The organism is Micromonospora arida (genome assembly GCF_003857035.1).
GTDB lineage: Bacteria > Actinomycetota > Actinomycetes > Mycobacteriales > Micromonosporaceae > Micromonospora > Micromonospora arida.
On sequence record NZ_QGSY01000149.1, the window covers coordinates 1 to 49,999 of the forward strand.

Here is a 49,999-nt window from a genome sequence, read left to right on the forward strand (position 1 = left end):
GGTTGGGGGCGACGAACCTCGGGCCGGGCGGGACGCTCGGGTGCGGCAGCAGCGGTACGAGGCCGAGCGGCACGGTGACCAGGGCGACACGTGGCAGCGCGGTCGGGATTCGAGCGGTTGAGCGACCCTACTGGCCGTACGAGCGGCGCAGCCGGTGGTTGACCGCGCGACACCACCCCAGGCCGCTGCGCCGCAGCCCGTCCGGCCCCAGGGCACGTGAACCGTCCGGCCGTGCCGTGCGTGAAACCGGTGACGGGCGTTTCGGTCCTGTCGTCGGGGTACTACCAGCCTGAGCACCGATGTCTGGGGAGGCACAGTGGGCGCACGGTTCGGACGCGATGCGCGGGGCCCGTTGGCGGGTCTGCTGGTCGCCGCCCTGGTCTCCCTCGCCTGCGCCGGCGGTGGGCTGGCCGAGCCGGAGGCCGAGCGCCCCGGGGCGAACCCGCCGGCAGCCTCACCGGGGCCGAGCACCACCCGGGCCGACAGCACCACCAGCGTCGCCGAGTTCGAGCAGGACGTCGCCGACGCGCAGGCGGTCGCCGAGCGGTACTGGGCGGCCCAGTTCAAGGAATCCGGGCAGCGGTTCCAACCGATCCGGCGGATCATCCCGTACCAGCGTGACGGCGAGGTGTCCTGCGGCGGCCAGGCGTTGCCCCGCAACAACGCCGTCTACTGCTCGCAGGGCGACTTCATCGCGTACGACGTCACCTGGTCGGTGGCGGCGTTCCGCCAGGTCGGCGACGCGTTCGTGTTCTACCTGCTCGGGCACGAGTACGCGCACGCAATCCAGGTGCGGCTCGGCATCAACTACAGCTTCACCATCCAGCAGGAGTTGCAGGCCGACTGCATGGCCGGGGCGTACCTCGGCGACTCGGTGCGCTCGGAGGCCCTGACCCTCGCCGAGGGCGACCTGGACGAGTTCCGGGAGGGGGTGGCGGCGGTCGGCGACGACCCGGACCAGCCGTGGTTCGCGGAAGGGGCGCACGGCACCGCCGAGCAGCGCACCGACATGTTCTTCCGGGGTTACGAGGGTTCCCTGAAGGAGTGCGACCTGGGCTGAACGGGGTTGCCCGGATCACCCTGGCGCCCGTTGCCGCCACCGGCCCCGGGGGGTGCTGGCAGGATCGCCGGTGTCGGTCACCACCCTGGAGGTTCCGCTGAGCAGCCATCACCCCGCCGCTGTGCTCTTCGACATGGACGGCACGTTGGTCGACAGCGAGAAGCTGTGGGACGTCGCGTTGCAGGAACTCGCGAAGGAGTACGGCGGGGAACTCTCCGTCGACGCCCGTCAGTCGATCATCGGCACCGCCATGGCCGAGTCGATGCGCATCCTGCACGACGACCTGGGGCAGCCCGAACGGGACCCGGAGATCAGCGCGGCGTGGATCAACGCCCGGATCCTGGACCTGTTCCGCACCGGTCTGCGCTGGCAGCCGGGCGCGTTCGACCTGTTGCGCGCGGTCCGCGCGGCGGGAATCCCCACCGCGCTGGTCACCTCCAGCCCTCGGGCGCTGGTCGAGATCGCCCTGGACACCCTCGGTCGCGACAACTTCGACACGGTGGTCGCCGGCGACGAGGTGGTGGCGGCAAAGCCGCACCCCGAGCCGTACCTGACCGCGGCCCGGCTGCTGGGTGTGCCGATCGAGCGTTGTGTCGCGATCGAGGACTCACCGACCGGGGTGGCCAGCGCGCTCGCCTCGGGCGCGGCGGTCCTGGCCGTACCGGCGGAGGTGGCGTTGCCGAGCACTGTCGGCGTACACCAGGTGGAGAGCCTGACCGGCGTGGACCTGCCGTTGCTCGCGGTTCTGCTGACCGATCGGGCCGCGGCGACCAGCTGACCCGCCCGCCGTCCTGCCGGCACACCAGCCGGGCAGTCGCGTACGGGTGGCCGAGGGGGAATGGGACAGGCCGAGGCCCCCGGTCGCGCGGATGGCGACCGGGGGCCTCGGCAGTGCCGATCAGTCGTGGGCGATGGCGCCCAGGACGTTGATCCGGGCCGCCCGGACGGCCGGGAGCACCGCGGCCACCACGCCGATGATGGCGGCGAGACCGAGGAAGACACCCATCTGCCCCCACGGCAGGATCAGGTCGGTGATGCCCTCGTCCTTGAGGGCCTCGACCACCGCGGCGCCGAGGCCGGTGCCCACCACCACGCCGAGCAGCGCGCCGAACACCGAGATCACCACCGCCTCGACGGTGATCATGCCCATGGTCTGGGACCGGCGCAGGCCGATCGCCCGCAGCAGACCCAACTCGCGGGTCCGCTCCAGCACCGACAGGGCCAGGGTGTTGATGATGCCCAGCACGGCGATCACGATGGCCAGCGCGAGCAGGATCTGGATCATCGTGAGCAGCCCGTCGAGCGAACTGGTCTGCTGCTTGATGAACGCGTCGCGGTCGGCCACCGACACCTCGGGGCTGTCCGCGAGCAACGCCTCCACCTGCGGCTGGACGTCGGACACCCGGGTGCCCGGGTCCAGCTGGATGAAGCCCTGGATGGGCTGCGGAATGGCGAAGTCCTTCGCCGCGGTCACCGGCAGCGTCACCGGGTTGGTCAGCTGCGACGACTCGTAGATGCCGCTGATCGTGTAGGTGCGTGCCTCGCCCCGGGTCAGCTGCACATTGACCGTGGAGCCCACCGACCAGCCACGGGACGTGGCCGTGTCCGAGCTGGCGAGCATCTGGGTCGGCCCGAGCCGGTCGATGTCACCGGCGGTGGGCTTCGCGCCGAAGATCTGCCGCAGCGACGCGATGTCACTGCTCGCCGCGACCCAGGTGCCCTCGCCGTCGATACGCGCCATGTCGCCGTACTCGCCGTCGACCAACCGCACACCGGGCAGGGCCTTGGCCTGGTCCAGCACACCCGGGTCGAAGGTCGGCGGACGCGGGCCGCCCTGCTGGCCGGCGATCACCAGCTCGGCCTTGATGGTGTCCTGGGCGAGCGCGCTGATGCTGCCCTTGGCCGAGTCGAGGATCACCGTGACGCCGGTGACCAGCGCGATGCCGACCATCAGCGCGGCGGCCGTGATGGCCGTACGACGGGGGTTGCGCCCCGAGTTGAGCCGGCCCAGCTTGCCCGGCACCGACCAGGAGAAGATCGCCCCGAGCAGGCTCACCACCGGCTTGCTGATCAGCGGGGTCAGCAGCGCCACCCCGATGAAGGCGAACAGCACCCCACCGAGGATGGTCGACAGCGTCTGACCACCGGCGTTGCCGCTGAGCCCGAGGAACAGCAGCACCGCGCCGATACCGGTGACCAGCGACCCGGCCACGGTGATCTTGGTCAACGGTCGGTCCGGGGTGGCCACGTCCTGCATGGCCGCGATCGGCGGGATCCGGGACGCCCGCAGCGCCGGCAGCAGTGCCGCCACCACGGTGATCACCAGACCGACGGCGAACGAACCGATCACCGCAGCCGCCGGCACGCCGATGCCGGCCAGGGTGAGCCCACCAGCGAGCTTGCCGAACAGGAACGCCAGCAACGCGCCCACCCCGATACCGGCGGCAAGGCCGAGCACCGACGCGATCAACCCCACCGCGATGGCCTCCAGCACCACCGAACCGATGATCTGCCGGCCGCTGGCCCCGATGGCGCGCATCAGCGCCAACTCCCGGGTCCGCTGCGCCACGATGATCGAGAAGGTGTTGAGGATCAGGAAGGTGCCCACCAGCAGCGCCACCGCGGCGAAGCCGAGCAGGATCTTGTTGAAGAAGGACAGGCCCTCCTTCAGGCTGGCCGAGGCATCCGCGGCCACCTGCTCGCCGGTCTTCACCTCGAAGTCCGCGCCCAGGGTGCGTGCCACGTCGTCGCGCAGCTTCTCGTCCGAGACCCCGTCGGCGGCCTGAACGGTGATGCTGCTGAACACGTCCGGCTCGCCCAGCATCAGCCGCTGGGCCACCGGCGTGGTGAAGAAGACCTCGTTGACCCCGCCGATCGAGTCCCGGTCACCGCTGTAACCGAAGACGCCGACCAGTGTGAAGTCCCGCTTCTTCGACTCGAACGCGGTCAGCACGCCGACCTTCTGGCCGACCTGCACCTTCGCGGCCGTGGCCAACGCCTTGTTGATGACGATCTCGTCCTCGGCCTGCGGCGCGCGCCCCTCACGCAGCTTCAGCAGCTCGCTCTCGCCGGTCCAGTTCTCGCCCAACTGCGGCGGGCCGAACGAGGTGACGACCTTGCCGTTGCTGCCGATCACCCGGGCGCCGTCGGCGTTGACCACACCGGTCGCCGAGGCCGCCCCCGGCACCTGCTTCACCCGGTCCACCAGGGCGGCCGGCAGCGGGGCGACGGTCTGCTCGCCCTCCATCTCGTTGACCTGCACCTTCGGCTTCGCCGCGACGTTCACGTCGATCTCGGAGAAACCGTCGGCGAACACCGAGTCGAAGGAACGACCCAGCGTGTCGGTGAGCACGAACGCACCGGAGACGAACATCACCCCGAGCACCACCGCCAGGCCGGACAGGATCAGCCGGACCTTGCGGGCCAGCAGACTCTTCAGCGTCGCGCGGAACATCAGTTGCCCACCTCGGCCGCAGTGTCCAGCTTCTTCATGGTGTCCAGCACCGTCTCGGCGGTCGGCTCGATCAGCTCCGAGACGATCTCACCATCGGCGAGGAAGACCACCCGGTCGGCGTACGCGGCGGCCGTCGGGTCGTGGGTGACCATCACGATGGTCTGGCCGTGCTCCCGGACCGAGTCACGCAGGAAGTTGAGCACCTCCGCGCCGGAGCGCGAGTCCAGGTTGCCGGTCGGCTCGTCCGCGAAGATCACCTCGGGGCGGGAGACCAGCGCCCGCGCGCACGCCACCCGCTGCTGCTGCCCACCGGAGAGCTGCGCCGGCCGGTGGTCCAGCCGGTCCTTGAGACCCACCGTCTCGATCACCGTGTCGTACCAGGCCGGGTCCGGCTTGCGCCCGGCGATCGACAGCGGCAGCAGGATGTTCTCCTTGGCCGTCAGCGTCGGCAGCAGGTTGAACTGCTGGAAGATGAAGCCCACCTTGTCGCGGCGCAGCTTCGTCAGCCCCGCGTCGCCCAGCCCCGTGACCGTCGTCTCACCGATCGACACCGTCCCCCGGGTCACCGAGTCCAGGCCGGCCAGGCAATGCATCAACGTCGACTTACCGGAACCCGACGGGCCCATGATCGCGGTGAAGCGGCCACGTTCGAACTCCGCGCTGACCCCCCGCAGCGCGACGACCTGAGCCTCGCCGCTGCCGTACACCTTCCACACGTCGTTCGCCCGGGCCGCGGCCTGCGCCTGCTGGCCTACCGTCGCGGTCACGTCATCTACCTCTTCCGTCTGTCCGAAAATGCACGCCGCCCCCCGATGGTCCGGCGCGACTGTTCAATCATCGGTGCTGCATACGCCCGCCCCGTCCGACCCTGGGGGGACCCGGCGCGGATTTCCCGCTGCGGGTGCACCCCCATGTCGGATCAGGGTTGCCCCTGAGTCGAGGGCCGGTCGACCGCTTTTCCCCTCGGCGGCGGGCGGCCGCACCGACACTTGCACCTGACGCCACAGGAGGGTCAACCGAACCGAGCCATGTCCGGTCACGGTAGGTGACGACGGCAACGACAGCCGTCCCCCCACGGAGGGATCTTCGAGTACGCCGGGTGAGGTACCCGGGCCGGTGGAACTACGCCCGGGGGCGGACCAGACCCGACTCGTACGCCAGCACCACCGCCTGCACCCGGTCGCGCAGCCGCAGCTTGGTCAGCACATGCCCGACGTGCGTCTTGATGGTGGTTTCGCTCACTGACAGGACCGTCGCGATCTCGGCGTTGGACAGCCCTCGGGCGACCTGCACGAGCACCTCGCGCTCCCGGTCGGTGAGCGCGTTGAGCGCCGCCGACGGCGTCGCCGCCGGATCGGGCAGCAGGTCGGCGAAGCGGTCCAACAGTCGCCGCAGGATCCGAGGTGTCACCACCGCGTCCCCGCCGGCGACCGTGCGGATCGCCGCGATCAGATCCTCGGCCGGCACGTCCTTGGCCAGGAACCCGCTGGCGCCGGCCCGCAACGCGCCCACCACGTACTCGTCCAGGTCGAAGGTGGTGAGCACCAGCACCCGTACCGGCAGTCGGGCGTCGACGATGGCCCGGGTCGCCGCCACCCCGTCCATCCGGGGCATCCGGATGTCCATCAGTACGACGTCGGGCAGCAGCCGGCGGGACAACTCCACCGCCTCCACGCCGTCACCGGCCTCCGCCACCACGTCCAGGTCGCTCTCGGCGCCCAGGACCATCCGGAACCCGGTCCGTAGCAGCGGCTGGTCGTCGGCGAGCAGGATCCGCACCGGCCGTGCCGAGGGCGCCTGATGGCTCATCTTTTCTCCCGTCCCGCCGACGTCGTGGGGCGCACCGGTCATCCTCGCGTACCCGAGCCGGTGCGTCGCGGATCACCGTAGAGGCCTGCCGGTCGCCCTGTCCCGACCGAGGCGGCACCGCTGCGGTCGGGTTTCGGCGTCGGCGTGCGGCAGGCGGTCCCGGCGGCCTGAATCGCCGCGCCGGGCGTAGACGTCGCTCAGGAGGCCGTCACTCGTCGGCACCCGGCGCCACCGGAGTGGCCCGGGAGTCACGCAGTGGGTCGGTGCTCGCCGCGGCGACCGGGAACGGCGGTGGGGTGCCGCCGAAGCTGGGACAGAGCGCCTGGTGGCTGCACCAGTCGCAGAGCCGGCTCGGCCGGGGCCGGAAATCCTGACGGGCGGTGGCCTGCTCGATTGCCCGCCACAGCGCCACCACGGTGCGCTCGAAGCGGACCAGCTCGTCGGCGTCCGGGGTGTAGTCCAACACCTCGGCGTCACGCAGGTAGAGCAGCCGCAGCACCCGGGGCACCACCCCCCGGGTGCGCCACAGCACCAGGGCGTAGAACTTCAGCTGGAACAGCGCCCGGGCCTCGAACGCCTCCCGCGGGGCACCGCCGGTCTTGTAGTCGACCACCCGCAGCGCGCCGTCCGGAGCGACGTCGAGCCGGTCGAGGTAGCCCCGGATCAGCAGCTCCTCGTCGACGACCGCGGAGATCAGGCTCTCGCGTTCGGCCGGCTCCAGCCGGGTCGGATCCTCCACCGCGAAGTAACCCTGCAACAGCCCGGCGGCGGAGCGGAGGAACTCCACCGGCCCGGCCGGCTCCGCGCCGTCGAAGATCCCGGCCAGTTCGGGTTGCTCGGTGACCAGCCGGTCCCACTGGGGGGCGACCAGGTCGCCGGCCGCCTCCGGCGTGCGGCCGGTGGCCGGCAGGTCGAACAGGCGCTCCAGCACCGCGTGCACCAACGTGCCCCGGGCCTGCTCGATGGTGGTGCGCTCGGGCAGCCGGTCGATGCTGCGGAACCGGTAGAGCAGCGGGCAGGTCTTGAAATCCGCCGCCCGCGACGGGGACAGCGAGGCCCGCACCGTCGGCGGCGCCTGCGCCGCGGGGGAGGGCTGGGAGGTGGTGACCGATTCCGCCGTCATGTCGGCAAAGGTTAGGGCACCGGTGTGACACCGCCCGCCGCCCGCCCCACACAGCGACGGTCCGTAGCATCGTGGCGATGGAGCAGACAACCAGGCCGCCGCGCCGACCGGACCGACGCCTCGGCCTGAACGTCGGCAAGGTGTTCGGGGTGCCGCTGTACCTCAACGGCTCCATGGTCCTGCTCGCGGTGCTCATCGCGGTGCTGTACGGCGAGTTCGCCCGCCGACAACTGGACCTGCCGCAGCTCAGCGGCTACCTGATCGGGTTCGGGTTCGTCGTGTCGCTGCTCGGCTCGGTGCTGCTGCACGAGCTGGGCCACGCCCTCACCGCCCGGCGGTACGGCATCGGTGTGCGCGGGATCACCCTGGAGCTGCTCGGCGGTTACACGGAGATGGACCGGGACGCCCCGTCGCCCCGCGTCGACCTGCTGGTCTCGCTGGCCGGCCCGGCGGTCTCCGCGGTGCTCGGCGTCCTGGCGGTCGCCGCCACGCTCGCCCTGCCCGAGGGGACCGTGGCGCACCAGCTCGCCTTCCAGCTCGCGGTCAGCAACGTCATCGTGGCGCTGTTCAACAGCCTGCCCGGGCTGCCGCTCGACGGCGGCCGGGCGCTGCGCGCCGCCGTGTGGGGGCTGACCCGCGACCGCCACCTCGGCACCGAGGTCGCCGGGTGGGCCGGCCGGGTCGTCGCCGTCGGCACCGCGGCCCTGGTCCTGGTGCTCACCGTCGAGCGGCGGCTGGCGCCGCTGGCGCTGCCGCTGATGCTGCTGGTCGCCGTCACCCTCTGGCGTGGCGCCGGCCAGTCGATCCGGGCCGCCCGGGTCAGCCGCCGGTTCCCGCTGATCGACCTCGCCCGGCTCGCCCGTCCGGTCTGGTCGGTGGCCACCGGCACGCCACTGGCCGAGGCCCAGCGCCGACGCGCCGAGAGTGGGCAGCCCGACGCCGCGCTGCTGGTCACCGACTCCACCGGTCGACCGGTGGCGCTGGTCGACCCGGCCGCCGCCGACGCGGTGCCGGTCGAGCGCCGACCGTGGCTGGCGGTCGACGCCGTCGCCCGGTCGCTGGGCACCCTTCCCACGTTGTCGGTCGGCTGGGACGGCGAGCGGGTGATGGAGGCCGTACAGACCTACCCGGGCGCACAGTACGTGGTGACGTCAGGCGAAGATGTCGTCGGCATTCTGCACATCGCGGACCTGGCACAGCTCCTCGAACCCAACCGGAAGATGACACCGTGACCGCAACTCCCTCCACCGTCGCCGCCGACCCCGCCAACCCGGCGCTGACACCCGTGCACCGCGGGCCGTTCCGGCCCGGCGACCGGGTCCAGCTGACCGACCCCAAGGGGCGGATGCACACCGTGACGCTGGAGCCCGGCAAGGAGTTCCACACCCACCGCGGCATCCTGGCGCACGACGCGCTGATCGGGCTCCCCGACGGCAGCGTGGTGACCACCGCCGGCGGCGGCACCGCGTTCCTGGCCCTGCGGCCGCTCCTGTCGGACTACGTGTTGTCCATGCCGCGCGGCGCTCAGGTGATCTACCCCAAGGACTCCGCGCAGATCGTGGCGATGGGCGACATCTTCCCCGGCGCGAAGGTCCTCGAGGCCGGCGCCGGCTCCGGCGCGCTGAGCTGCTCCCTGCTGCGCGCCGTCGGCACCGAGGGCGAGCTGCACTCGTTCGAACTGCGCGACGACTTCGCCCAGATCGCCAAGCGCAACGTCGAGGCGTTCTTCAACGGGCCGCACCCCTCGTGGAACCTGCACGTCGGCGATGTCGCGCAGTGCCGGGAGACCGGCTTCGACCGGATCATCCTGGACATGCTGACCCCCTGGGAGACCCTCGACATGGTCGAGCGGGCGCTGGTGCCCGGTGGGGTGTTCATCGGCTACGTCGCCACCACACCGCAGCTCTCCGAGCTGGTGGAGGCGCTGCGCGAGCGCGGCGGCTGGACCGAGCCACGGGCCTGGGAGTCCCTGGTGCGCGACTGGCACGCCGAGGGCCTCGCCGTCCGTCCGGACCACCGGATGATCGCGCACACCGCCTTCCTGGTGTCCGCGCGCAAGCTGGCCCCGGGGGTCACCGCGCCGCCGCGCCGGCGCAAGCCCAGCAAGGGCACCGAGGCGTACGCGCAGCGCCGCCAGGACCTGCGCGAGGCGGAGGCGGCCCGACAGGCCGCCGCCGCGCAGGCCGCAGGCGCGCAGTCCAACGGTGCGGGGGAGATGGACAGGCCGTGACCATCGAGCTGGGTGTCGGCAGCGCCGAGCAGGGGGAGACGCTGGCATGAGCCGACCGGGCTACGGCGGTGGAGACCTCCCCGCGGTCTTTCCCGACTGGTCGCCCTATCAGGACCTGGAGTCGGCGGCGCGGGCCTACCTGCGCGACCCGGACGTCGCCCTGGAGGCGCTCGGCGGCGTGCTGCGCGGCGCGTCGGTGCTCGGCTTCACCCTGGAACGCTTCGTCAACGAGGTCAACGGGGTGTGGCAGGAGGTCGTGGTCTGCGACGGCAGCCGGCTCATTCTCTGGCACGGCGAGGACGTACCGCCGGAGGAGGGCCCGCCGGGCTCGATGACCTCGTCGCTGCGGGTGGTGCCGGTCTCCACCGTCACCGAGGTGGGCTGCCGGCGGCGGCTCAACCGTGCCGAGAGCGGCGAGATCCGGGTCGACAGCATCGACGTCTACCTGCTGCTCACCTCGTTGGACGAGGCGCCGCCGAGCGAGGAGATGGCCGGCACGCCCCGGCACGACGCGTTGCGCTTCGGCAAGACCCTCGACGACGGCGGGGCCGGGCAGATCGCCCGGTTGGAGGAGTTCGCGCGGTTGGTCGCCTCGGTGGTCGGCCGTCCGATGCTCTGAGGCGTACCCCGTTCTGGACCCGGCCGGGCCTTCACGGCCCGGCCGGTGGGTCAGTCTTCCTCGGCGTCCGGGCCGGCGACCTCGACGCCGTCGCCGCGCACCACGTGGATGCAGTCGCCCGGGCACTCCTTCGCGGAGTCGATCACCTCGAGTCGCAGGTGCGCGGGGACGTCGACCCGGCTGCCCGGTGCCATCCGCAGCTCACCGTCGACGCCCTTGACGTAGGCCAGACCGTCGATGTCGAACTCGAACACCTCCGGCGCGTACTGCACGCAGAGCCCGTCGCCCGTGCAGAGGTCCTGGTCGACCCAGACCTGCAATTCGTCGGTCGCGACCTCGGCCACCTGTGCACCCCCCATGTTCTCCCGTGCCACGCTCCGACGGTACCTGAACGCCGGTAACGGCCCGTCAGGCCACCCTTGGCGATCAAGGTTCGGTGACGAGGGTGTTGCGTGGGACCGAATCGGCCTCATAGCGGCTAGTGTTAGGGCAGAACGTTCAAGCCCCCCGGGGAGGTGGGACGTGGCAGCACGTAGCGACGACGCGGACTCGCGCGCCGCACGGTGGGAGAAGGAAGCCCACGATCTCTCCACGCAGGTCGCGTTCCTGCAAGAGGAACTCGCCCTGGTGCGGCGCAAGTTGACCGAAAGCCCCCGACACGTCCGGCAGCTCGAAGAGCGGCTGGCGGCCACCCAGGCACAGTTGGCGCGGCTGACAGAGAACAACGACCGGCTGGTGAGCACCCTCAAGGAAGCTCGCACGCAGATCGTGACGCTCAAGGAGGAGATCGACCGGCTCGCGCAACCGCCGAGCGGTTACGGAGTCTTCCTGGCCAAGCACGAGGACGGCACGGTGGACGTCTTCACCGGTGGCCGCAAACTGCGGGTCGCGGTGTCGCCCTCGCTCGACGTGGGTGACCTGCGGCGCGGCCAGGAGGTCCTGCTCAACGACGCGCTCAACATCGTCGACGCGTTCGGTTACGAGCGGGTTGGCGAAGTGGTGATGCTCAAGGAGATCCTGGAGGGACCGAACGGCGGGCCGGGTGACCGGGCGCTGGTGGTCTCCCACTCCGACGAGGAGCGCATCGTGCACCTCGCCGAGACGCTCATCGGCTCGGCGATCCGGGCCGGCGACTCGCTCATGATCGAGCCCCGCTCGGCGTACGCGTACGAGCGGATCCCGAAGAGCGAGGTCGAGGAGCTGGTCCTGGAGGAGGTGCCCGACGTCGGCTACGGCGACATCGGTGGCCTCCAGTCGCAGATCGAGCAGATCCGCGACGCGGTGGAGTTGCCGTTCCTGCACGCGGACCTGTTCCGTGAGCACCAGCTCCGCCCACCCAAGGGCATCCTGCTCTACGGCCCACCCGGCTGTGGCAAGACGCTCATCGCCAAGGCGGTGGCCAACTCGCTGGCCAAGAAGATCGCCGAGCGGCAGGGCAAGGAGAAGCACACCAGCTTCTTCCTCAACATCAAGGGCCCGGAGCTGCTCAACAAGTACGTCGGTGAGACCGAGCGGCACATCCGGCTGATCTTCCAGCGCGCCCGGGAGAAGGCCGGCGAGGGCACGCCGGTGATCGTGTTCTTCGACGAGATGGACTCGATCTTCCGGACCCGCGGCTCCGGTGTCTCCTCCGACGTGGAGAACACCATCGTTCCGCAGCTGCTCAGCGAGATCGACGGCGTGGAAGGGCTGGAGAACGTCATCGTCATCGGCGCCTCCAACCGGGAAGACATGATCGACCCGGCGATCCTGCGCCCCGGTCGCCTCGATGTGAAGATCAAGATCGAGCGACCGGACGCCGAGGCGGCCAAGGACATCTTCTCCAAGTACATCCTCTCCGGGCTGCCCCTGCACCCGGACGACCTGGCCGAACACGGCACCGACCCCCAGGCCACTGTCGCGGCGATGATCGACGCCGTGGTGCTGCGGATGTACTCGGAAACCGAAGAGAATCGATTCCTTGAGGTCACCTACGCCAACGGTGACAAGGAAGTCCTCTACTTCAAGGACTTCAACTCCGGCGCGATGATCCAGAACATCGTCGACCGCAGCAAGAAGATGGCCATCAAGGAGTTCCTCACCTCGGGTCGCAAGGGGCTGCGCCTGCAGCACCTGCTCGACGCCTGCGTCGACGAGTTCCGCGAGAACGAGGACCTCCCCAACACCACCAACCCCGACGACTGGGCGCGCATCTCCGGCAAGAAGGGTGAGCGGATCGTCTACATCCGCACGCTCGTCTCCGGCGGCAAGGGCGCCGAGGCCGGCCGGTCCATCGAGACCGCGAGCAACACCGGTCAGTACCTGTAGAGCCGACGTTCAATCGGGGCGACGCGTTTCGACGCGTCGCCCCGTTTGACGTTCCGCCGGAGTTCGGCGGGCTGTTCTGCGGGTCAGCTCGGAGCGTCGGTGAAGATCCACTTGCGGGAGACGAAGAGATTCAGCACCGCCAGGCCCCCGGTGGTGAGCACCTTCGCGACCAGGTACGGAAGGCCGGCCCAGGTCAACCCCTGCACGAGGGCGACCGTGAGAGCCAGGTTGACGATCACCAGCAGCAGATACCGCCAGGCCTGACCGCCGACGTCGCCGGTCGAGCCGAATGACCATGCGCGGTTGAGCCCGAAGTTGACCACGAACGCCACGGCGAAGGCGAGGACCGTGGCGAACGGCAGCCACACCCCCAGCACACCGTGGAACAGGTAGAGCGCGCTGGTGTCGGTGATCGCGCTGAGACCTCCGACGATGAGAAACCGCACCTCGCTGCGCCGCGTCAAGCCTGCGAACGTCGCCGAGGCCGCCGCCTTCATCGCTGAACCTTGGATGCGGACCCGCCATGTGTCGTCACGGTGGAGCACGCTATCGTCTCCCCGTCCCGCGATCGCCCCGAGACCCCCCGAAGGTGTGCAAGTGACCGACATGCCGAGCGTCTCCGTCCACCCGACAGCCGAGGTGGAAGCCGGGGCCGAGATCGGAGCCGGGACTCGGATCTGGCACCTGACGCATGTCCGGTCGACCGCCCGCATCGGCGCCGACTGCACGCTCGGCCGCAATGTGTTCGTCGATGCCGGGGTCACCATCGGCGACCGCGTCAAGGTGCAGAACAACGTCTCGGTCTACCACGGCGTCACGCTCGAGGACGAGGTGTTCGTCGGCCCGAGCGCGGTCTTCACCAACGACCTCAACCCGCGCGCCCAGAACCCGGACTGGAAGGTCACGCCGACCTTGGTCCGCACGGGCGCCTCGATCGGCGCCAACGCCACGATCGTCTGCGGCACCGAGATCGGGGAGTTCGCCCTCGTGGCCGCCGGCGCGGTCGTCACGCGGGATGTGCAGCCGTACCAACTCGTGGCCGGCAACCCGGCCCGGCATCTCGGCTGGGTCAACCGCAACGGCGAGGTGGTCGCCCGCGGCGACGAGCAGTTGCCCACCGGCGGACTCGAAGGCCGCTGAACCTCACAGGAGACAACCCCTCATGTCTATTCCCATCACTTCGGTGGTCATCGGCCCCGAGGAAGAGGCCGCGGTCCTGTCGGTTCTGCGATCCGGCAGGCTGGCCCAGGGACCGATGGTCGCCGAACTGGAGCGGTCGTTCGCGGAGCTCTGCGGTGTCCCCCACGCCGTGGCCGTCAGCAACGGCACCGTCGCCCTGGTGGCCGCTCTCGAAGCGCTCGGTCTGCAGCCCGGCGACGAGGTGATCACCACTCCCTTCAGCTTCGCGGCGACCCTGAACGCGATTCTCGAGTCCGGAGCGACGGTCCGCTTCGCCGACATCCGTGACGATTTCACCATCGACCCGGACTCGGTCCAGGCGCTGGTCAACGCACGGACCAAGGCCATCCTCCCGGTGCACCTCTACGGCCTGCCCGCCGACATGACGGCCCTCACCGCGATCGCCGAGACCGCCGGGCTCGCGATCGTCGAGGACGCCGCCCAGGCGCACGGCGCGCGCGTTGGTGACCGGGCGGTCGGCTCGTTCGGGGTCGGCTGCTTCTCCATGTACGCCACGAAGAACCTGCAGTGCGGCGAAGGCGGTCTGATCACCACCTCCGACGACGCCATCGCGGACCGGCTCCGGCTGCTGCGCAACCAGGGCATGCGGGTGCGGTACCAGTACGAGGCGCCGGGCCACAACTGGCGACTGACCGACCTGCAGGCGGCCATCGCCGTGCCGCAGGTCGGCCGGCTGGCCGAGACCACGGCTCGCCGGGTCTCGAACGCCGCGCGGCTGACCGCCGGCCTCGCCGACCTGCCCGGGCTGACCACCCCGTCGGTGCCGGCTGGACGAAGCCACGTCTGGCACCAGTACACCGTGCGTATCGGCGCCGACGCGCCACTGAGCCGCGACGACCTCGGCAAGCGGCTTGATGAGCGGCAGATCGGCTACGGTCTGTACTACCCCCGCCTCATGCACCACTACGACTGCTACGTGGGTCACCCCCAGATCGGCACGGATGAGACTCCTCGTGCCCTTCGCGCCGCCGAAGAGGCACTTTCCCTTCCTGTTCACCAACACCTCGCCGACGACGACGTCGACCAGGTGATCGAGGCCGTACGAGGTGCGTTCAATGCCTAATTTGGCGATCATCGGCGCGGGCATCATGGGCGCGAACCACGGTCGAGTGGCCCGCGCCACGCCGGACGTCACCGTCACCTCCGTCTGCGACCCCGACCCCCAGCGGGCCGCCACCCTGGCCAAGGCCATCGGCGCGGATTACACGACCGACATTGACGAGGCGCTGGCCGGCGTGGACGCGGTCATCCTGGCGACCCCGAGCGAGACGCACGGCGAGTTGGGCTCGCGCATCCTGCGCAGCGGCCGGGACCTTCTCGTCGAGAAGCCGATCGCGACCTCCGTCGCCGACGCGCGGCACCTCATCGACCTCGCGGAGAAGCACGAACGCGTGTTGATGGTCGGTCACGTCGAGCGCTTCAACCCGGCGGTCACGGAGCTCCTCCAACTGGTGGACGACCCGCTGTCGTTGGAGATCACCCGGGTCGGCCCGTTCTCCAACCGTGCCCTCGCCGACGTCCTGCTGGACCTGATGATCCACGACGTGGACCTGGCACGGACGGTGGCCGGCTCGGAGATCGTCGCCCACCGCGCGGCGACCCGGATCGTCCGGTCCGCTGAGCAGGACCTGGCCTTCGCCCTGCTCATGTTCGAGAACGGCTTGATCGCCAACATCACGGCGAGCCGAGTCAGCCAGAATAAGATCCGCCGCGTCACCCTCACCCAGCGCAACGACTGCGTCATCGCCGACCTGCTGCGCCAGCAGGTCGAGGTGCACCGGATCGAGCACTCCGAGTTCCTCTCCGAGGGCGGCGTGCGCTACCGGCAGAGTGGGCGGGTCGAGATCCCCTTCCTCTCCCAGCACGGCGAGCCGCTGATGCACGAGCTGCGGCACTTCGCCGACTGCGTCGTCAACCGTCGCCGGCCGGTGGTCAGCGGCGAGGACGGCCTGGCCGCGCTCGAGGTGTGCCTCCAGATCCGCGACACCGCCCTGGTCGGCTGAGCATGTACAAGGGTCAGAAGGTCGCCGCTGTCGTCCCGGCCTACAACGAGAGCCGGCTGATCGGCAAGACGATCACCACGATGCCCGACTTCGTGGACTTCATCGTGGTGATCAACGACTGCTCCACCGACGACACCTCCGAGCGGGCTCGCGCGGTGGGTGACCCGCGGGTCGTCGTCATCGACCACGAGAAGAACACCGGCGTCGGTGGTTCGATCATGGACGGGCACGAGCGGGCCCTCGCTTTGGGCGCCGACATCAACGTCGTGATGGCCGGTGACGCCCAGATGGATCCGGCCTACCTGCCGGCGCTGCTCGACCCGATCTGCGACGACGGCTACGAGTTCACCAAGGCGAACCGCTTCTTCTCCCGTACGTCGTTCGCCGACATGCCGGCCGTACGGATGCTGGGGAGCGTCGCCCTGTCGTTCGCGACCAAGGTCGCCAGCGGCTACTGGAACCTCTTCGACCCGCAGAACGGTTACACCGCGGTGTCCCGGTCGGCCCTCCTGCGGCTCAACGTCGCCGCCGTGGCACGCGGCTACGAGTTCGAGAACGACCTCCTGATCTGGCTCAACATCGCCAACGCCCGAGCCAAGGACGTACCGATCCCCGCCAGCTACGGCGAGGAGGTGTCGACGATGCGCATCCACCGGGTGGCCCCCCGCATCGCCAGCCTCCTGTTCCGCGGCTTCTGGCGGCGGATGCTGCTCAAGCACGTGCTCGCCTCGTTCTCCGCCGTCGCGCTGCTGTTCTTCACCGGCCTGTTCCTCATCCTGTTCGGCTCCGGCTGGGGGATCTGGGTGCTGGCGGAGACCCTCGGCCCACCGGCCGCCACCACCGGTAGCGTCCTGCTCTGCGTCGGGCCGCTGCTGACCGGAATCCACATGCTGATCTCCGCGCTCACCCTGGACATCCAGTCGACGCCGGACTGACCGGTACCGCGCCCTGATCCGTTCCGTGCCCCCTGAAAGGCAGCGCAGAGAACCGCGATGACCGAACAACCTGCGGCCGGCGACGGCGACGGCGACGTCGCCGTCGCCGGTGCCGGCGCTCGCCGGATCTGGATCCTGGCGTTCGTCGGCTTCCTGCTGACCATCGGGGCCTGGTCGGTCGCCGCCCCCTACGACGGCACGCCGGACGAGCGGGAGCACATGATCCGCGCCGCCGGTGTGGCGGCGGGGGAGATCGCTCCGCCGCCGGCAGCCGCGAAGAAGGGCTCGGGAGCCTTCCAGGACGTGCCCGCCGGCCTGGTCAGAGAGCAGTGCTGGCAGTTCAAGCCGACCGTCTCCGCCGCCTGCGCGGTCCCACCGGGCAGCGACGACACCCCCGTGCGTGCCGGCACCGGCGCCGGTCGCTACCACCCCGTCTACTACGCCCTGGTGGGCTGGCCGCTCGACATCTGGCCGGGCTGGTCCGGGGTGCTGCTCGCCCGGTTCATCAGCGCTGGCATCGCCGCGGCGCTGTTGGCCAGCGCATTCGTCGTGGCGGTGAACTGGTCCCGGCGTCGTCTGATGATCGCCGGGCTGCTGGTCGCGGTCACCCCGATGGCCGCCCAGATGGCCAGCGCCGTCAACCCCAACGGCGTGGAGATCGCCGCCGGCGTGGCGTTCTTCGCCGCGACCATCCCCCTGTTCCTGGACCGCAGGCCGAAGCCGCACCACGGGCTTCTCATCCTGGCCGGCGTCAGCGGCCTGCTGCTGGCGATGCTGCGGCAGACCGGGCCGCTCTGGCTGGCCGCGGCGTTCGTCGCCTTCGCCTTCCCGTGGCGGCAGAGCAACGTCGGCCGGCTGGTACGCGAGAAGGCCGTGTGGTGGTGGGTCGGCGGCATCGCCGTCGCGGCCCTCACCGCCGTCGGCTGGGGCGTCGTGATGAAGTCCTCCGACCTCGGCAAGTACGGCGGCCACGTGTACACCTACGGCCAGGCCGCCTTCGCCGAGGCCGACCGGTGGCGCAGCTACCTCGACCAGATGGTCGGAGTGACATCATGGCTGGATACCCGGATGCCCGCGCCGATCTACCTGACCTGGCAGTTCGTCGCCGCGGCGCTGTTGATCGGGGCGTTCGTCTTCGGCCGGTTGGTCGACCGTGGGCGGCTGCTCGTCCTGATCGTCGCCGGCACCGTCGTGCCGTCCGTGATGCAGGTGGCCCTGGTCAAGCAGACCGGTTTCGTCACCCAGGGCCGCTACATGCTGCCGATGCTCGCCGGGGTGATGCTGTTCGCCGCGTACGTCTGGGAGGAGCGCGGGCTCGACGCGGCCCGCAGCCGCACCCTGGTCCGGCTCAGCGTCATCCTGCTCCTGCCGATCCAACTCTTCACGCTGATCTTGACGATGGTGCGGTGGCAGGACGGGCTGCCCAAGTACCTGACCTTCCGCACCATCAACCCCTTCGCCGGCGACTGGCACCCGCCACTCGGCTCGATCACGCCCCTGCTGGCGAGCGTGCTCGGTCTGACCCTGCTCGGCGTCCTCGCCTGGCGGGTCTCGATGCGCCCACTGAACGAGCCCGACGAGCCGACGCCCGCGATCGCCGAGCAGACACCGGCAGCGGACCTGCGCTGATCGGCCGACCGGCCGGCCACGCCCGGTGCGGGCGTTGCTGTCGGATTCCGACTAGTCTGGAGTGCAGGGCCGATCGAGCGGTAACGCGCCGGCCGGCGGTGGGCGTGGACCGGTACGTCAGCGAGCTGAAGCGGGGCGCGGCATGAGCGTACGGCGAATCATGGGCACCGAGGTCGAGTACGGCATCTCCGTGCCCGGGCAGGCCGGAGCCAACCCGATGGTCACCTCCTCGCAGGTGGTGAACGCCTACGGAGCACGTCCGGAACTCAACCGGGGCGGCCGGGCCCGGTGGGACTACGAGGAAGAGTCGCCGCTGCGCGACGCCCGTGGCTTCACCTACTCCGGTGCCGCGTACGACCCCGCCGAGGCTCTCGCGGACGAAGACCTCGGCCTGGCCAACGTGATACTCACCAACGGCGCACGCCTCTACGTCGACCACGCCCACCCCGAATACTCCACCCCGGAGGTCACCACCCCCCGGGACATCGTGCGCTGGGACAAGGCCGGCGAGCGGGTGATGGCCGAGGCGTCGCGCCGGGCCGCCACCATCCCGGGCACCCAGCCGATCCACCTCTACAAGAACAACACCGACAACAAGGGTGCCAGCTACGGCGCCCACGAAAACTACCTGATGCGCCGCCAGACGCCGTTCGCCGACATCGTGGCGTACCTGACGCCGTTCTTTGTCACCCGGCAGATCGTCTGCGGCGCCGGCCGGGTCGGCATCGGCCAGGACGGCGGCCAGAGCGGCTTCCAGATCTCCCAACGCGCCGACTTCTTCGAGGTCGAGGTGGGCCTGGAGACCACCCTCAAGCGCCCGATCATCAACACCCGCGACGAGCCGCACGCCGACGCCGACAAATACCGCCGGCTGCACGTCATCATCGGCGACGCCAACCTTTCCGAGATCTCCACCTACCTCAAGGTCGGCACCACCGCCCTGATCCTCACCATGATCGAGGAGAAGGCGCTCGGCGCCGACCTCGGCATCGCCGACCCGGTCAGCGAGCTACGCGCGGTCAGCCACGACCCCTCCCTGACGCACCGGATGCGACTGCGCGACGGCCGCAAACTCACCGCTCTGGACCTGCAGTGGGCCTACCTGGAGCGGGTCCGGTCCTTTGTCGACGACCGGTACGGCACCGACGCCGACGAGCAGACCATCGACGTGCTCGACCGCTGGGAGAGCGTCCTGGACCGGCTGGGCCGGGATCCGATGCTCTGCGCCGACGAGTTGGACTGGGTGGCCAAGCTGCGGCTGCTGGAGGGCTACCGGGAGCGGGAGAAGCTCGGTTGGGGCTCGCACAAGCTCCAGCTTGTCGACCTTCAGTATTCCGACGTCCGGCCGGAAAAGGGCCTCTACCACCGCCTGGTCAGCCGGGGGGCGATGAAGACACTGCTCACCGACGACGAGACGCGCAGCGCGATGACCGAGCCGCCGGAGGACACCCGGGCCTACTTCCGCGGTCGCTGCCTCGCCCAGTACGCCTCCGAGGTGGTCGCCGCGAGCTGGGATTCGGTGATCTTCGACGTGGGCCGTGAGTCGCTGGTCCGGGTCCCGATGATGGAGCCGGAGCGGGGCACCCGCGCGCACGTCGGGGCGCTTTTCGACCGCTGTGCCAGCGCCAAGGACCTGCTGGAGACCTTGACCGGAGGCTGACGTCCGGGTGCCTCCTTCGGGGATCGGCTTGTGGCATGCTAGGCCGTCCCCAATTCCTCGACCCCCACGGTGATGCGATGCTCCCCTCTGCCCGGCAGGTTGGCCGGCGTGCGGTGACGGCTGTTCCGCTGTCGAATGCCTACGCCGGGCGCGCCAACAGTTTCGGCTTCCTACGGCTGTGTTTTGCCGTAGCGGTCGTCCTTGCGCACACTGCGGTGATCGGGTATGCCCGACCGTTGACCGAGGTGGTCGACGTGGCCGGCCTGGGGGTGGCCGGCTTCTTCGGCATCTCCGGCTTCCTCATCACCCGCAGCGCTCGGCGCGCCAGCCTTCCCCGCTACCTGTGGCACCGGGCCCTGCGGATCTGGCCGGGCCTCTGGGTGTGTCTGCTGTTCATCGGTTTCGTGGTGGCGCCGATCGTCTGGTACGCCGAACGCGGCGATCTGGACGGGCTGTGGCGGCACCCGGCGGGTGTGGTCAACTTCCTGCAGGCCAACTGGTGGGGCGGCTACCGCCAACAGGGCATCATGGACGTCTTCCGGGACACGCCGTACGGCGACCTGGTGCGTCGCAGCGTCCTCGACGGCTCACTCTGGACGCTCAGCTACGAGATCTTCTGCTACCTGATCGTGGCTTCGCTGGCCGTGGTGGCGGTGCTGCGCCGTGCCCGCTGGCTGGTGCTCGCGGCCGCTGTTCTGGTCTTCGGTCTGCTGCTCTGGAACCAGTACGAGGCGCTGCGCTTCGGCGGGTCGACGTACTTCACCAGCGGCAGCATCGGCACGCTGCCGCTGCTCGGCGCGCTCAGCAAGATCTGGTTCCTGCGGTTCGGGTTCATGTTCCTGGTGGGCGCAGTGGCGGACCTGTACAGCGACAAGCTGCCCATCAGCGACGTCCTCGGCGTGCTCGCCATCGTGGTGACCGGCTGGCAGACCCTGGAGGGTCACCTGTTCGGCCCGGCGCTGCTCACCTACGAGTACGCCATCCTCTACCTTGCGGTCCGGTTGCCGCGGCTGCTGCATGTCGTGGGGCAGAAGAACGACTACTCGTACGGCATCTACATCTACTCCTTCGTCGTGCAGCAGATGCTGGCCTGGCTGGGGGCGGCGGCCTGGGGCTTCGTCGGCTACTTCGCGGTGGTCATGGTCTTCACCGTCGTGCTGGCGTTCCTGTCCTGGCACCTGGTGGAGAAGCAGGCTCTGCGCTTCAAGGACTGGACGCCTCGCTTCCGCCGCGGGGCACCACCGGCGGAGGCGTCGGGGGAGCGGCAGCCCGAGCCGGAGCGGGTGCCGGTGCCAGCCACGGCCGACGCGTCGGCTCCTCGGGGCTGACCGTTCCGGCGCGATCGAACGCCCCCGACCCGAACACGGCGGACGTGAGGGCTTTCTGTCGCCTGGGCGGGGTAGATTTCATGCCAGACGATCGTGGAGGAGGCAGCAGTGGCCACTCATGACAGCGGCGGCCAGTCGCAGTCCGGCAAGTCCCGTCAGGGCGAGGAGATCGAGGACGTCACCACCGAGGCCAACCCCGAGGTGGCCGAGCGGCACGCCGAGATCACCGAGGACGTCGACGACCTCCTCGACGAGATCGACTCCGTCCTCGAAGAAAACGCAGAGGAATTTGTGAGAGGTTACGTACAAAAAGGAGGTCAGTGAACATATAGGGTAAATCGGACATGCTTGGTATGAACAATGATCGGGACGGGCTTCGCCGCTGCCGAGATTGCAGCGAATGGAAGCCGCTCGATGATTTCTGTGCCAATTCGAAGAGGCCGGAGGGACGGGGCAGCTACTGCAAGCCCTGCTTCAACGAGCGGTCCAAGGCAAGTTACGCACGTCGGGTGAGGGCCAAGTTCGACCGTGAGGTGCGCGCAGGTCGAGCCGTGCCGGAGGGGCACAAGTATTGCTCGGCCTGCGATGCGGACAAGCCGTTCGATGCCTTTCCCCGTAACCGGGCGGACAGCTCCGGATATGCCAGCTACTGCAAGCCCTGTCACAACACGAAGACCAGAGAGACGAAAGAGCGGCTGTACGGGGGTAACCGCGAGTACCACCTGCGGCGCCGGTACGGCGTGGGCGAGAAAGAGTTTCAGGAGCTCCTGGCCGAGCAGGGCGGGGTCTGCGCGATCTGTGGCGGTGCCGACCCGCAACATCTGGACCACGATCATCGCACCGGATGGGTGCGCGGGATACTCTGCTTCAACTGCAACGGTGGTCTTGGCCAGTTCCGTGACAGTCCCATGAGGCTGGCCAGGGCGATCACGTACCTGAGAGGAACCACGTGGCAGCGGGCTTTGATCCATCCGGGCGTCTACCAGATGTGTTCACCAACGCGGGGACGTCCTCCTTCACGACGTTTCTGAGTCGGGTGGCCCCCGAGATGTTGCCCGGTCGGCGACCGCTGCCGCCGGGCATGGCCGCCGACCTGGCGCCGCACGCGACCACCATCGTGGCCATCGCGGCCGCCGAGGGTGTGGTGCTGGCGGGCGACCGACGGGCCACCATGGGCAATCTGATCGCCCAGCGCGACATCGAGAAGGTGCACCCCGCCGACGCGTACTCGTTGGTCGGCATTGCGGGCACCGCCGGTATCGGCATCGAGCTGATGCGACTGTTCCAGGTGGAGCTGGAGCACTACGAGAAGATCGAGGGCGCGATGCTCTCGTTGGACGGTAAGGCCAACCGGTTGGCCTCGATGATTCGGGGCAATCTGGGGGCGGCCATGCAGGGGTTGGCCGTGGTGCCGCTCTTCGCCGGGTTCGACCTGGCCGCCGCCGACCCGGCGCGGGCCGGTCGGATCTTCAGCTTCGACGTGACCGGTGGCCCGTACGAGGAGACCGGCTACGACGCGATCGGGTCCGGGTCGTTGTTCGCCAAGTCCGCGTTGAAGAAGCGGTACCGTGTCGGGCTGACCGTCGAGGACGCGACGCGGCTGGCGGTCGAGGCGCTCTACGACGCGGCCGATGACGACACCGCGACCGGCGGGCCCGACCTGACCCGGCGGATCTACCCCGTGGTGATGACCGCGACTGCCGAGGGCACCTACCGGCTCACCGACGCCGAGACGGCGACGATCGCCGAGGGCGTGGTCGCCGGCCGGATGGAAAACCCGGGCGGTTAGTTCCGCCCGACCACCCCCACCAGCCAGCAGTCGTCAGCACAGCGCCGTTAGGAGAACCGCCGCCGTGGCCATGCAGTTCTACGCCTCGCCCGAACAGATCATGCGTGACCGCTCCGAGTTGGCCCGTAAGGGCATCGCTCGTGGGCGTAGCGCCGTGGTCCTGAGCTACTCCGGCGGGGTGCTCTTCGTCGCGGAGAACCTCTCCAGCGCCCTGCACAAGGTCAGTGAGATCTACGACCGGATCGGCTTCGCCGCGGTCGGCCGTTACAACGAGTTCGAGAACCTCCGGCGGGCCGGCGTACGGATGGCCGACCTGAACGGGCTCAGCTACGACCGCCGGGACGTCACCGGTCGGGCCTTGGCCAACGCGTTCGCGCAGACCCTTGGCGCGATCTTCACCGAGCAGTCGAAGCCGTTCGAGGTGGAGATCTGCGTGGCGGAGGTCGGGGCCACTGCCGCTGACGACGAACTGTACCGGCTCACCTACGACGGTTCGGTCAACGACGAGCCTGGACGGATGGCGATGGGTGGTCAGGCTGAGGCCATCACCGGCGTGCTGAAGTCCAACCACCGGCCGGACATGTCGCTCGGTGAGGCGGTCCAGGTCGCGGTGCAGGCACTGAGCACTGTCGGCGGTGAGGGTGGGGCCGCCCGCACGATCGCCGCGAACCAGCTCGAGGTGGCGGTGCTGGACCGTCAGCGGGTCGGCCGGACGTTCCGGCGGATCACCGGGGCTGCGCTGACCGCGCTGTTGGATGGGGAGTCGGCGCCGCCGACCAGCGACCGGCCGGACACCCCGAGCGTGCCGACCGGGGAGGCCGGTAAGCCGACCAGCTCCGCGGGGTCCGCTGACCTGGAGGACCGGCCGGGTCAACCCGACAGCTGATCAGGTGACGAGACAGCGCCGGGGCCCGCACACGCGGGCCCCGGCGCTGTTGTGTGTCGGGGGTCAGCGGCGCTGGAGCAGGGGCCGGGCGAGGGCCCAGTAACCGGCGGCGACCGCGTTGAACACGCCCATCCCGGGGGGCGAGTCGACGTTCGAGGGGGCGACCCGGGCGGTCATCAGCTCGGCGATCACCCCGTCGGGCACGGTGCGTTCGGCCTGGAGTTGACGGCGGCGGGCGCCGACCCAGGACCGGTTGCGCCACAGCCAACCCCAGCCGCGGGTCTTCTGCCGGGTCCAGCCACCGGCGAGAGCGGCGGCGAGCATGGCGGCTTCGGTGAGCAGCAGCATCGGGGCGAGCAAAACCAGCGTCCGGGTCTGGTACGCGGTGAGCAGGGTGACCAGCCGGTTGCGTTCCACCAGGTAGAGCTTGAGGTCGTTGCGGGAGAACTCGTAGTGGTGGCGCACGACGGCATCGGGTACGTACTCCAGGCGCAGGCCGCGTTGCCAGAGCCGCAGGCTCAGCTCGGTGTCCTCGTGGTAGGCGAAGTATTCGGCGGCGAAGCCGTCGAGTTCCTGCCAACGCTGCCGGCTGATCACGAAGCAGCAGCCGCTGAGCGACGGCACCCTGGTGCGTACGGCGTGGGCGGTGGCCGGCTCGCCGTTGCCGCCGGCCCAGGACAGCCCGGTGAAGTGCAGTGGGTTGCCGGAGGTGTTGATCAGCTCGGGAGTGTCGGCGAGCCGGATGGAGGCCATCGCGGCGCCGACGCCCGGTTCGGCGGCCACCGCAACCGTCTTGGCGAGGGCGTCGGGGGCGACGATGGCGTCGGAGTTGACGAAGGCGAGCCAGTCTCCGGTGGCCTCGGCGGCGCCGATCCGGCAGCCGCCGGAGTAGCCGGTGTTCTGCTCGGGTCGGACCACCCGAACCTCGGGGAAGCCCTTGACGATGTCGATGCCGTCGCCGGTGCAACCGTTGTCGACGACGACCAGCTCGATGTCGACGTCGGTGCTGGCCAGGATGGCTCGGGCGGCGTTGACCAGGTACGGCTCGGCGCCGTAGGCGAGCATGACGGCGGTCACCTGTGGGCGGGTCATCGGAGGCCTCCGGATGCGGCAGGGGCGACGGCCTCGGCGAGCCGCCGGGTGGGGGTGGTGGGTCGGCGGACGCCGCCGCGCAGCAGCAGTGTCGCCATGGTGGCGGCGACGACGACCGAGCCGATGGTGTACGCCAGCTCGACTCGTAGGGTGACCGGAGCCGGGATCAGCGTCACGGCGATCAGGGCGGCGACGCCGACGCTCCAGGCGAGGGCCTGGGCGCGGTGCCGGTCGAGGGCGAGCAGGGCCTGGCCGAGCACCATCGCCCACAGGTAGGCGAGCGTGGCAGCCGCCAACCAGGCGAAGTCGCCGTGGCCGAGGACGCCGGGTGCGTCGAAGAGCGCGCCGACCAGCCACGGGCCGAGCAGCACGGCGCCGAGGGCCCCGGTGAGGCCGAGCGCGGTGACGATGCCGAGCGCCCGGCGCAGCAGGCTGTGGAAGCCGGCCTGGTCGCCGGTGGTGGCGGTGGTGGCCAGGCCGGGCAGCAGTGACGCCTGGAGGGAGCCGAAGACGAACAGGGGGATGCGGACCAGCACGAGGGCGGAGAGCAGCGCGCCGGCGGCTGCCGCGTCGGCGGGGGCGAGCAACTGCACGTTGATCACGCCGATGTTCACCACGACCTGGGAGAGCAGGCTGGAGGCGGTGAGCAGGCCGAGGCCGCGTAGCAGGGTGGCCCAGGCGACCGGTGGACCTCCGCCGATGGCGCGTAGCACCGGCGGCAGGGTGAGCAGGACGCTGACCAGCGGGGCGGCGACGAGCACGAGTCCGTACCAGACGGGGGAGGTCACTCCGGCCAGGCCGAGCAGGGCGACCATGATGATGCGCAGGCCGCCGTCGATCCCGAGTTGGGTGCCGTACCAGGGGAACAGTTGCAGGCCGGAGAGGACGCCGCGGGTGGCGTAGGCGACCGCCATCGCGGCGAGCGCGCCGATCAGCACGGTGACCAGGTTTCCGTCACCGGCGAAGAGCTTGTCGGCGAGTGGCTGACGGGCGACGGTGACGGCCAACACCAGCACGGCGAGCAGCACCGCGGCGACGGTGACGCCGCGGGCCAGCACCGGCCCTGGGGGCAGCCCCTGGCTGTGCCGGGCGGCGACGACCCGGGCGACCTCCTGCTCGATCGGCATGAACACGCCGATGCCGAGGGTGAACACGATCGACCAGAGCACCGACAGCGACGAGTAGTCGGCCTTGCTGAGGCTGTGGCCGGCGACCGCGAGGTGGACGTAGGAGGCGAGGCCGAGAAGGCCCAGCCCGGCACCAACAGCGATGGTGCCGGGCGGGATCAGGCGTAGCAGGCGTTGGATCACCGGCGAATGAGCGCCAGCGTGAGGACGGCGAACGCGCGGCCGAGGTAGATCATCGCCCGGGCGGGGGAGTGGCTGGGCGTGCCGGCCATCCGCTTGCGCATGGCGACCGGCACCTGGCGGATGCGGTAGCCGCGGCGGGCGGTGTGCACCAGGGTCTCCACCGTGTCACCGAGGTACTCGGCCGGGTACCAGGTGGCGAACATGTCGATGACCCGCCGGTTGGCGGCCCGGAAGCCGGAGGTGGTGTCGGTGAGCTTGGTGTGGGCGACCCGGGACAGCACTGCGGAGAGCATCACCATGGCCCAGCGGCGGGGGCCGCGGACCGTGTAGTCGCCCTCACCGGCGAAGCGGGCGCCGATGACGAGGTCGTTGTCGTCGAGGAGGTCGACGAGCTTCGGCACGTACCGGGGGTCGTGTTGGCCGTCGGCGTCGATCTGGATGGCGACGTCGTAGTCGTGGTCGCGGGCGTAGCGGTAGCCGAGGCGCATGGCCCCACCGACGCCGAGGTTGTACGGCAGTTTGGCGACCAGGGCGCCGGCGGCGACGGCGACGGCGGCCGTGCGGTCGGTGGAGCCGTCGTCGACGACGAGCACGTCGACGCCGGGTAGCTCGCCGCGGACCTCGCCGACGACGTCGGCGATGGAACCCGACTCGTTGAGGGCCGGAATGATGATCAGTGTGCGCTTGCCGTTAACCATCGGTCGACACCAGTTCGTCACGGGCCGCCCGGTCCGCGTCGATCTGCGCGCGGAGCAGAGCGAAGTCTTCGGCCAGGGTTCGGGTTTCTTCCTCGAGTGCGCTGACCTCCCAGCTCAGGTGCACACACACGAGCAACAGGAAGACGATGCCGAGGAAGAGAACCAGGCTGACACCGGAGGCGACGCCGAGGAGTTCGGCGACGTTGTCGAGCAGCCGGGGGAACAGGGACAGCGGGATCACGACGACCAGTACGGCGAGCCAGAGCATGCCGTACTTCTCGCGCAGCTGACGACGGCGCAGCAGCTCGACGATGGTGCCGAGCAGCAGCAAACCGGTCAGGCCGGTGACGAGGGTGAGCTTCATGCGACCTTCCACGGGGCGGGTGGAGCGGGGGAGTGGAACGCGTCAACCAGGGCGCTGTGCCAGTCGGGAAGCGGGGGCAGACCTACGGCTGCCCAGCGGCTGTGCCCTAGCACACTGTACGCAGGCCGTGGGGCGGGACGCGGATACCGGTCGCTGGTGGTGGGTCGGATCCGGTCCGGGTCCAGTCCGGCCAGCGTGAACGCGGCGCGGGCCAGCCCGTACCAGGTCGTCTGCCCGGCGCAGGTGCCGTGGTAGACGCCGGGCGTCGCGTGACCGGCCAGCGCCGCGTCGGCGAGCGCGACGAGCCGCTCGGCGAGCGCGTACGACCAGGTGGGTTGGCCGCGTTGGTCGTCGACCACGTCGAGGTGTTCGCGCTGGGTGGCGAGTCGGAGCATGGTGGCCACGAAGTTCGGGCCGTGTGCGCCGTAGAGCCAGGCGGTGCGCACGACGTACCCGGTGTCGGGCAGCAGCCGCGCGACGGCCTGTTCGCCGACCAGCTTGCCGCGGCCGTAGGCGTTGACCGGCGCGGTGGGCGCGTCCTCCGGGTACGGGGTGTCCGCGTTGCCGGCGAGGACGTAGTCGGTGGACACCTGGATCAGTCGGGTTCCGTCGGTGGCGCACGCCGCGGCCAGGTTGGCCACGGCGTGGCCGTTGACGGCGGTCGCCGCGGCCTCGTCGGCCTCGGCGGCGTCGACGTTGGTCCACGCGGCCGCGTTGATCACCAGGTCGTGCCCGGCGACGGCGGCGTGGACCGCCGCGCGGTCGGTGACGTCCAGGTCGGCGCGGGTGGCGGCGGTCACCTTGAGGTCGGGCCGTGCACCCAGCACGGTGACCAGGTCCCGGCCGAGCATCCCGCCCGCGCCGGTGACGAGGAGTCGGGTCATGCGGTCGGCGCGGACTTGAGGGGTTCCCACCAGTTGCGGTTGTCCCGGTACCAGCGGACGGTGTCGGCGAGGCCCTGGTCCAGGGTGATGCTGGGGTGGTAGCCGAGCTCTTCGCTGATCTTGGTGATGTCGAGGGAGTACCGGCGGTCGTGGCCCTTGCGGTCGGTGACCGGGACGACCCGGTCCCATCCGGCACCGCAGGCGTCCAGGAGCAGACCGGTGAGTTCCTTGTTGGTCAACTCGGTGCCGCCGCCGATGTTGTAGACCTCGCCGGCGCGGCCCTTCTGCTGGACGAGGGCGATGCCGCGGCAGTGGTCGTGCACGTGCAGCCAGTCACGGACGTTGCCGCCGTCGCCGTAGAGGGGGACGGTGCCGCCGTCGAGCAGGTTGCTGACGAACAGCGGGATGACCTTCTCGGGGAACTGGTACGGGCCGTAGTTGTTGGAGCAGCGGGTGACGACCACGTCCATGCCGTGGGTGCGGTGGTACGACAGCGCGAGCAGGTCGGAGCCGGCCTTGGACGCCGAGTACGGCGAGTTGGGGGCGAGGGGCCAGGTCTCGGTCCAGGAGCCCTCGTCGATCGAGCCGTAGACCTCGTCGGTGGAGACGTGCACGAACCGGCCGGTGCCGTGGCGCAGCGCCGCGTCGAGCAGCGTCTGGGTGCCCAGCACGTTGGTGGTGACGAACGGCGCGGCGCCCGCGATCGAGCGGTCGACGTGTGACTCGGCGGCGAAGTGCACGATCACGTCGTGCTCGGCCACCACCTCGTCGACCACGACCGGGTCGCAGATGTCGCCCTGCACGAACCGCAGTCGCGGGTCGTCGCGGACGGGCTCGAGGTTGGCCAGGTTGCCCGAGTAGGTCAGCTTGTCCAGCACGGTCACGACGGCCGGCTCGATCGGCGGCACGCCGTCTGCACTGCCAAGGGGCTTGCCCAGCAGCAGGCGAACGTACTCCGACCCGATGAATCCGGCTCCGCCGGTGACGAGGATCCTCACGGGTCCGGAAGTATACGCGACGGACGGCGCGGCTCCTGGTGTGCGACCCGCGCACAACCTGTCCGGGTGCGGCTAGGCTTCCCCGGTGCGCGGAATCCTACTTGCCGGCGGCACCGGGTCCCGGCTCTGGCCGATCACCCGGGCGGTCTCGAAGCAGCTGATGCCGGTCTTCGACAAGCCGATGATCTATTACCCGCTCTCCACCCTGGTGATGTCCGGGGTCCGGGAGATCCTGGTGATCACGACTCCGGACGACCAGGACCAGTTCCGTCGGCTGCTCGGCGACGGCAGCCAGTTCGGGCTGCGGCTGGAGTACGTCAGCCAGGAGCGCCCGGAGGGCATCGCGCAGGCGTTCATCCTCGGCGCGGACTTCATCGGCACCGAGTCGGTGGCGCTGGTCCTCGGCGACAACATCTTCCACGGCGTGGGTCTGGGCCGGCAGCTCGCCGACCACGGTGACCCGGTCGGCGGGCGGGTCTTCGCCTACCAGGTGGCCAACCCGCAGGAGTACGGCGTGGTCGACTTCGACGCCGATGGTCGGGTGCTCTCGATCGAGGAGAAGCCGGCCCGCCCGAAGTCCCGCTACGCGGTGCCCGGCCTCTACTTCTACGACAACCGGGTGGTGGACATCGCCCGCAAGCTCACCCCGAGCGCCCGCGGAGAGCTGGAGATCACGGCGGTCAACGAGGCGTACCGGGAGACCGGGGAGCTGGCGGTCACGGTGCTGGATCGCGGCACCGCCTGGCTGGACACCGGCACGTTCACCTCGATGATGCAGGCCGCCGAGTTCGTCCGGGTGGTCGAGGAGCGGCAGGGTCTCAAGATCGGTTGCGTCGAGGAGGTCGCCTGGCGGGCTGGCCTGATCGACGACGCGCAGCTGCGTGCGCTCGCCGAGCCGCTGACCAAGAGCGGTTACGGCAACTACCTGCTCGGTCTGCTCAGCGACAAGGCCGGCGACGACGGGGGTTCCTGGTGAAGATCCGGGAGCTGAGCATCGAGGGCGCCTGGGAGATCATCCCCCAGCAGCACGGTGACCCACGCGGCATGTTCATGGAGTGGTACCGCTTCGACAAGCTCGCCGAGGTGGTGGGGCATCCGCTGCGGCTGGCCCAGGCCAACCTGTCGGTCTCCGCGCGTGGCGTGGTGCGCGGCGTCCACTTCGCCGACGTGCCGCCCGGGCAGGCCAAGTACGTCACCTGTGTGCGGGGCGCGGTCCTCGACGTGATCGTGGACCTGCGGGTGGGCTCGCCGACCTTCGGTCGTTGGGAGGGCGTCCGGCTGGACGACACCGACCGTCGGGCGGTCTACCTCAGCGAGGGGCTGGGGCACGGGTTCTGCGCGTTGACCGACGACGCGACGTTGAGCTATCTCTGCTCGGCCACCTACAACCCGACCGGCGAGCACGCGGTGCACCCGCTGGACGAGGAGTTGGGCATCGAGTGGCCCGCCGACGTTCCACTGCTGTCCGCGCGCGACGACGCGGCGCCGACTTTGGCGCAGGCTCGCGAGCGGGGCCTGCTTCCGGAGTACGACAGCTGCCGGCGGTTCGTGGCGAGCCTCGGTCCGGACGGAATGTCGCACTCAACCGGTATGTGACCGCGCTCGGGGCACGACCTGTGGTCTGACAGTGACGAACCGGGCCTCCGGGCGGCTAATGTCACACCATGGAGCGGCGAATCTTCGGCCTCGAGACCGAGTACGGCGTCACCTGCACCTATCGCGGGCAGCGGCGGCTGTCCCCGGACGAGGTCGCGCGGTATCTGTTCCGTCGCGTGGTGTCCTGGGGCCGGTCGAGCAATGTCTTCCTGCGCAATGGGGCCCGGCTCTACCTGGACGTCGGGTCGCATCCGGAGTACGCGACACCGGAGTGCGACTCGGTGACCGATCTCGTCGCCCACGACCGGGCCGGCGAGCGGATCCTGGAGGGCTTGCTCGTCGACGCGGAGAAGCGGCTGCACGACGAGGGCATCGCGGGTGAGATCTACCTGTTCAAGAACAACACCGATTCGGCCGGCAACTCGTACGGCTGCCACGAGAACTACCTGGTCTCCAGGCACGGCGAGTTCGGCCGGCTCGCCGACGTGCTCATCCCGTTCCTGGTCACCCGGCAGTTGATCTGCGGGGCCGGCAAGGTTCTGCAAACCCCACGCGGCGCGGTCTACTGCCTCTCACAGCGGGCCGAGCACATCTGGGAGGGCGTCTCCTCCGCGACCACCCGCAGCCGCCCGATCATCAACACCCGCGACGAGCCGCACGCTGACGCCGAGCGCTACCGGCGGTTGCACGTGATCGTCGGCGACTCCAACATGAACGAGGTCACCACGCTGCTCAAGGTCGGCACCGCCGACATCGTGCTGCGGATGATCGAGGCCGGGGTGGTGATGCGCGACCTGTCCCTGGAGAACCCGATCCGGGCCATCCGGGAGGTGTCGCACGACATCACCGGGCGGCGCAAGGTGCGCTTGGCCAACGGCAAGGAGGTCAGCGCCCTGGACATCCAGCAGGAATACCTCGCCAAGGCCACCGAGTTCGTCGAGCGACGCGGCGGCGACCAGGCCGCCAAGCGGGTCGTCGAGCTGTGGGGCCGGGTGCTCAACGCGGTGGAGACCGGCGACCTGGAGCCGGTCTCCCGGGAGATCGACTGGGTCAGCAAGCTGCGGCTGATCGAGCGCTACCAGCGCAAGCACGACCTGCCGCTGTCGCACCCCCGGGTGGCGCAGATGGATCTGGCCTACCACGACGTGCGCCGTGGCCGGGGCCTCTACGGGCTCCTGGAGCGCCGCGGCGAGGTCGACCGGGTGGCCACCGACCCGGAGATCTTCGAGGCCAAGGAGACCCCGCCGCAGACCACCCGGGCCCGGCTGCGGGGCGAGTTCATCCGGCACGCCCAGGAGAAGCGCCGGGACTTCACCGTCGACTGGGTGCACCTGAAGCTCAACGACCAGGCGCAGCGCACCGTGCTCTGCAAGGACCCGTTCCGGGCGTACGACGAGCGGGTGGAGCGGCTGATCGCCAGCATGTGACCGGTTGCCGGCCCCGTCGGTGCGCTGCGCCGACGGGGCCGGTCAGCCCGGCGCACCGAGCGGTTAAGCTGAGCGCGCCATGACGACTTCTGGACCTTCCGACCGCTCCGAGCGCCCCGAGCGCGGCACCGAGCGGCAGAACTGGATCGAACGCCGGCGCGAGAAGATCCGCGCCGAGGTCGACCGCAACCGGCGCGGCGAATACACGGTGCCGACCTGGGTGCTGGCCCTGGCGTTGGTGCTCATCGTGGGCGGCTGGCTGGCCCTGATCTTCCTGGCCTGATCCGCCCCACCCCTTGTTGATCATGAACGGCTGGGGTTGGGGTCAGGGAAGGAGGGTTACCGCGTGGCGGCCGGCGGCGGCTGCCGCCAGGAAGTACGCGCGGTCGGCGTCGAGGCCACGGCCCATGGTGGACAGCGGCACGGCGCTGGCTCGCAGCGCGGCGTCCAGACCGTCGGTGAGCACCTGGACGATCCGGTGCCGGGCCGCCAGGGGCGACAGCGCCGCGTGCACCTCGGCGGCGAGTGTCGGGTCCAGGTCGGCGGGCACCACCAGCTCCGCCGGGGCGAGCGCCACCCGGCCGTACGCGGTGAGGCTGTGGTGTGACACGCCCCGGTGTCGGGGGCGGGGATCGGCGTCGGAGATGCGCAACGAGCCGACCGGCTTTCCGCCCAGCGTGGCGACCGCGTTGACCGCTTCGCCGACGGCGACGCCGGAGAAGCCCCACCGGGTTCCGGTGCCGAGGTTGCCCGGTCCCTGAGCCACGATCGCCACGTCCGCGTTCAGCACGTAGCGGGCGGCGAGCAGACCGCCGTGCAGGGTGGTGGCCTCCAGGTCGCCACCGAACGCCTGCCCGACGGTGATCGTCCCGGCCAGCTCGGCCCGCAGCCCGGCGAGGGTCCGGGAGAACCAGGCGGGCAGCGCCCCGCCGTCGGTGAGCAGGTACGCCACCCGCGCCTGCGGGGCGTCGGCCCGGATACCGGCCAGGATCGCCGGGAGCGCCGAGTGCAGGTCGGCGGTGACCACCGGCAGGCCGCCCAGATCGTCCGCGTCGGCCAGCATGTCGCGGTGCGGAGAGGCCTCCTCGTCGACGCCGAGCAGGATCGGCTGCAACGGCGTGTAACGGGCCTTGACCAGGTGCCCGGCGTCGCGGGTGTCGGCGACGTCCGGCGGGTCCGGCGGCAGCCGGTCCGGCAGGGCGACCACCAGGGCGTACCCGCCGGTGCCCAACCCCATCAGCAGCGCGCCGGCGTTGAGCAGCACCCGGTCGCCGGGCTCGGGCGTGCCGACCAGCTCCGGGTAGGCCAGCGCCCGCATCCGCGTGCCGTCGGGCAGGTCGACGTCCAGCTCCACCGCCCCGGTCCACTGCCGTCGCAGCGTCGCCACCGTCCCCGTACGCCATCGCACCATGACGGGCACGCTAGCCGCGCGGGCGTGGCGGTCCGCGCCCGGGTGTGGGTCAGGTCGGCTCGGGGCCGCCGGCGTCCGGGCTCGGCCCGGCCTGGGTGTGCCGGGCGGTGCCGGTGGCGCCCGGCATCGAACGGGTCGGGTCGAGGAAGACGAACCTGATCTCCGGGTATCGGTTCGTGAGCCGCCGCTCGGCCTCGTCGGCGGTGGCCTCGATCTGCGCGCCGGTGGCCTCGTCGCGGAAGTCGACCTTCGCGGCGATTAGGACGTCCTGCGGGCCGAGCTGCATGGTCAACAGAGTGTCGATGCGCTCCACCTCGGGCAGACCGGCCAGATCCTGCTCGATCTCGTGGCGCAGCCGCTCCGGAACGGCCCGGCCGACCAGCAGTGACAGGTTGTTGCTGGCGAGGACCCCGGCGACCGTCAGCAGCAGGAGCCCGATCAGGATCGACGCGACGCCGTCCCACACCTCGTCGCCGGTGGCGTGCGACAGGCCGACGCCGAGCCCGGCCAGCACCAGACCGATCAGCGCCGCGCTGTCCTCCAGGAAGACCGCCTTGACGGTGGTGTCGGCGGTCAGCCGCAGGAACCGCCGAGGCGTGGTCCGCCAGCGTCGCGACTCGCGGCGGACCTGCCGCACGGCCCGGGCCAGCGAGATCGACTCGATGACGAACGACACCCCGAGCACGATGTACGAGATGAGGTAGTCGCCGCTGTGCTCGTGCACCAGGATCGTGGTGACGCCGTGGGTGACGGCGAAACCGGCGCCGGCGACGAACGTGAACATGGCGGCGAAGAAGGCCCAGACGTAGCTTTCCTTGCCGTACCCGAAGGGGTGCCGCTGGTCGGCCGGGCGGGCACCGCGGCGCAGGGCCTGGAAGAGCAGCACCTCGGTGGTGGTGTCGGCGATCGAGTGCGCCGCCTCGGAGAGCATCGCGGCTGATCCGGAGATCAGCCCGGCGATCAGCTTGGCGACCGCGATGGCGAGGTTGGCGGCGCCGGCGACGACGACCGTGCCCACACTCTCGCTCTCGGGCCTGGCGTCCGCTTGCGACATGGGGATCACCCTATGACCGCGGACGGCGACACGCCGGGGGAGGCCCGATCCGAACAAGTGTGCGGCACGCCCGCGTGGGTGCACGGTGTGGGCGGGTCGGCTGCTAGCGTCTACCGCGTGTCGCGGACCCGCACCGAACGCCTGGTCAACCTGGTGATCTGCCTGCTGTCCACGCGACGGTTCCTGACCGCCGCGCAGATCGCCGCGACCGTGCCCGGTTACGAGCACGATCCGGAGGACGCGCGCGACCACGAGGCGTTCCAGCGCAAGTTCGAACGGGACAAGGCCGAGCTGCGTGAGCTGGGTGTGCCACTGGAGACCGGCACGGCGAGCGCCTTCGACGCCGAGCCCGGTTACCGGATCGCCCACCGCGAATACGCGCTGCCCGACATCCTCCTCGAACCGGACGAGGCCGCCGCGGTCGGCATCGCCGCCCGGCTGTGGCAGCACGCCGGGTTGGCCGCCGCCGCATCGTCGGGGCTGGCCAAGCTGCGTGCCGCCGGCGTGGACGTGGACCCGCAGGCGACCCTCGGCCTGGAGCCGATGGTCACCGTCGACCCGGCGTTCGCGCCGCTGACCGCCGCCGCCCGGGACCGCCGCGAGGTGGGGTTCGACTACCGGGTGCCCGACCGCGACGCGCCCAGCCGGCGGCGGCTGCAACCGTGGGGCGTGGTCTGCTGGCGCGGCCGGTGGTATGTGGTCGGCCACGACCAGGACCGGGAGGCGACCCGCTGCTTCCGGCTGTCCCGGGTCGTCGGCGCGGTCCGGGTGACCGGCGCACCCGGAGCGTACGAGCCGCCGGCCAACGTCGACCTGATCAGCCACGTGGCCCGTTGGTCGGGTCCGGTGGAGCGCACCGGTCGGGCCACCGTGCTGGCCACGCCGGGGCGGGCCGCCGGGCTGCGCCGCTGGGCGGTGGAGGTGACCGCCGGGCCGGACGGCGACCGGCTGGTCCTGCCGTACGCCGACCCGGACGGGCTGGCCGGGCATCTCGTCGGCTACGGCCCGGACGTGCGGGTCCTCGACCCACCGGAGGTCCGCGAGGCGGTCATCCAACGACTCAAGGAGATCGCCGTGCGCCACGACGAGCTGGCCGTCGGCGGGGGTGCCCGGTGACCCGCCCGGCCGCCCGCAGCGGTTCCCGCGCGTCCGCCGACCGGCTGGCCCGGCTGCTCAACCTGGTGCCCTACCTGCTGGCCCGGCCGGGCATCGAGATCGCCGAGGCGGCCGGTGACCTGGGCGTCACCGAGCGCCAGCTCCGGGAGGACCTGGAGCTGCTCTGGGTGTGCGGGCTTCCCGGGTACGGCCCCGGTGACCTGATCGACATGGCGTTCGACGGTGACCGGGTGACCATCACCTACGACGCTGGCATCGACCGGCCGTTGCGACTGACCCCCGACGAGGCCCTGGCACTGGTGGTGGCGCTGCGGATGTTGGCCGAGACGCCCGGGGTGGCCAACCGGGAGGCCGTCGAACGGGCCCTCGCCAAGATCGAGGCCGCGGGCGACCTGGTGGGCGCGCCGGTGGCGGTCCGGTTGCCCGGGGACACCCCGCGGGTCGAGGCGCTGCGCGCCGCCGTGGAGGGCGGCAAGGCCCTGCGGATCACCTACTACACGGCCGCCCGGGACGAGACCACCGAGCGCGTCATCGACCCGCTGCGGATGCTGATGGTCGGCGGTCGGGCGTACGTGGAGGCGTGGTGTCGGCGCGCGGAGGCCGTCCGGCTGTTCCGCGCCGACCGGATCGACGCGGTCACCGAGCTGGACGAGCCGGCCACGGTGCCGCCGCAGGCCGTACCGCACGACCTCACCGAGGGCGTGTTCCGCCCCTCGGCCGACCTGCCGTTGATCACGCTGCGCATCGGCCGGGGCGAGCGGTGGATCACCGAGTACTACCCGTGCGAGCGGGTGGAGGCCGGCGACGGCGACCAGTGGCTCGTCTCCCTGAGGGTCACCGACCTGGGGTGGGCCCGCCGGTTCGTGCTGGGCCTCGGCCCGGAGGTGACCGTGGTCGCCCCGGTCGAGTTGGCCGAGCAGGTGCGGGCGACGGCGGCCGCCGCGCTCGACGCCTACGCCGTGCCCGCGCCCACGGCTGTGCCCCGGCCGCCCGAGGTCGATCCGGAGCGCGCGCCGTCGGGTGACCCGGCGGTGGCCGGCCGCACCCAGTAGGCTGACCGCCGTGCTGATCTGGATCGTGCTTGCTGTGGTGCTGCTACCCCTCGTGGTGCTCGCGTTGGCCGTGCGCCCGGTGCTGGCCAGGCTGCCCCGACTGCGCCGCGCCGCCGTGGCGTTGCAGCGGCGGGCCGCCGAGGCCGAGGCGCTGCGGGACACCGCCGAGGCGCTGCAACGGCGTGCCGAGGAAGTCCAACGTCGGCTCGACACCACATCCCAGCGACTCGCGGTGATCAAGGCCAAGCGCGGCTGATCGGGTACGCACCCGGCGATGGTTGACGGATCATCGCGGGTTGGTCAAGACTTCACCCTCCTGCCCAGACCACCACCACCCGGTGGGTGGCGGGCAGCCGATCCGCACGTACGATGGGCTGCGTACCACCCCCCGGACACAGAGCGACTGGAGCTTCTCATGGGTGCCCTCAAGCCGTGGCACATCGCTGTTCTCGTGGTTGTGCTGATCCTGCTCTTCGGTGCGAAGCGGCTCCCCGACGCGGCCCGTTCGCTGGGTCGATCGCTGCGGATCATCAAGGCCGAGACCAAGAGCCTGCAGGACGACGACCGCGACCTCGCCGAGAAGGCCGACGCGCAGGCCGGCTACCAGCCGCTGCCGCCGCACGCCGGGCAGCAGGCGCCGTACGCTGGCCAGCCGCAGCAGGCCCCGTACCAGCAGGCGCCGCCGCAGCAGCCGGTCGTCGACCCGGTGCACCGCGTCCGCGACAACTGACCGAAGGGCCCCACTCCCGTGGCCTTCGCACTGCGTAAACGCGGCCCGAGCACGTTCGAACGGGCCGCCGACGGCTCGATGACGCTCATCGAGCACGTCCGTGAGCTGCGCAATCGTCTCTTCCGCGCGTCCGTGGCGATCCTGATCGGGTTCGGCCTCGGTGTCTGGCTGGCGGATCCGGTGCTGCACCTGCTCCAGCAGCCCTACTGCGACCTTCCGCAGGCCAGAGTCGTCAACGGCAAGTGCGAGTTCGTTCAGCTCGGGCCGGCCGACCTGTTCCTGCTCCAACTGAAGGTCGCGCTCTGGGTCGGCTTGATCGTGGCCGCGCCGGTCTGGCTCTACCAGCTCTGGGCGTTCATCGCGCCGGGCCTGCACCGGCACGAGCGGCGTTACGCGTACTTCTTCACCGCCCTCGCCGCGCCACTGTTCGCGGCCGGTGCGGTGCTGGCGTACTTCGTCACGGCCAAGGGCCTGGAGTTCCTGCTCAGCATCTCCGACAGCGAGATCAGCACGACACTGGAGATCACCAAGTACATCTCCTTCGTCACCAACCTGATCCTGTTGTTCGGGGTGGCGTTCGAGTTCCCGCTCGTCGTGCTGATGCTCAACTTCGTGGGCATCGCCAGCGCGAAGCGGTTGCTCAGCTGGTGGCGCGTGGCGATCTTCGTGTTCTTCGCGTTCTCCGCCGTGGTCACCCCGACACCGGACCCGTTCGGGATGACGGCCCTGGCGATCTGCCTCTCCGCGCTCTACTTCGGTGCGGTGGGCATCGCCTTCCTCAACGACAAGCGGCGTGGGCGCGGCAAGGAGATCTACGCCGGCATCGACGACGACGAGGTGTCGCCGTTGGAGTTCGACGCGGACCCGGTCGTGGCCGGGCAGCGGGTCGACTCGACAGCGCCGATCGGCGTACCCGAACCGGTCGCCCCACCGGCGCCGATCGAACGCCGCTACGACGACATGACCTGACGGCCTCGCGCCGACCGGTCCACCGACGCCGTCCCCGTTTACCGGGGGCGGCGTCGTCGCGTCACCTCGCGCGTCGGCGGCGGAACTGATGGTGACAGCACCTGCCCCTGGTGAACGGCGGGTGTCCGACCGGTACGGTGCTGCCCGTGACCGCAGACGATCACCTGCCCGGCCCGGTCGCCGTGCTCGCCAACCCGACCGCCGGTCGTGGACGGCACCGCGCGTTGCTGCCCCGGCTGCTGGACGGCTTGGCGGCCGCTGGGCGGCCGATCCGGTTGCTGCCGGCGTCCAGCCGCGCCGAGGCGGAGGCGGCGTGCCGGAGCGCCGTCGCCGAGGGCGCCGGCGCGTTGGTGGCGGTCGGTGGGGACGGCACCGTGCACCGGGCGTTGCAGGCGGTCGCCGGGACCGCCGTGCCGTTCGGCCCGATCCCGGCCGGCACCGGCAACGACTTCGCCCTGGACACCGGCTTTCCGGCCGACCCGCTCGCTGCGGCGGCGGTGATCGCCGAGGCGGTGCGCGACGGCCGCAGTCAACCGGTCGACCTGGCCCGGATGGTCGGGGTCGGCGGCGTCGAGCGCTGGTACGGGGCGGTCCTCGCGGCCGGGTTCGACGCAATCGTCAACGAGCGGGCCAACCGGATGCGCTGGCCCCGCGGCCCGCGCCGATACGACCTGGCGATCCTGGTCGAGCTGGCCCGGCTGCGCCCACGCCGCTACACGCTGCGCCTCGACGGGGTTCCCCACGACCTGGACGCGGTGCTCGTGGCGGTGGGCAACTGCCCCACGTACGGCGGTGGGATGCGGATCTGCCCCGACGCGGACCCGACCGACGGGCTGCTCGACGTGGTGGTGGCGGGTCGGGTCGACCGGCGGACCCTGATCCGGGTGAAGCCGCGCATCTACCAGGGCACCCACGTCAGCCACCCGTTGGTGCGCAGCTTCCGGGCCCGCACGGTGGAGTTGGCGGCCGAGGGCATCACGTCGTACGCCGACGGGGAACGCTCCCTGAAGCTGCCGGTGACGATCAGCGCGGTTCCAGGCGCCGTGCGGCTGCTGCGTTGACCCGTACCGCGCCGATGCTCGCGGCGATCACCAGCACGATGGCGGTGCACTCCAGCACTGTCAACTCCTGCCGCAGCACCAGCCAGCCGGCGAGCGTGGCGACGGCCGGGCCGAGGCTCATCAGCACCGCGAAGGTGGCGGTGGGCATCCGCCGCAGCGCCATCAGCTCCAGGGTGTAGGGCAGCCCGGAGGCGAGCACGGCGAGGGCTGCGCCGAGGGCCAGCACCGGCGGGTCGAGCAGCGCCGCGCCGCCGTCGACGATGCCCAGCGGCAGGGTGACCAGCGCGGCGACGGTCAGCGCCAGGGCCAGCCCGTCCGCGCCGGGAAAGCGGCCGCCGACCCGGGCGCTCAGCACGATGTACGCGGCCCACATGGCGCCTGCGCCGAACGCGAAGGCCACCCCGACCGGGTTCAGTCGGTCGAAGCCGCCCTGCCCGAGCAGTGCCACCCCGGCCAGCGCGAGACCCGCCCAGCCCCAGCTGGCCAGTCGGCGGGCGGAGAACACCGACAGCGCGAGGGGGCCGAGCACCTCGAGCGTCACCGCCGGGCCCAGCGGGATGCGTTCGATGGCCTGGTAGAACAGCGAGTTCATGCCGGCCAGCGCCAGCCCGAACGCGCCGGCCGCGAGCCAGGCCGACCGGTCGTGTCCGCGCAGTCGGGGCCGGCACACGACGAGCAGCAGCACCGCCGCGATGGTCAGCCGCAGGGTCACCGCGCCGGCCACCCCGGTACGCGGGAAGAGCAACGCGGCCACGGCGGCGCCGAACTGCACCGACAGGGCCCCGCCGAGCACCAGCCCCACCGCGACGACGCCGCCGCCCCGGCCTGGTGGCGTTTCTGCCGGTGCCGTCGTGGGCAGCAGGATCTCGGTCACGGGCACGACGGTAGGCCGTCCGCCCTGGCCAACCTGCGGCGGTGTCCACCGGCGTGACCAACGGTGGGCACGGGTCGGGTCAGTGCCGGTCAGCCTGGTAGGGCGAGGTCGAGCACCGCGCCCAGCCCGTTCTCCCGGCCCGGCTCGGCTGCCGGGAGCACCAGCGCCGAGCAGCCGGCGGCCACCGCGCCCGCGTCCGCCGGGGTGTCACCGACCATCAGGGTCTGCTCCGGGTCGACGCCCAGCATGCCGCAGGCACGCCAGAAGATCGCTGGGTCGGGTTTGCAGCGCCCCACCTCGTAGGAGAGCACGAACGCGCCGACCAGGTCGGTCAGCCCCCAGGCGTCGAAGTGTGGCCGCAGGTCGAAGCCGATGTTGCTGACCACCGCCACCGGCACCCCGGCATCGCGCAGCGCGGTCAGAGTGGGGGTGGTATCGGCGTACGGCAGCCAGCCCTCGGTGGTCAGCAGCCGCTCGTAGAGCGCGTCGGCGAAGCCGTCGATGCCGGCGTCGACGGTCTCGGCCAGCCCGGTGTACGCGCCCCGGTGAGCGTGTTGGTAGAGGTCCCGGTCGGCCCACAGTTCGGCGAGTCGGGGCGGCACCCGTGCCGGCAGCGGCCCGCCGGCGCGGCCGGCGGTCAGCAGTCGGTCGGCCAGCGAGGTGGCGCGGACGCGGTCCAGGGTGACGCCGCACGCCGCCGCGGCCTCCAACACCCACCGCTGGGGGTCCTCCACCTGGGCCAGGGTGCCGTGGAAGTCGAAGAGCACCGCCTTGACAGGGCGTCGGGACGCCCGGCGCTCGGCGGTGCCCGGCGGACTGGTCTGGGGCGGTTCGGCATGGTCCGGCACGCCGTGCACCCTACCGACCGCCCCCGAGCGTGCCTCCGGACGGCCTTGTGGGGTGACATGACTCGGCACGCACTAATCTTGGTGCCATGTCGAGCCCCGCCGAGCGGTACGCAGCGGCGCGCCGCAAGGCCGCAGAAGCCGCACAGTTTCCGGCGCTGGACGAGTTCGCCCTCGATCTGGGGTTCGACCTCGACGACTTCCAGCGGGAGGCGTGTCAGTCGCTGGAGCGGGGCAGCGGTGTGCTGGTCTGCGCTCCCACCGGCGCCGGTAAGACGGTGGTCGGGGAGTTCGCCGTCCACCTGGCGTTGCGTGGGCGGCCCGACGACCCGGTGCCCGCCGCCGACGCGACCACCCCACCGGCCCGGCGCAAGTGCTTCTACACCACGCCGATCAAGGCGTTGTCCAACCAGAAGTACCACGACCTGGTCGCCCGGTACGGCGCCGAGCAGGTCGGCCTGCTCACCGGCGACAACGCGATCAACGGCGACGCGCCGGTGGTGGTGATGACCACCGAGGTGCTGCGCAACATGCTCTACGCGGGCTCCAGCACCCTCCAGGGCCTCGCGTACGTGGTGATGGACGAGGTGCACTACCTGGCCGACCGGTTCCGCGGTGGGGTCTGGGAAGAGGTGATCATTCACCTGCCCGCCTCCGTCACCCTGGTCTCGTTGTCGGCGACCGTCTCCAACGCCGAGGAGTTCGCCGACTGGCTGGTCACCGTGCGCGGCGAGACCGCCGTGGTGGTCAGCGAGCACCGGCCGGTGCCGTTGTGGCAGCACATGCTGGTCGGCAAGCGGATGTTCGACCTGTTCCACGACGCCGACGCCGCCCGCAAGCACGACGTGCACCCGGAGCTGCTGCGCTACACCCGGGAGACCGTGCGGCGGTTGGAGTTGGGTGAGGGGCGCAGCGCCGGGCCCGGCGCCGGTCGGCGTGGCCCGCGCTGGCGTGGCCCGTTGCGCCCGGACATCGTGGACCGACTGGACCGGGAGGGTCTGCTACCGGCGATCCTGTTCATCTTCAGCCGGGCCGGTTGCGCCGCCGCGGTGCAGCAGTGTCTCGCCGCCGGGCTGCGGCTCACCTCGGCGGAGGAGCGGGCCGAGATCCGCCGGGTCGTCGAGTCGCGGGTCACCGCCATTCCCGGCGAGGACCTGTCGGTCCTGGGCTACTGGGAGTGGCTGGACGGCCTGGAGCGGGGCCTGGCCGCCCACCATGCCGGCATGCTGCCGGTGTTCAAGGAGATCGTCGAGGAGCTGTTCGTCCGCGGCCTGGTCAAGGCGGTCTTCGCCACCGAGACGCTGGCGTTGGGCATCAACATGCCGGCCCGCTGCGTGGTGCTGGAACGGCTGGTCAAATACAACGGCGAGGCGCACGTCGACCTGACCCCGGGGGAGTACACCCAGCTCACCGGCCGCGCCGGCCGCCGAGGCATCGACGTGGAGGGGCACGCCGTCGTGGTGTGGTCCCCGGAGACCGACCCACGGCACGTGGCCGGGCTCGCGTCCACCCGCACCTATCCGCTGCGCTCCAGCTTCCGGCCGTCGTACAACATGGCGGTGAACCTGGTCGGCACTGTCGGCGCGGAGCCGGCCCGGGCCCTGCTGGAGTCCTCGTTCGCCCAGTTCCAGGCCGACCGGTCGGTGGTCGGCCTGGCCCGGCAGGTGCAGCGCAACACCGAGACCATCGACGCGTACGGCGCGGAGGCCGCCTGTCACCACGGCGACTTCGACGAGTACTTCGCGCTGCGGGTGGCGATCGCCGACCGGGAGAAGGCGATCGCCCGCCAGGGGCAGACCCAGCGCAAGGCCGCGGCGGTGGCCTCGTTGGAGCGGCTGCGCGTCGGCGACGTGATCCGGGTGCCGTCCGGCCGGCGGGCCGGGCTGGCCGTGGTGCTGGACCCGGCGACCGGTGGGTTCGGTGAGCCCCGGCCGCTGGTTCTCACCCAGGACCGTTGGGCCGGGCGGGTCAGCCCCGGCGACTTCACCACTCCGGCCGAGGTGTTGGCCCGGATCCGGGTGCCCAAGCACTTCAACCACCGGTCCCCGGGCGCCCGGCGGGATCTCGCCGCCGAGGTCAGCGGCACCGGTCTGGATCGGCACGGTGGCCGACGCGGCGGCCGTTCCCGGCAGGTGACCGGCGATGACCACCAGATCACCCAGCTCCGGACCGAGCTGCGTCACCACCCCTGCCACGCCTGCCCCGAGCGGGAGGAGCACGCCCGCTGGGCGGAGCGGCGTCGACGGCTGGAGCGCGACACCGAGGAGCTGCGCGAGCGTGTCAGTGGTCGTACGGGGTCCCTCGCTCGAACGTTCGACCGGATCGTGGCGCTGCTGACCGAGCGTGGCTACCTCGCCCGCGACGGCGCGGTCACCGACGCCGGTCGGATGCTGGGCCGGATCTGGACCGAGGCGGACCTGCTGGTCGCCGAGTGCCTGCGCCGGGGGGTGTGGAACGGGTTGTCCCCGGCCGAGCTGGCCGCCGCGGTGTCCGTGGTGGTGTTCGAGGCGCGCCGCGATGTCGACGAGCGGGCGTCGCTGCCGCGCGGGCCGGTGGCCGACGCGGTGGACGAGACCCTGAAGCTGTGGGGGGAGATCGAGGCCGACGAGGCGGCGCGAGGGCTGACGGCGACCCGGGAGCCGGATCTCGGTTTCGCCTGGCCCGTCTACCGGTGGGCCCGGGGCGAGGCGCTGGCCAAGGTGCTCGGCAGCGGTCACGAGATCGATGGTGAGATGCCCGCCGGTGACTTCGTCCGGTGGGCCCGACAGGTCGTCGACCTGCTCGGTCAGATTGCCGACTCTGGCGGTGCCACAACGGAGCTGCGGTCGACGGCTCGACAGGCTATAGCGGCCGTCAATCGAGGCGTTCTCGCGTACCACACGTCGGCCTGACGACCACGCTCAGTCATTTTCGTCGCTGAAATCGACGCAGCGGACGGTCACCGCGTCGGCACCCCTCGGATAGCCCGGAGGGCACTGTTGCGCCTGATCACAGCACCACTGATCATTGCCGAGGCGTCTTGTTGACGCGTGGGTAACGAATGGGGAGAAAGCCGCCGTGGCGGAGATCAATCACTTTGAGTACGGGTGGATCACGCCCGCGCTGAGCTACGCGCTGTCCGTGCTCGGCTCGATCCTCGGTCTGGTCTGCGCCGGGCGCATCCGCACCGCCCGGACGAACGGCCAGCGGGCGTGGTGGGGTCTGCTGTCGGCCTGGGCGCTGGGCGGCACCGCCATCTGGGCGATGCACTTCATGGCCATGCTGGGCTTCGCCGTGGAGAACACCCGGATCCGTTACGACGTGCCGCTGACCGCGGCCAGCACGGCCATCGCCGTGGTGGCGGTCGGTATCGGCCTGGCCATCGTGGGCACCGGCCGTCTGAATCCGGTACGACTGGTCGCCGGCGGCATCTTCACCGGCGCCGGGGTGGCCTCCATGCACTACACCGGGATGGCCGCCATGCGTCTCAACGGCAGCCTCGGCTACGACACCGTCCGGGTCGTGCTCTCGGTGGTCATCGCCGTGGTGGCGTCCACCGTCGCGCTGTGGCTCGCGATGACCGTCCGGCGGGGGTTGGCGATCTTCGCCTCCGCGCTGGTCATGGGGATCGCCGTCAACGGGATGCACTTCACCGGCATGAGCGCACTGTCGGTGCACCGCCACGAGCAGGCCGGTGAGGTGACCGGCGCCGGGGTGAGCACCCTGCTGGTGCCGATCGTGCTGGCGGTGCTCTTCGGCGTGGTCGGTCTGCTCTACGCGTTGCTCGCGGCTCCGACCGACGACGACCGGGCCGCCGCCGCGTACCTGGACGGGCGGCGACTCGCGGAACCGGCGCCCTCGACGCCCACCGCCGCTCCCGACCCCGTCGGGTTGCGCGCCCGCTCCACCCTCGGCCAGCCCGGTACTCCGTTCCCGTCCCGCCGGGACACGCCGCCGCGCTGACGTCGTGCGCCCCGCGCCATCCGCGCCCGCTGGGGAGGCGGATCAGGCCGGCCTCCGGCCGGGTCGGCTGCGGTCGATCGCGAGGGTGACCAGCAGCGCGGGGTGATCGGTCGTCCCGTGCATGGGCACCAGGCTGCGACAGCAGAGCGTGATGTCGGTGGTCGCCGTGACGTGTTGCAGTCGGCCGTCGTCGACCCGCTGATGGCCCGGCGGGGTGCAGGACCGCACGTCGGGGTCGTGGCCGGCGCGCAGGTTGAGGTCGCCACCCAGCACGGTGGGCTCGTACCCGGTGTTGCGGCCGATCGTCGGCAGGATGGTGTCGAGCAGGTGATCGCACTGGGTGAGCGCGACGCGGTAGCCGGTGGCCGACAGGTGCGTGGTGCAGGCCAGCAGGGCGCCGTCGACGTCGACGCAGAGCCAGGCCCGTTCCTCGGGGTCCGCGAGGTCCTGCGTCGGGTGGGTTCCGGCGTACACGGTGCTCGGGGTCCCCGGCGTCCGCACGTGGGTCAGCAGCCCGATGCCGAACCGTTGGCCGTCGCGACAGCGGGTGTCGTCGCCGCTCGGGCGATCGCCGGCGGCCTGGAACGCGGCCACGACCCTCCGCCCCGGGTGGACGCTCTGGAAGACGCCGTGCAGGGCGGACAGGTCGCCCGCGCAGATCTCGTTGAGGGTGACCAGGTCGGGTGCCTCGGTGCTGATCACCTCGGCGGCCCTGGCCATCGCTCGGCCGGTGTAGCAGCCGGCCCGGCCACTGTTGCAGAGGTTCAGCTGGAGCATCCGTAGGACCGTGGGCTGCGCGGCGTCGGTGCGCCCGGCCGGCCATGCGGCCGGCCGGTTGGCCGGGAGTGCGGCGGCGGCGAGTAGGCAGCCCACGGCCAGGGTCCGGCGCAGGAACCGGTACGGGCGGGCGGCCACACGGACTCCGGGGTGCACGAGGCGACAGTCGTCGCCGGGGCCAGTGATCCTACTGGCGGCCGAATCGGCGATTCGGATCCCGAGCGGTGGGCCGAGGGGGGACGCGCGGCGCGTACCCCCTCGGGTCGCTCAGTGGGCGCGGACCGCGACGACCGTGTAGGGCGTGGTGGGGGTCGGCGGTGTGGTGAACCGGGCGTTGGGCAGGTAGAGCCGGCCCAGCGCCTTGGCCACGGTGGTGGGTACGTCGAAGTTCGGATCGGTGATGGTGCCGGTGAGCGCTCCGGCGGTGCCGGCGTGGTTGAGCCGGACCACCGCGATCTGGTTGAGGCGGTTCTGCACGACGTAGAGGGTGCGGCCGAGAAGCAACAGTCCATCGCCGTTGGTGAAGGTGTGGCCCGGCACGTCGACGACGGTGCTCGCCCCGGTCGCCGGGTCGACCCGGTACAGGGTGCCGGTGCTGGACTGGACGACGATCAGCGCCCGGCCGTCCGGTGTGGGGGCGATGCCGTTGAGGTTCACCCCGGTGCCGACCTGCTCGTACGCACCGGTCAGGGTGATCGTGGTGAAGGCGTCGGCGGGCGGCAGCGCCCCACGGCGACCGAGCGGCAGCCGGTAGAGCACCGGCCGGTTCGAGTCGGTGAAGTATGCCGCGTCGCGGGTCAGCACGACGTCGTTGACGAACGTCGGGGCGGTGGCGAACTGGTAGCGGGCCAGCACCTCGCCGGTGCGGGTGTCGAGCACGCGAGCGTCGCCAGCCGTGCCGCCGGAGACGAAGAGCCGGCCACGTGGGTCGACCTTGAGGCCGAGCGACGGCGTGCCGGTGGCCGCGCCGATCGTCGTGCCCCGGCCGGTGACCAGGTCGACGCGCTGGATGGCACCGGTAGCGCGCGAGCCGAGGTAGGCGTACCGGCCGGCGGTGGCAATGCCCTCGGGCTGGAACCCGTCGGGTAGGGCGAGGACGGCCGGCGGCCGCCCGGCGGGGTGCGCCTGCGCCGGTGCGACGGCGACGGTGACGGTGACCAGCATGACGGCGGTCAACGCGCCGCCGAGCGTGGTGCGGAGGGGGCGGTTCACTGTGCTCCTTCCGGGCGGAAGCGGCACGAGCCGACACGTCCGCCACGTTCACTGGGGCCAGGACCCTCCCCACTGTACGACCGCTGGCGGGTGCCCGCTCGGCGTCACCGGCGCGGCCTTCGGGTGACCGCGCCGGTGAGCCCGTCGAGCGGGGCGGAGGTCAGGCGTTGCGGACCAGCCTCCACCGGTTGTCCGCGCTGCCGTTGTCCGGATCCTGCACGGCCTGCGCTCCCCAGGCGGTCGACGCGTTCAGGATCCCGAGGAGCTTGTTGCTGTTGACGTTGCGGATCTTGTAGGTGCCGTCGCCGTTGTCCACGAGGATCCACCGGTGATCGGCGGTGCCGTTGTCGGCCCACTGCAGGACCCGGGCGTTGTCGGCGGTGGACATGTTCTCCACGCCCAGGACCTTGCCGCTGTTGACGTTGCGGAACCGGACCGCGTTGCCGTCGGTGATGACCACCCAGTTGTGGTCCGCGGTGCCGCTGTCGCCCCACTGCACGGCCAGACCACCGTCGGCGGTGGACATGTTCTGGACACCGAGGACCAGCCCGGTGCCGACGTTGACCAGGCGGTAGCTGCCGGTGGGGCCGCCGCTGCCGCTGGTGTTCCAGTAGACCGTGTAGTTGTAGCCGTGGGCGTCGTAGAAGGGGGCGAGGTTCACCGTGGACCCGTTGGCGCTGGCGGTGAACGCGAGCGAGCTGGTGCTGGTCCGGGTGATCGAGGAGACGGTGAGGGTGGGCAGGGTGCTCAGGGCCGTGTTGCCGTAGTTGCCGGCCAGCACCGCGGGGCCGTACGTGACCGCGCCGACGTTGGCGTTGTCGTTGGCGGCCTTGACGGCGACCTGCATCGGCAGCCGCACGGTGATGGTGTCGCCGGCGGCCCAGGTGCGCGTGACCGTGGCGTAGCTGCCCGGTGTGGTGGTGACGTTCTCCACCGTGCCGTTGACGGCGATCGTCGCGCCGCTGGTCCAGGACGGGATCCGCACCCGGATGCTCCACGACCCGCTCATCGAGCCGGACAGGCTCAGCGTGGTGGTGTCACTGACCGGGAAGCTGGTGGTCTGGGTGACCGTGATGCCGCGCTGCGTCCAGTTCAGCACCGACGGCGTGAACAGGTTCACGCTCAGTGTGGTGCCGTTGTAGAAGTAGATGGAGTCCATCAACCTCGTGTTGATCTCCAGGCCGGTGCCCTGGCAGCACCAGAACGAGTTGTAGTCGGTGCTCCAGGTGCCGCCACCCCACGCCGGGCCCACACCGCGACGTCCGCCCGGCCGCAGCGGAGTGAAGTAGGTGATGTGGCCGTGGCTGTCGGCCGGGTTCTGCCCGCCGATCAGATGGTTGATCAGCGCGCGCTCGTAGAAGTCGAAGTAGTCCGCCCGGTTCGGGTCGAGCAGCCATAGCTCCCGGGTCAGCTTGAGCATGTTGAACGTGTTGCACTGCTCGCAGGTGTCGTTGCTGAGGTAGCCGGCGATCGCGTTGGGCGACCGGAAGTGCTCCGCCTGGCTGTTGCCGCCGATGGCGTACGTGTGCGCGCCGACGGTGATTCGCCACGCGTTGCTGGCGATGTCCCGGTAGCGGGTGGTCCCGGTGGCCTTGTACTCCCGGGCGGCGCCGATCCACTTGGGCACCTGCGTGTTGGCGTGCAGCCCGTTGAGCTGGTCCTGGCCGGAGGCCAGGGGGTTGAACACGGAGTTGTGGTCGAACCGCTGCGCGGTGGCGAGCCAACGGCTGTCGCCGGTCTGCTGGTAGATGTCGGCGAGCACGTCGTTCATGCCCCCGAATTCGGTGCCCAGCATCGACTGCATCTGGCTGGAGCTCAGCCGGCTGGTCCGGGTGTCGACCCAGCCGGCGAGGGACAGCAGCACCGTACGGGCCTGGGTGTTGCCGATGTAACGCCAGACGTCGAGCAGACCGGCGAGGGTCTTGTGGATGCAGTAGTAGGGCACGTTGCCGTTGGAAAGCGTCCGTGCCTCGAGCGCCGTGAAGTCGGACTCCGGGAAGCCGGAGAGGTAACCCGCGCCGAACCCGGCGGCGGAGTTGTTGGCCTGGCACTTGGCCAACTCGGCGACCATGTAGTTGGCCTTGTCCCGGCAGGTCGTGTCACCCAGCACCGCGTACGCGTACGCCCAGGCGCTCAGGAAGTGGCCCTGCATGTGGGTCCGGAACGGGAAGTTCGGCGCGTCCCAGCCCCCGTTGGTGGCGGCGCCGTTCGTGGACAGCCGGTGGTTGGCGCGGAAGTTGTAGAGCATCCGGTCGACGTCGACGAACCGCAGGTAGTTGAGCGTCCGGGTCTGGTTGTCCATCCAACGGCCGGAGCTGAGGCGTACCTGACCCGGGTCGAACGCGTACGCCGAGACGCCGATGTCGGACCGGGCCGGGGGCACGACGGCCGCGGACGCGCTCCCGGGGGAGACGGCGACCCCGCTCGCGGAGACCACCACGGTGGCTCCGGCGGCCTGAAGCAGGTGGCGGCGGCTGAGGGGCAGGGGTGGCATGGGGAACCTCCAGGTGGCCGGGTACGTCGGGCCCGCCATCGATGGCGGGCCCGACGTACCC

The 49,999-nt window shown here is 70.9% G+C and carries 48 protein-coding genes; 29 read left to right on the forward strand and 19 right to left on the reverse strand.

What is annotated here, in order from left to right:
• Positions 1 to 316: 316 nt before the first annotated feature.
• Both DLJ58_RS10545 and DLJ58_RS10550 read left to right on the forward strand, forming a co-directional pair.
• Positions 317 to 1,060, forward strand: coding sequence for a neutral zinc metallopeptidase (locus tag DLJ58_RS10545; protein WP_124855269.1), 744 nt, complete (start codon positions 317 to 319; stop codon positions 1,058 to 1,060).
• Between the two features lie 121 nt (positions 1,061 to 1,181).
• Positions 1,182 to 1,838 carry an HAD family hydrolase gene (locus DLJ58_RS10550; protein WP_124855374.1) on the forward strand — a complete coding sequence of 219 codons (657 nt, stop codon included), beginning with the start codon at positions 1,182 to 1,184 and terminating at the stop codon, positions 1,836 to 1,838.
• 120 nt (positions 1,839 to 1,958) lie between these two features.
• Here DLJ58_RS10550 and DLJ58_RS10555 read toward each other — a convergent pair whose 3' ends face one another.
• From DLJ58_RS10555 to DLJ58_RS10570, 4 genes are all read right to left on the reverse strand, one after another.
• Positions 1,959 to 4,514 carry an ABC transporter permease gene (locus DLJ58_RS10555; RefSeq protein WP_124855271.1) on the reverse strand — a complete coding sequence of 852 codons (2,556 nt, stop codon included), beginning with the start codon at positions 4,512 to 4,514 and terminating at the stop codon, positions 1,959 to 1,961.
• Positions 4,514 to 5,281, reverse strand: a complete 768-nt coding sequence (locus DLJ58_RS10560; protein ID WP_124855274.1) for an ABC transporter ATP-binding protein — start codon at positions 5,279 to 5,281, stop codon at positions 4,514 to 4,516. The genes DLJ58_RS10555 and DLJ58_RS10560 overlap by 1 nt, the downstream gene beginning before the upstream one ends.
• Before the next feature lie 355 nt (positions 5,282 to 5,636).
• A complete protein-coding gene (locus DLJ58_RS10565) occupies positions 5,637 to 6,323 on the reverse strand; it encodes a response regulator (RefSeq protein ID WP_124855277.1) in 687 nt (228 codons plus the stop codon).
• Between the two features lie 208 nt (positions 6,324 to 6,531).
• Positions 6,532 to 7,446 (reverse strand): RecB family exonuclease, encoded by a 915-nt coding sequence (locus DLJ58_RS10570; RefSeq protein WP_124855280.1) that lies wholly within the window; start codon positions 7,444 to 7,446, stop codon positions 6,532 to 6,534.
• A gap of 140 nt (positions 7,447 to 7,586) precedes the next feature.
• On the opposite strand from DLJ58_RS10570, the gene DLJ58_RS10575 reads away from it, so the two are divergent.
• Genes DLJ58_RS10575 through DLJ58_RS10585 form a run of 3 tightly spaced genes read left to right on the forward strand, consistent with a single transcriptional unit; the run spans position 7,587 to position 10,295 of the window.
• Complete coding sequence (locus tag DLJ58_RS10575) at positions 7,587 to 8,678, forward strand: site-2 protease family protein (protein WP_386994826.1); 1,092 nt, start codon at positions 7,587 to 7,589, stop codon at positions 8,676 to 8,678.
• Positions 8,675 to 9,676: a tRNA (adenine-N1)-methyltransferase gene (locus tag DLJ58_RS10580; RefSeq protein ID WP_373861552.1), complete on the forward strand. Its 1,002-nt coding sequence runs from the start codon at positions 8,675 to 8,677 to the stop codon at positions 9,674 to 9,676. The genes DLJ58_RS10575 and DLJ58_RS10580 overlap by 4 nt, the downstream gene beginning before the upstream one ends.
• A 46-nt stretch (positions 9,677 to 9,722) precedes the next feature.
• On the forward strand, positions 9,723 to 10,295 hold the full coding sequence (locus DLJ58_RS10585; RefSeq protein ID WP_091408625.1) for a hypothetical protein: 573 nt from the start codon (positions 9,723 to 9,725) through the stop codon (positions 10,293 to 10,295).
• A 50-nt stretch (positions 10,296 to 10,345) separates the two neighbouring features.
• Here DLJ58_RS10585 and DLJ58_RS10590 read toward each other — a convergent pair whose 3' ends face one another.
• Positions 10,346 to 10,639 (reverse strand): ferredoxin, encoded by a 294-nt coding sequence (locus DLJ58_RS10590; RefSeq protein WP_091408893.1) that lies wholly within the window; start codon positions 10,637 to 10,639, stop codon positions 10,346 to 10,348.
• 178 nt (positions 10,640 to 10,817) lie between these two features.
• Between DLJ58_RS10590 and arc the strand changes: the two genes are divergently transcribed.
• Positions 10,818 to 12,602, forward strand: coding sequence for a proteasome ATPase (arc, locus tag DLJ58_RS10595; RefSeq protein WP_124855286.1), 1,785 nt, complete (start codon positions 10,818 to 10,820; stop codon positions 12,600 to 12,602).
• Positions 12,603 to 12,685: 83 nt separating this feature from the next.
• Here arc and DLJ58_RS33795 read toward each other — a convergent pair whose 3' ends face one another.
• Positions 12,686 to 13,048: a GtrA family protein gene (locus DLJ58_RS33795; protein ID WP_158629567.1), complete on the reverse strand. Its 363-nt coding sequence runs from the start codon at positions 13,046 to 13,048 to the stop codon at positions 12,686 to 12,688.
• Between the two features lie 160 nt (positions 13,049 to 13,208).
• On the opposite strand from DLJ58_RS33795, the gene DLJ58_RS10605 reads away from it, so the two are divergent.
• From DLJ58_RS10605 to prcA, 11 genes are all read left to right on the forward strand, one after another.
• On the forward strand, positions 13,209 to 13,742 hold the full coding sequence (locus DLJ58_RS10605) for an acyltransferase (protein ID WP_124855293.1): 534 nt from the start codon (positions 13,209 to 13,211) through the stop codon (positions 13,740 to 13,742).
• A gap of 22 nt (positions 13,743 to 13,764) precedes the next feature.
• The gene (locus DLJ58_RS10610) at positions 13,765 to 14,865 is read left to right on the forward strand and encodes a DegT/DnrJ/EryC1/StrS family aminotransferase (protein WP_124855296.1); all 1,101 of its coding nucleotides are present in this window, start codon (positions 13,765 to 13,767) and stop codon (positions 14,863 to 14,865) included.
• Positions 14,858 to 15,805: a Gfo/Idh/MocA family protein gene (locus tag DLJ58_RS10615; protein WP_124855299.1), complete on the forward strand. Its 948-nt coding sequence runs from the start codon at positions 14,858 to 14,860 to the stop codon at positions 15,803 to 15,805. The genes DLJ58_RS10610 and DLJ58_RS10615 overlap by 8 nt, the downstream gene beginning before the upstream one ends.
• Before the next feature lie 2 nt (positions 15,806 to 15,807).
• Positions 15,808 to 16,740, forward strand: coding sequence for a glycosyltransferase family 2 protein (locus tag DLJ58_RS10620; RefSeq protein WP_124855302.1), 933 nt, complete (start codon positions 15,808 to 15,810; stop codon positions 16,738 to 16,740).
• 57 nt (positions 16,741 to 16,797) lie between these two features.
• A complete protein-coding gene (locus DLJ58_RS10625) occupies positions 16,798 to 18,369 on the forward strand; it encodes a DUF2142 domain-containing protein (RefSeq protein WP_124855305.1) in 1,572 nt (523 codons plus the stop codon).
• A 142-nt stretch (positions 18,370 to 18,511) separates the two neighbouring features.
• Positions 18,512 to 20,029: a depupylase/deamidase Dop gene (gene dop / locus DLJ58_RS10630; RefSeq protein WP_091408647.1), complete on the forward strand. Its 1,518-nt coding sequence runs from the start codon at positions 18,512 to 18,514 to the stop codon at positions 20,027 to 20,029.
• A gap of 77 nt (positions 20,030 to 20,106) precedes the next feature.
• Positions 20,107 to 21,357 carry an acyltransferase family protein gene (locus tag DLJ58_RS10635; RefSeq protein ID WP_158629568.1) on the forward strand — a complete coding sequence of 417 codons (1,251 nt, stop codon included), beginning with the start codon at positions 20,107 to 20,109 and terminating at the stop codon, positions 21,355 to 21,357.
• A 108-nt stretch (positions 21,358 to 21,465) separates the two neighbouring features.
• Positions 21,466 to 21,681: a ubiquitin-like protein Pup gene (locus DLJ58_RS10640; protein ID WP_030332902.1), complete on the forward strand. Its 216-nt coding sequence runs from the start codon at positions 21,466 to 21,468 to the stop codon at positions 21,679 to 21,681.
• A gap of 20 nt (positions 21,682 to 21,701) precedes the next feature.
• Positions 21,702 to 22,388 carry an endonuclease VII domain-containing protein gene (locus DLJ58_RS10645; protein ID WP_244218877.1) on the forward strand — a complete coding sequence of 229 codons (687 nt, stop codon included), beginning with the start codon at positions 21,702 to 21,704 and terminating at the stop codon, positions 22,386 to 22,388.
• The gene (gene prcB, locus DLJ58_RS10650; protein ID WP_208741002.1) at positions 22,307 to 23,146 is read left to right on the forward strand and encodes a proteasome subunit beta; all 840 of its coding nucleotides are present in this window, start codon (positions 22,307 to 22,309) and stop codon (positions 23,144 to 23,146) included. The genes DLJ58_RS10645 and prcB overlap by 82 nt, the downstream gene beginning before the upstream one ends.
• A 64-nt stretch (positions 23,147 to 23,210) precedes the next feature.
• The gene (prcA, locus tag DLJ58_RS10655) at positions 23,211 to 24,032 is read left to right on the forward strand and encodes a proteasome subunit alpha (protein ID WP_091408661.1); all 822 of its coding nucleotides are present in this window, start codon (positions 23,211 to 23,213) and stop codon (positions 24,030 to 24,032) included.
• A 63-nt stretch (positions 24,033 to 24,095) separates the two neighbouring features.
• Here prcA and DLJ58_RS10660 read toward each other — a convergent pair whose 3' ends face one another.
• Genes DLJ58_RS10660 through rfbB form a run of 6 tightly spaced genes read right to left on the reverse strand, consistent with a single transcriptional unit; the run spans position 24,096 to position 29,378 of the window.
• The gene (locus DLJ58_RS10660) at positions 24,096 to 25,124 is read right to left on the reverse strand and encodes a glycosyltransferase family 2 protein (RefSeq protein ID WP_124855313.1); all 1,029 of its coding nucleotides are present in this window, start codon (positions 25,122 to 25,124) and stop codon (positions 24,096 to 24,098) included.
• Entirely contained in the window at positions 25,121 to 26,434 is a 1,314-nt protein-coding gene (locus DLJ58_RS10665; RefSeq protein WP_244218878.1) for a lipopolysaccharide biosynthesis protein, read from the reverse strand. The genes DLJ58_RS10660 and DLJ58_RS10665 overlap by 4 nt, the downstream gene beginning before the upstream one ends.
• Entirely contained in the window at positions 26,431 to 27,132 is a 702-nt protein-coding gene (locus DLJ58_RS10670; protein WP_124855316.1) for a glycosyltransferase family 2 protein, read from the reverse strand. The genes DLJ58_RS10665 and DLJ58_RS10670 overlap by 4 nt, the downstream gene beginning before the upstream one ends.
• A complete protein-coding gene (locus DLJ58_RS10675) occupies positions 27,125 to 27,496 on the reverse strand; it encodes a DUF2304 domain-containing protein (protein ID WP_112673548.1) in 372 nt (123 codons plus the stop codon). Before DLJ58_RS10675 ends, DLJ58_RS10670 begins: the two co-directional genes overlap by 8 nt.
• Positions 27,493 to 28,380, reverse strand: coding sequence for a dTDP-4-dehydrorhamnose reductase (gene rfbD / locus DLJ58_RS10680; protein ID WP_124855319.1), 888 nt, complete (start codon positions 28,378 to 28,380; stop codon positions 27,493 to 27,495). Before rfbD ends, DLJ58_RS10675 begins: the two co-directional genes overlap by 4 nt.
• Positions 28,377 to 29,378: a dTDP-glucose 4,6-dehydratase gene (gene rfbB / locus DLJ58_RS10685; RefSeq protein ID WP_124855322.1), complete on the reverse strand. Its 1,002-nt coding sequence runs from the start codon at positions 29,376 to 29,378 to the stop codon at positions 28,377 to 28,379. The genes rfbD and rfbB overlap by 4 nt, the downstream gene beginning before the upstream one ends.
• 85 nt (positions 29,379 to 29,463) lie before the next feature.
• Here rfbB and rfbA point away from each other — a divergent pair, with 85 nt between their 5' ends.
• The 4 genes from rfbA to DLJ58_RS10705 all read left to right on the forward strand — a co-directional run bounded on the left by rfbA (position 29,464) and on the right by DLJ58_RS10705 (position 32,684).
• Positions 29,464 to 30,354: a glucose-1-phosphate thymidylyltransferase RfbA gene (gene rfbA, locus DLJ58_RS10690; RefSeq protein WP_124855325.1), complete on the forward strand. Its 891-nt coding sequence runs from the start codon at positions 29,464 to 29,466 to the stop codon at positions 30,352 to 30,354.
• Positions 30,351 to 30,974: a dTDP-4-dehydrorhamnose 3,5-epimerase gene (rfbC, locus tag DLJ58_RS10695; RefSeq protein WP_091408691.1), complete on the forward strand. Its 624-nt coding sequence runs from the start codon at positions 30,351 to 30,353 to the stop codon at positions 30,972 to 30,974. The genes rfbA and rfbC overlap by 4 nt, the downstream gene beginning before the upstream one ends.
• A 68-nt stretch (positions 30,975 to 31,042) precedes the next feature.
• Positions 31,043 to 32,401: a Pup--protein ligase gene (gene pafA, locus DLJ58_RS10700; RefSeq protein ID WP_088989658.1), complete on the forward strand. Its 1,359-nt coding sequence runs from the start codon at positions 31,043 to 31,045 to the stop codon at positions 32,399 to 32,401.
• A 79-nt stretch (positions 32,402 to 32,480) separates the two neighbouring features.
• The gene (locus DLJ58_RS10705) at positions 32,481 to 32,684 is read left to right on the forward strand and encodes a hypothetical protein (protein ID WP_124855328.1); all 204 of its coding nucleotides are present in this window, start codon (positions 32,481 to 32,483) and stop codon (positions 32,682 to 32,684) included.
• Between the two features lie 42 nt (positions 32,685 to 32,726).
• Here the strand turns inward: DLJ58_RS10705 and DLJ58_RS10710 are convergent, their stop codons facing one another.
• Positions 32,727 to 33,812 carry a DUF3866 family protein gene (locus DLJ58_RS10710; RefSeq protein ID WP_124855331.1) on the reverse strand — a complete coding sequence of 362 codons (1,086 nt, stop codon included), beginning with the start codon at positions 33,810 to 33,812 and terminating at the stop codon, positions 32,727 to 32,729.
• Positions 33,813 to 33,861: 49 nt separating this feature from the next.
• Positions 33,862 to 34,866 carry a cation diffusion facilitator family transporter gene (locus DLJ58_RS10715; RefSeq protein WP_124855334.1) on the reverse strand — a complete coding sequence of 335 codons (1,005 nt, stop codon included), beginning with the start codon at positions 34,864 to 34,866 and terminating at the stop codon, positions 33,862 to 33,864.
• A gap of 117 nt (positions 34,867 to 34,983) precedes the next feature.
• On the opposite strand from DLJ58_RS10715, the gene DLJ58_RS10720 reads away from it, so the two are divergent.
• From DLJ58_RS10720 to DLJ58_RS10745, 6 genes are all read left to right on the forward strand, one after another.
• Positions 34,984 to 35,982: a helix-turn-helix transcriptional regulator gene (locus DLJ58_RS10720; protein WP_124855337.1), complete on the forward strand. Its 999-nt coding sequence runs from the start codon at positions 34,984 to 34,986 to the stop codon at positions 35,980 to 35,982.
• Positions 35,979 to 37,034: a helix-turn-helix transcriptional regulator gene (locus DLJ58_RS10725; RefSeq protein ID WP_124855340.1), complete on the forward strand. Its 1,056-nt coding sequence runs from the start codon at positions 35,979 to 35,981 to the stop codon at positions 37,032 to 37,034. The genes DLJ58_RS10720 and DLJ58_RS10725 overlap by 4 nt, the downstream gene beginning before the upstream one ends.
• A gap of 10 nt (positions 37,035 to 37,044) precedes the next feature.
• On the forward strand, positions 37,045 to 37,290 hold the full coding sequence (locus tag DLJ58_RS10730; RefSeq protein ID WP_124855343.1) for a hypothetical protein: 246 nt from the start codon (positions 37,045 to 37,047) through the stop codon (positions 37,288 to 37,290).
• A 159-nt stretch (positions 37,291 to 37,449) separates the two neighbouring features.
• Complete coding sequence (gene tatA, locus DLJ58_RS10735; protein WP_124855346.1) at positions 37,450 to 37,764, forward strand: Sec-independent protein translocase subunit TatA; 315 nt, start codon at positions 37,450 to 37,452, stop codon at positions 37,762 to 37,764.
• Positions 37,765 to 37,782: 18 nt separating this feature from the next.
• Positions 37,783 to 38,733, forward strand: a complete 951-nt coding sequence (tatC, locus tag DLJ58_RS10740) for a twin-arginine translocase subunit TatC (protein ID WP_124855349.1) — start codon at positions 37,783 to 37,785, stop codon at positions 38,731 to 38,733.
• Between the two features lie 137 nt (positions 38,734 to 38,870).
• A complete protein-coding gene (locus tag DLJ58_RS10745; RefSeq protein ID WP_124855352.1) occupies positions 38,871 to 39,794 on the forward strand; it encodes a diacylglycerol kinase family protein in 924 nt (307 codons plus the stop codon).
• Here DLJ58_RS10745 and DLJ58_RS10750 read toward each other — a convergent pair.
• Together DLJ58_RS10750 and DLJ58_RS10755 are read right to left on the reverse strand one after the other, a co-directional pair.
• Positions 39,757 to 40,674: an EamA family transporter gene (locus DLJ58_RS10750; protein WP_124855355.1), complete on the reverse strand. Its 918-nt coding sequence runs from the start codon at positions 40,672 to 40,674 to the stop codon at positions 39,757 to 39,759. The two genes, DLJ58_RS10745 and DLJ58_RS10750, sit on opposite strands and share 38 nt — an antisense overlap.
• An 83-nt stretch (positions 40,675 to 40,757) precedes the next feature.
• Entirely contained in the window at positions 40,758 to 41,516 is a 759-nt protein-coding gene (locus tag DLJ58_RS10755; protein ID WP_124855358.1) for an HAD family hydrolase, read from the reverse strand.
• An 86-nt stretch (positions 41,517 to 41,602) separates the two neighbouring features.
• On the opposite strand from DLJ58_RS10755, the gene DLJ58_RS10760 reads away from it, so the two are divergent.
• Both DLJ58_RS10760 and DLJ58_RS10765 read left to right on the forward strand, forming a co-directional pair.
• Positions 41,603 to 44,404 (forward strand): DEAD/DEAH box helicase, encoded by a 2,802-nt coding sequence (locus tag DLJ58_RS10760; protein ID WP_124855361.1) that lies wholly within the window; start codon positions 41,603 to 41,605, stop codon positions 44,402 to 44,404.
• Positions 44,405 to 44,570: 166 nt separating this feature from the next.
• Positions 44,571 to 45,455, forward strand: coding sequence for an MHYT domain-containing protein (locus DLJ58_RS10765; protein ID WP_124855364.1), 885 nt, complete (start codon positions 44,571 to 44,573; stop codon positions 45,453 to 45,455).
• Between the two features lie 42 nt (positions 45,456 to 45,497).
• Here the strand turns inward: DLJ58_RS10765 and DLJ58_RS10770 are convergent, their stop codons facing one another.
• The 3 genes from DLJ58_RS10770 to DLJ58_RS10785 form a co-directional block, all read right to left on the reverse strand.
• Complete coding sequence (locus DLJ58_RS10770; RefSeq protein WP_244218879.1) at positions 45,498 to 46,370, reverse strand: endonuclease/exonuclease/phosphatase family protein; 873 nt, start codon at positions 46,368 to 46,370, stop codon at positions 45,498 to 45,500.
• 129 nt (positions 46,371 to 46,499) lie between these two features.
• Positions 46,500 to 47,444: an NHL repeat-containing protein gene (locus DLJ58_RS10780; RefSeq protein WP_124855368.1), complete on the reverse strand. Its 945-nt coding sequence runs from the start codon at positions 47,442 to 47,444 to the stop codon at positions 46,500 to 46,502.
• A 160-nt stretch (positions 47,445 to 47,604) separates the two neighbouring features.
• Positions 47,605 to 49,938, reverse strand: a complete 2,334-nt coding sequence (locus tag DLJ58_RS10785) for a beta-L-arabinofuranosidase domain-containing protein (protein WP_124855371.1) — start codon at positions 49,936 to 49,938, stop codon at positions 47,605 to 47,607.
• Between the last annotated feature and the right edge of the window lie 61 nt (positions 49,939 to 49,999).

What these genes read in the sequence shown, in the direction of transcription:
- DLJ58_RS10555 (WP_124855271.1), bottom strand. Translation starts at nt 4,514, where the DNA reads ATGTTCCGCGCGACGCTGAAGAGTCTGCTGGCCCGCAAGGTCCGGCTG.
- DLJ58_RS10565 (WP_124855277.1), bottom strand. Translation starts at nt 6,323, where the DNA reads ATGAGCCATCAGGCGCCCTCGGCACGGCCGGTGCGGATCCTGCTCGCC.
- DLJ58_RS10570 (WP_124855280.1), bottom strand. Translation starts at nt 7,446, where the DNA reads ATGACGGCGGAATCGGTCACCACCTCCCAGCCCTCCCCCGCGGCGCAG.
- DLJ58_RS10585 (WP_091408625.1), top strand. Translation starts at nt 9,723, where the DNA reads ATGAGCCGACCGGGCTACGGCGGTGGAGACCTCCCCGCGGTCTTTCCC.
- DLJ58_RS10605 (WP_124855293.1), top strand. Translation starts at nt 13,209, where the DNA reads ATGCCGAGCGTCTCCGTCCACCCGACAGCCGAGGTGGAAGCCGGGGCC.
- DLJ58_RS10610 (WP_124855296.1), top strand. Translation starts at nt 13,765, where the DNA reads ATGTCTATTCCCATCACTTCGGTGGTCATCGGCCCCGAGGAAGAGGCC.
- DLJ58_RS10615 (WP_124855299.1), top strand. Translation starts at nt 14,858, where the DNA reads ATGCCTAATTTGGCGATCATCGGCGCGGGCATCATGGGCGCGAACCAC.
- DLJ58_RS10620 (WP_124855302.1), top strand. Translation starts at nt 15,808, where the DNA reads ATGTACAAGGGTCAGAAGGTCGCCGCTGTCGTCCCGGCCTACAACGAG.
- DLJ58_RS10625 (WP_124855305.1), top strand. Translation starts at nt 16,798, where the DNA reads ATGACCGAACAACCTGCGGCCGGCGACGGCGACGGCGACGTCGCCGTC.
- dop (WP_091408647.1), top strand. Translation starts at nt 18,512, where the DNA reads ATGAGCGTACGGCGAATCATGGGCACCGAGGTCGAGTACGGCATCTCC.
- DLJ58_RS10635 (WP_158629568.1), top strand. Translation starts at nt 20,107, where the DNA reads ATGCTCCCCTCTGCCCGGCAGGTTGGCCGGCGTGCGGTGACGGCTGTT.
- DLJ58_RS10645 (WP_244218877.1), top strand. Translation starts at nt 21,702, where the DNA reads ATGCTTGGTATGAACAATGATCGGGACGGGCTTCGCCGCTGCCGAGAT.
- DLJ58_RS10660 (WP_124855313.1), bottom strand. Translation starts at nt 25,124, where the DNA reads ATGACCCGCCCACAGGTGACCGCCGTCATGCTCGCCTACGGCGCCGAG.
- DLJ58_RS10670 (WP_124855316.1), bottom strand. Translation starts at nt 27,132, where the DNA reads ATGGTTAACGGCAAGCGCACACTGATCATCATTCCGGCCCTCAACGAG.
- DLJ58_RS10675 (WP_112673548.1), bottom strand. Translation starts at nt 27,496, where the DNA reads ATGAAGCTCACCCTCGTCACCGGCCTGACCGGTTTGCTGCTGCTCGGC.
- rfbD (WP_124855319.1), bottom strand. Translation starts at nt 28,380, where the DNA reads ATGACCCGACTCCTCGTCACCGGCGCGGGCGGGATGCTCGGCCGGGAC.
- pafA (WP_088989658.1), top strand. Translation starts at nt 31,043, where the DNA reads ATGGAGCGGCGAATCTTCGGCCTCGAGACCGAGTACGGCGTCACCTGC.
- DLJ58_RS10705 (WP_124855328.1), top strand. Translation starts at nt 32,481, where the DNA reads ATGACGACTTCTGGACCTTCCGACCGCTCCGAGCGCCCCGAGCGCGGC.
- DLJ58_RS10710 (WP_124855331.1), bottom strand. Translation starts at nt 33,812, where the DNA reads ATGGTGCGATGGCGTACGGGGACGGTGGCGACGCTGCGACGGCAGTGG.
- DLJ58_RS10715 (WP_124855334.1), bottom strand. Translation starts at nt 34,866, where the DNA reads ATGTCGCAAGCGGACGCCAGGCCCGAGAGCGAGAGTGTGGGCACGGTC.
- tatA (WP_124855346.1), top strand. Translation starts at nt 37,450, where the DNA reads ATGGGTGCCCTCAAGCCGTGGCACATCGCTGTTCTCGTGGTTGTGCTG.
- DLJ58_RS10760 (WP_124855361.1), top strand. Translation starts at nt 41,603, where the DNA reads ATGTCGAGCCCCGCCGAGCGGTACGCAGCGGCGCGCCGCAAGGCCGCA.
- DLJ58_RS10785 (WP_124855371.1), bottom strand. Translation starts at nt 49,938, where the DNA reads ATGCCACCCCTGCCCCTCAGCCGCCGCCACCTGCTTCAGGCCGCCGGA.